A 45299-nucleotide genomic window follows, 5' to 3' on the forward strand; every position below is an offset into this window, starting at 1 on the left:
CCCCCCCCCCCACCCCCCCCAGCCCCGCCCCCGCCCCCTCGCGCGCGCCGGCCGCCACCCGCGCCCCGCACCAGCCCTGCCCTCCGCCCGCCGACCCGACACCTGGTCGGGAGCCACAGGGCCGGGCAACCGCACCGGCCAGATCCCGGTGCCTTGACCCAGGAGCGCCGTGCGCGCCGCGGACACGCGGCGCGCACGGCCCCCGGTCGAAGACCGCTCCACGAGCCGTGCGCGCCTGCGATCCGCAACCCGGCTGCGAGGGGCCCCACCGAGACCACAGGGCCTGGTGGTGCGCCGCCGGGCAGCGGTGGCGTGACCGCCGCACCACGTGCTGAGGGCGCTCTGCGGAAGCAGGGCGCCCTCAGCGTTGCGGTGGCGCTCGGTCCTTGCTCGGTGACCTGGCGTCTCGTCACCTGTCGTCGTTCCTGGTTGTCAGGCCCCGAACCGGACGCCCGCGGCGAGAGCGGGGCCGGGCCTGAGATGATCGGGGGATGGTCGAACGACTCATCGCGGCGTGTGACGGAGCCGCCAAGGGCAACCCCGGGCCGGCAGCCTGGGCGTTCGTGATCGCCGACAGTGCGGGGGTGCCGCAGCGGTGGCAGTCCGGACCGCTGGGGCACAGCACCAACAACGTCGGCGAGCTCACGGCGTTGGAGCAGCTGCTCGCCGCGACGGATCCCGCCGCTTCGCTGGAGATCCGCCTCGACAGCACCTACACCCGTGATGCGGTGACGAAGTGGCTGGCGGGATGGAAGCGCAACGGCTGGAAGACCGCGAGCGGCAAGCCGGTGGCCAACCGCGAGCTGATCCAGCGCATCGACGCCCTTCTGCAGGGGCGGGACGTCACCTTCGTGTACGTCCCGGCGCACCAGGTGAACGGCGATCCGCTGAACGCGATCGCCGACAAGGCCGCCAGCGATGCGGCCCGCACCCAGCAGGCAGCGGGCGGTAGCGCGGCCGACCTCCCGGTGCCAGACCCGGTTCCCGCCTCCTCTCAGCGCGCCGGTCGCTCCTCTGCCTCGTCCGCCGCGAAGGCGAAGAAGAGTTCCCCGGGCGGCGCGCGGACGATCTCCGCGCGCTACTCCGGGACCTGCCCGTGCACCCGCCCGTACGCCAAGGGCGACAAGATCACCAAGGTCGGGACGAGCTGGGGACACCCGCAGTGCGCGGGCGGACAGGCCTGAGGGTCCGGCGCCCGCTCTCCCCGTCAGTCCCGGGCCATATCCCGGGGCCACGGGGGAACGGGCGAGGGTGGTAGCAGGCGGCGGTGTCCTTCCGCGCGGAAGGTCGTCCTACTCTCCGCGCGACGCGTCACCGGGCGGCGGATCGCCGTCCATCCGGCAGTCCGCGCGGGTGTGCCGCGGCCTGCTCGATGTCCGGGTGTTTCGCGTTCAGCTTCACCGTCATCCGCGCACACCTCCGTCCGGGTGCTCAGACCATGTGCGGAAGCACTCTCGCCACCGCGCTCCTGATCAGGCTCGGATGCGGCGGCACGGGGGCACCCTCGACCAGGACGGTCGGTGTGCCGCGGACGCCGCGCTGGTAGGCCCGCGAGGTGACGTACGGGGGCCAGTCACGGTGGGCACCCAGCCGTACGCAGTCCGCGAAGGCGCCGGTGAGGCCCGCCGTCGCGCCGAGTACGACCAGTTCCTCGTCGGTGAGTCCGGGGCCGCCTTCCGGTGGCTGGTTGGCGAAGAGCGCGTAGGCGTACTCCACGAAACTTCCGCTGTCCGCCGCGCAGCCGGAGGCGGCCGAGGCGCGGGCGGAGTAGTGATTGGTCGACATGGCGTCGAGGAACGACATCGGGTGGTAGATGGCGGTGATCCGGCCGTCGGCGAGCAATCCGTCCAGCAGCGGTCCGGAAGTGCCGGTGAACTGTCGACAGTAGGGGCACTGGAAGTCGATGTACGCGTCGAGGCTGACCGGGCCGTCACCGATGACGATGCCGTCGCCCTCCTCGTTGGCGCCGTGCGGAACCCGGGCCGGCCGGGGCGTTGTCGCTTGCGGGTGCATGAGTCCTCCTCCCAGCGGCGGCCATACCAGCGGCCGGGCGGACCCGGCCGTGGCTCGACCCTCCTCCAGCGACTACCCGGGCTCGCCGACATAACCGGCTTGATGGCGTCTACCGGCAATGACTCCGAAACGGATCCGCCGGTCTGCTTCCCGCTAGCCGAAGGTGAACCAGTTGAGGTTGACGAAGTCGGCAGGCTGACCGCTGTCGAAGGTGAGGTAGACGTCGTGGATTCCAGTGGTCCGGCGGATGTCCGCGGGGACGGTGCGCCAGCGTTGCCAGCCGCCGGTGGAGGCGACGGCGAAGCCGCCGATCGGCGCGGCCGTGGGGCTCCCCAGCCGGACCTGCACCAGGCCGCTGACCCCGCCCGCCGCCCCGGACGCGACTCGGGCGGTGAAACGGGTGGCTCCGGTGCCACCGAAGTCGACTGCCGAGTACTTCAGCCAGTCGCCGTTGGCCAGCCATCCCATGTCGGTACCGCCGCCGACATCGGAGCAGCGCTCTCCATGGGCGCCTGACTGGGCGCTGAAGGTCTCGGCGCGGATGGTGGTGAAGGCTCCCATCCCGCCGGTGGCGGCCGCGGCCGAAGCTCCGGTGGCGACCGCGGTCGGAGTGGGCGTGCTGCTCGCGGTGCCGCCGTTGCCCGCCAGGCCGCCGACGGTGATGGTGAATCGGGTGGGGGTCCCCGACTGGACCTTGCCTTCGAAATCCACTCCGGCCGGGTGCACGTCGTCGTACGGGAACGCGTAACCGAGTCGGTCCGCGGTGGTGGAGTGCAGAATGCGCGCGTAGTGGTTGGTGTGCGGCCGGGTGTAGAAAGCGGCCGGGTTCTCCGCGTCCGGCTGGTTCGGATTGTCCAGCAGGGTGGTGCGGTTGAAGGCGGCGGCCAGCCTCGCGCTGAGGTTGCCCATGGCGTCGTTTCCCGTGGTGAAGGGGGCGTCACTGCAGGAGAAGATCGCCTGTGTGGAGGGTTTGGCGAAGCTGCCGATTCCCGGGAAGGCCAGGGTGTCGCCGGATACCCGGCCGGTGGCGGTGCCCCAGGTGAACTGGGTGTCGATGTGCAGGTCGGTGGAGCGGTACTTGTTCCACACCTGGTCGACGTAGTTGTCGAAGTAGCCGGAGAACAGCGACTTGTTCCCGCGCATGGCCAGGTTGGGGCTGAGGACCCGCAGGTCCGCGCCGTCCTTGTTGACGATCAGCCGACCCCAGTCGCTGCCGTCAGCCGCGGACTGGGCACGCAGTGAGCCGGCCACGCGCGCCAGGCCGTCCGACGGCAGTCCGCGCACCGTCTGGGTGCCTTGGGCGGTCTCCAGTTGGAAGGAGATCGGGAGGCTGACCATGTCGACGAAGGTGATGTTGGCGTACAGCTGGTCGTTGTTGAAGGTGAACTCGCAGAAGTCGTGCCGGACCGCCGTGTTGGGGTCGGCGGGGTTGCTCACCGAGGGAAGTGCCAGGCCGCCGCCGCGGTTGATGAGGAAGGTGAGCTTGGCTCCGACGGAGAAGTAGATCCGTCCGCTGTCCAGACGTGGCAGGGTGACCCTGCGGGGGCCGGCCCCCGACCCGCCCAGCGCGATGGCACAGTCAACGCCCAGCGGCGTCTGGTCGTTCGCCGGAGACGGCGGATGGTGGAGGGTGGAGCCATCGGCCTGCAGGAAGGCCCAACTGTCGCCTGCCGCGGGGTCGCGGCCGAGCACGTAGGCGTAAACGGTGTTGCTGCCGGTGGTGTTGACCAGGTCCAGCGGGAGCGTGGTGGCGGTGGACGCGTTGGCGCTGGACTCAACCCACCACGCCGCTGCGGGTACGGCCAGGGCCAGGCCCGCGGACGCGGTGAGGAGCTTTCGGCGTGATATCGGTCGGTGGTGGCGCGGCGTCATGGTGCTGCTTCCTTCAGGGGCGTGGCGCTGAGGGCGGGGCGGGGGCTGGTACATCAGGCGCGGTCGGGATCAGCCGATGGTCCACTTCTGGTTGGCGCCACCGCCGCACGACCAGATCTGCAGCCGGGTGCCGTCCGCCGAGGAGTTGCCCTTGGCGTCCAGGCACTTGTTCGCGCCGGTGTTGGTCAGGTCGTGGGCGTCGGTGTACGTCCACTGCTGGGCCCGGGTGCCGTTGCAGGTGTAGAGCTGGACGGGCGCCCCGTCGGCGGTGGAGCCGCCCGCGACGTCCAGGCACTTCCCGAGCGCGCGTACGGTGCCGTCGCTGCCGATCGTCCAGTGCTGGGCCGGGTTGCCGGTGCAGTTGTGCAGTTGGATCGGGGTCCCGTCGGTGTTCGAGCCACCGGCCACGTCGGCGCACATGCCACCGGTCCCGGTGATCGCGCCGCTCTTGTCCGCCCCGGAGGGGGCGTTGTTCCAGGCCGTGGCGCGGACGTAGTCGACGGTCATGGTCTGCGGGAAGGACGTGGACGCGTCCGGGCCGCCCGGCCAGTCGCCCCCGATCGCCAGGTTGAGGATGACGAAGAAGGGATGGTTGAAGACCCACTTGTTGCTGCCGGCGTCGGCCGGTGTGCGGGTCTCGTAGACCGAGCCGTCCACCGACCAACTGATCGAGTTCGGGCTCCAGTCGACGGCGAAGACGTGGAAGTCGTCCGCGAAGGCCTTGCCACCGGGCAGGGTGTAGGGAGCGCCGAGGCCGCCGGATCCGGAGTAGCCGGGGCCGTGGATGGTGCCGTGGACGGTTCCCGGCTCCTTGCCGATGTTCTCCATGACGTCGATCTCGCCGTTGTTGGGCCAGCCGACGCTGCCGATGTCGTTGCCCAGCATCCAGAAGGCGGGCCACACACCCTGACCGCGCGGGATCTTTATTCGGGCTTCGAAGTGGCCGTAGGCCTGGGTGAAGGACTTGGCCGTGTTCAGCCGCGCCGAGGTGTACTGGCACGGTCCGTACCAGCAGTTGAGGCCGGGGTCGGTGTTCTTGCGGGCGGTGATGACCAGATGCCCCTGGCCGTCGAGCGAGGCGTTGCTGGTGCTGTTCGTGTAGTACTCCAACTCGTGGTTGCCGTTCCCCGAGCCCCCGGTCTCCAAGGTCCACTTCGTGGGATCCGGTGCGGCGCCTGCGGGGCCGTCGAACTCGTCGGACCAGGTCTGGGCGCCGCCCGCGGCATGCGCCCGCGAGGCGACCGGACCTGTCGTCGACACCAGGAGCGCGACGGTGAAAGCGGCGGCGAGCAGGAGCACGAGTCCGCCGAGCGACATTCGGCGTGCGCGATGAGCAGCCATGGTCGTGGGCCTTGTCTGTGAAGTGGGGCGGGGCGTCGGCGGACGCACGAGTGGCACCGAAAGGCGCTCTCACATCGCGGCGGTCTCGCAGACGGGGCCCGATCCTATGCAGCACACACCGACGGGCCAATGGAGAACACAACGCCGGGAACCGCTCTGACCTGCGGTTTTTTCACAATGGTCGTTACATAAAGATCTATTAAGGCGCCTTTAAGGCGGAGCGGGCCGCCGTCCGGAGCCGCATTGGTCACCTTGATGTGAAGTTCGGCGGGTTCGAGGCGAGTTGAGTGATCGCCGGTATCGGTTCGAGCGCTTCCTCCGCCGCCTGTCGGCTGCGCAGTGGGCATGGCCCCCCCGAAGGGCTTTCTCAGAAAGGCATGCTGTACTGCCACGCGATCATGTAATTCCGCCGCACTCGGGAGGAACCCCAGATGACGCACAGTCGGACGGCTGCAGACATGCCGTCGCCGGAGCGGACCGACTCCAACGCCGGGGCCGTGAGCCGGCGTTGGGTGCTGGCCGGCCTGGCGGCAGCCGCCCCCGTGTTACTGGCAGGCTGCGGCAGCAAGGGATCGCACAAGGCCGCTCCCGCTCCCGCCGACGCGTCCAGCGCGGGCACGTCGGCAGACACCGTCATCATGATCATCAGGCATGGCGAGAAGCCGGACGCGAGCCACCCCGGCATCGGTGACAACGGCCACCAGGACAGCAAGTCGCTCACCCAGCGCGGCTGGGACCGGGCCAACGCGCTGCCGAAACTGTTCGACCCGCCCCGGAGTCAGCCCCTGGCGACCGGCATCGAACGCCCGCGGACCATCTACGCCGCCACGGACCAGGGCCCACACGCCGGAGCCCACCGCATGCGGCAGACCGTGACACCGCTGGCCCACCACATGGGTCTCACGCTGAACACCACCTACGCGGAATCCCAGGAAGCGGCGCTGGCCACCGCCGCGCTCGCCGCCCCCGAACCGGTGCTGATCTGCTGGGAGCACAGCCGCATCCCGGCCATCGTCAAGGCCCTCGGCGCGTCCCACACCGGTGTCCCGGCCACCTGGCCGAACCGTTTCGACCTGGTCTGGGTCTTCACCCGTACGCACGGCACCTGGACCTTCCGCCAGGTCGACCAGCATCTGCTGCCCGGCGATGCCTGATCCTCGGCCCAGCGCACGTCGGCGGGCTGCCGCTGACCTCCGGGCCGATCGTGCTGTTCGCGGCACTGGGCCACGGTCCGGCGTTCGCCGGGCACATGGCCGCCGCCGCTCTCGACGGGGCGACCGCGGCCTGTCTGCTGTGCTGGTCCTGCGCGGTGACCGCCCGCCGCCATGGGCCGGTGCGCTCGGTGCTCGTCGCGTGCGCGGTGTTCCTGGTGTGCGCGGGCGTACAACCGGGCGCCGCGGTCGGGCCGTTGGACGCCACCGCGCCGGCGGTGACCGTGCTGCTCGCGGTGCTGCGGAGGTGGCCCGCGCCGCGCACGGCGTCCCGGGGCGGCGAGGGCGCCGAGGCGAACCTCGCGGTGCGGATGGGCGTGGTCGCCCGCTACGTGTTCACCGCCACCGCGGTGGCCGGGCCTGGGCCCGCACGCCGTCGGGATGTACTCGCCCTTTCCGGTCCTCGTCGTCACGCAGGTCGTGCACACGCACCGCCACCGGGGAGCGGGCGCAGCGGTGGAGTTCCTGAGCGGGGTGGTCCGCGCCGAGTTCGGGTTCCTGACCTGGTTCGCGGTGCCGGCCGTGCTGCTGCCGACGGTGGGCGTCGCCGAGGCCTTCGCCGCCGCCGCGTGCTGCGCGGGCCCGGTCCGGTGGACGCCTACGCCATCCGCCGCAACCGCTCGGCGTCACTGGTCCGGGGGCAGGTCAGGCAGGCATCGTCCGGCCGGATCGCGTAGTACATGCAGCAGCCCTGCCGGGTGCGGGTCGGCTGGCGGCGGCCCGCGGGGCCGGGCAGCTCGCGGAACGCGGCGCCGCCGGGGAACGGCGGGGTGCCACCGGGGAGTACGGCGGTGGCCTCCCGCACCCCGCGCCCTTCGTCGCCGAACGTCCGGCCCAGGTACCAGATGCCGGACACCAGGTCGTCGCCCGCCATCCCCCACAGCGCACGCGGACCGCGCCGGGCCTCGGGGCCGAAGGCCCGCAGCACCGGCGCCATGTGCTCCACGACCGCGTCGCGCAACTCGGCCGGGCGCGCCGCCTGCCCCGCGGCCGTGCACCGGCCGGGCGTGACCGCGAGGTTCCCACTCGCCGGGTCGATACGGACCTGGTCCGGCGTGATCCGGGGGACCCGGCGGTCCAGGTACCAGGGGCCGCTGAACAGCAGGCAGGCCGTCCACAGGTAGTGGTGCAGCACCCGCGAGGCGGCGACGTCACGGCGCGGCCGCAGGCCGTGTTCGGCCAGGATGCGGGCGGATTCGCCGTCGATGACGGCGGCGAGCGCCTCCGGGCGGCTGGTGAGGTCCGCCACCGGTATCCACCCCGCGGGGCTCGCGGTGAAGTGGGCGCACCACGCCTCGCAGTGCCGGGCGAGCTGGCGGTACAGGTCGGCGAGCGGCCGTGCGGCCGTCCAGGTGTGATCCGCGAACACTGAACGCGCAGGGGACATTTGACGTTCCGATCAACGTGGTGGGTGCGCCCGGATGGCCTCACGATACTTGACACGCTTAGGTATGCCTAACCTAAGTTGATCGCGTGTTGGTGACCGAACGAAGGGTGTCCCCCATGCGGCTCTACCTGCTCGCGCTCAACCCCACCGACTCGGTCACCGACGGGTTCCTGCCTGCCGCCGAGCGGCTCGGCCTTGACGTCACCGTCCTCACCGACGACCCCGCGTCGCACCACCGCGCCCGGTACCCCTCGGGTGTGGAGGTCATCGGCTGCGACGTCCGCGAGGTCCGCGAGGTCATCGGGGCGATCTCGCAACACCGCGCACCGGACGCGGTGTTCAGCAACAGCGACCATCTGCAGGTCCAGACGGCCCTGGTCGCGGACTACTTCGGGCTGCCCGGCAAGGACTGGCGGGTCGCGTTGCGCACCAAGAACAAGGCGCAGCTGCGCCGCCATCTCGCCGCTCGCGGCGCGGACACCGTGTGGTGTGCCGAACTGCCGCCGGACCAGGACCCGGGCGTACTACCGGAGAAGTCGCAGGTGCGGTATCCGTGTGTCATCAAACCGCGCGAGGGGGTGGCCAGCGAGGACGTGGTACTCGCCGAGGACGACCGTGAACTGGTCGCGCGCTGCGCCCGGATCCAGGCCAGGCGGCCCGGTGCCGCGCTGATAGTGGAAGAATTCCTGGCCGGTGGGCTGCGCACCCTGGAGACCCTGGGCGACGGCACCGGCGCCCGGCATGTGCTCGGCGGTTTCCGAACGGAGCTGTCCCCGCTGCCGTACTTCATCGAGGAACGCCTGGTCTACGACCCCGAGCCGTCGCCCGGTGCCGTCGTCCAGGTGCTTGCCCAACTCGACGCGCTCGGCGTGGCGTTCGGGGCCTGCCACACCGAGTACGTGGTGCGGGACGGCCGGGCGCGGCTGATCGAGGTCAACTACCGCGCCATCGGCGACCACGGTGACCTGCTGCTCGGCGGCCTGCTGGGCATCCCGCTCTTCGAGCGGATCCTGCGGGTGCATCTGGGCGAGCCGCTCCCCGCCGACCTCGGGGTGCGCACCGACGGCCGGGCCCGGGTCGACTACCCGTACGCCGACCGCGCCGGAACACTGACCGCGGCGCCCGAGGCGACCGAACGGACCCTGGACGGCGTGCGGTTGACGTACCGCCCGCTGCGCCCGGTCGGCGAGCGGCATGCGCTGTACCACACCAACCGGGACTACCTCGGCGTGCTGCGGACCACCGGCACCGACCAGGCGGCCGTGGACCGGGCCGCCGCCGAGTTCCTCGCCGCCCAGCGCTGGGAGATCGCCCCGTGACCGCCGAGGACGAGTTGACGATCCGGGTGCTGAGCGCACTACTGCGGGAGGACGTCGTCGGGCTGCGCAGCCGCAGCACACCGGTCGTACGGCAGGACGGGCGCTGGCTGCGGCTGCCCGCCGCGGAGGGCGAGGCGCTGCTGCTGCCGGTCGCCGAGGACGGCTACCAGAGCGAGTACGCGGCCCGGCTGCCGCTGCTGCGGCGCGAGACCGCCGACCGCCGCACCGCCGACCTGGCCAGCTGCGACGACATCCTGGGCGCGCTGCGCGCACTCGCCGACCCGGTCGACCGCCCCGGTTTCGACGAGTTCGCCGAGGAGTACCGGCAGACCCTGGCGACCATGCGGCTGCACGACGAGGTACGCGCCGGGACGCACCAGCGGCTGGCCACCCGCTACGGCCCCGACCCCGCCCGCTGGCGCGGCCACCGCGGCGCCCTGGCCCATGACACCCTCGCCGCCTACCTGGACCATCCCGTCTACCCCACCGCGCGCGGCCGCCGTGGACTCGGCACCGCCGAACTGCGCGCCTACGCACCGGAGTTCCACCCCCGCTACCGGCCGCGCTGGGTCGTGCTGCCCCGCGAGGCGGTCACCGCCGCCGGGGCGCCCTTCGAGGAGGTGCTGCCCGGCCGGTGGCCCAGCCCCGCACTGCTCGGCCTGCCGGAACTCGACCGCGATCACCTCGCGCTGCCCGTCCACCCGCTGACCAAGGCCCAGCCGCTCCAGGACGCGCTGCGCTCGGTCGGCCTCGACCGGTATGCCACCCTGGCCCGTAGACCGCATCTCGACCTGATCCCCACCCTGTCGATGCGCACCGGGGCGGTCGCCGACCATCCCCGTATCCATCTCAAACTGCCGCTGGACACAGCGACGTTGGGCATCGGCAACCGGCGCACCATCAAACCCGGCACACTGGCCGACGGCGCCGCGTGCCAGCGACTGCTGCAAGCGGTGATCGCCCACGAGCCGCGGTTCAAGGACAGTGTGCTGCTCGCCGACGAGACCTGCTGGGCGCACGCCGGTCATCAACTCCTCGCCGCCCTGGTACGCGTCCACCCGGCAGGGCTCGACCGGTCGGCGATCGTGCCGATGGCCGCACTGCTGGCTCCGGCGCCGAGCGGTCGGCTGGTGATCGAGCATCTCGCCGACCGCTTCCACGACGGCGATCCGCTCGCGCTGCTGGACGCCGTGCTGCGGCTGCTCTTCGACTGGCAGACCACCCTGTTCGGCTACGGGATCGCCCTGGAATCGCACCAGCAGAACATCTCGCTGGTCTTCGACGCCACCGAGGACGGCCCGCGAGTGCGGCTACTGCTCAAGGACAACGACGGCCCGCGGGTCAACGCCGTCCGGCTGGGCGACCTGCTCGAACCGGTCGCGTTCGAAGATCCACGGATCGTCAGCGAGGACGACGGGCCGCTGGCGGACCTGTTCACCACCATCACCGTGCATCTGTGCGCGGGGGCTTACGCCTACGGACTGGCCCGCACCGGCCGGGCGCCGCTGACCGCCGTGCTGCGACTGGTCCGGGACCGGCTGGCCGAGGCGGTGGACCGGCTGCCGCCACCGCCGCGGGAGGTCCTGCGCGAGCGGGTGCTGGAGGCGGCACGGCTGCCGGTGAAGGCCATGGTCAGCGCGGGCACCCTGTTCAGCAAGGAGCGCTGCCGCGCGGCCGACATCAACAAGCACTACACGACGGGGCCCAACTACCTGCTGCGGGCGTCGCCACCAGGCCCCGGAAGGCCACCGGCGCTGACGCCCCGCGCGTGATCGCCGGTCCGCGCCGACGTGGTCGCCCGCCGGCGCGGCCGAAGCCTCCCGCCGCCGGTCGCCCGGAGCCCTGGCTTCCATCCGTTGCTGCTTCCTTCCGTACCCGCTGGAGTCGTTGATGCTGATCTCCCCGGTGACCGACCGCACGCCCGCGGCGCTGCCCGCCGCGGACCTGGCCGCCGCCCACACCCTGCTCAACTGCCTGCTGCGGGAGGTGTCAGGGCCCGAGCACCAGACCGCCGTCGTCGATGGGCATCTGCTGCTGCGGCTGCCCAGAAGGGGGGTGCTGCTGCGGGTGGCGCTGCGCCGTACCTCGCTGCTGGGAGCGCACCGGTTCACCGGGCCGGTGACCGAGCAGGCCGATGGCGGCTGGCGGGAGGTGACACTTGAGCAGCTGGGCGAGTACGTGCACACCGAACTGTCGTTGCGCTCCGGCGTCGGCAACGACGAGTTCCTCGCCCAGCTCGCCGCCAGCCGCGACGGCATCGCCGCCGCCCTCGCGCTCCGCACCCACCCGCGCCACGGCGACGACCGCTATCTGGAGTCCGAGCAGTCGCTGGTCTACGGCCACCGCTTCCACCCCACCCCCAAGGCCCGCGCCGCGCCGCGGGACTCCTGGGCCGCCTACGCGCCGGAGGCCTTCGCCGCCTTCCCGCTGCGCTACCTGGCCGTACGCCATGAGTTGATGGCGGCGCAGTGCGCCACCCCAGGTGCCGACGCGGTGCTCGACGGGCTGTGCCCGGTCCCCGACGGCTACCGGCTGCTGCCCGTCCACCCCTGGCAGTACGAGCTGCTGGGCGGCGCACCCCGGCTGCGCCAGGCGATCGGCGCCGGGGACGTGCTCGACCTCGGCGAGCGCGGTGCGCCGTTCGCCGCGACCGCGTCCGTGCGCACGCTGCACGGCCAGGGTGCCTTTCTCAAGTTCAGCCTCAATGTGCGCATCACCAACTGCCTGCGCAAGAACGCCCGTTACGAGCTGGCCGGTGCGGTCGCCCTGACCCGGCTGCTCGATCCGGTGCTCCGCGAGCTGACCGCCCGCTTCCCCGGCGCCGCCATGCTGCGCGAGCCCGCCTACCGAGCGCTGGCCCTCCCCGGGGACGACGCACTGCTCGAAGGGTTCGGCGTGATCGTCCGCGACGATCTGGACGGCCACCTGGCGCCCGATGTGACCCCGCTACTGGCCGCCGCGGTGGCCGACGAGTACCCGACCAGCGGCGCCCATGTCTCCCGGCTGCTGGCCGGACAGGGGCGGCGGGCCGCGTTGGAGTGGTGGACGGCGTATCTGCGGCTGCTGCTGCCACCGGTCCTCGCCGCCTACTTCGACTACGGCGTCGTCCTCGAACCGCATCTGCAGAACGTGCTGATCGGCGTCGACGGCGCGGGGCTGCCGCGACAGGTCGTCTTCCGCGACCTGGAGGGCACCAAGCTGCTGGCCAAGCAGCACGCCGAGGCGCTTGCCGGGCTGCCCGCCGACGTGGCAGGGCCGATGGTCTACGACGCCCGGCGCGGCTGGGACCGCGTCGTCTACTGCCTGCTGGTCAACCACACCGCCGAACTGCTGGCCGCGCTCGCCGATCTGCACCCGGAGCTGGAGCCCGCACTGTGGGGGCAAGTCCGCACCGTGCTGCGCGAGTTCGCCGACGAGCAGGGCTGCCCGCCGAGGCTGCGCGCCCTGCTCGCGGGGGTGCCGCTGCCCGCCAAGGCCAACCTGCTCACCCGCTGGGCCCGCCGCGCGGACCGCGAGGCGGGCTATGTCCGGGTGCCGTCCCCGCTCGCCGGCCCGGCCCGTTCCGCCTTTTCCGGGGGCAGGCCACCAGACCACCGACCTGTGACGGGAGCGGGACCCCGGACCCCGGGTGTGGTGGCAGGGGTGATCCACCGCCCCGGCGCCCCGGGGGCGGTGCCCCGGGGCGCCGGGGCGGGGGCCCTCACCTTCGGAGCTGGAGTGTCCGGTGATCACTGAGGCGGTGCGGGAGCGGGTGCGGACGCTGGCGGACGGGGAGTTGCCCGCGTACGTCTATGACCTCGGGGCGCTGCGGGCGCACGCCCGCCACGTCCGGGACGAGTTGCCCGCGGGCGTCGAGCTGTACTACGCGGCCAAGGCCAATCCGGAGCCGCAGATCCTGAGCGCCCTGCGGGATGCCGTGACGGGGTACGAGGTCGCCTCCGGGGGTGAACTCGCCCATGTGCGCCGGGCGGTGCCGGATGCGCCGGTGGCCTTCGGCGGGCCGGGGAAGACGCCCGCGGAAATCGCGGCGGCGCTGGAGGTCGGGGTGTCGCGCTTCCATGTGGAGAGCGAGCACGAGCTGCGGCTGCTGGCATCCGCGGTGGGACCGGGCCGTCGGGCCGACATCCTGCTGCGGGTCAACCTGCCGGTGGAACTGCACGGCGTCGCCCTGGCGATGGGCGGCCGCCCGAGCCCCTTCGGCCTGGACCCGGCAGGTGTCGACCGCTGCCTGGCGCTGCTGGCCGAGCCGGACTTCGCCCGCCTGCGACTGCGCGGCATTCACGCGCACCTGGCCAGCGGCCTGGACGCGGCCGCCCAACTCGCCGTCGCCGAGCGGATCGTGGAGTGGGCCGTACGGCTCCGCGTCCCGGTCGAGGAGGTCGACACCGGTGGCGGAATGGCCGTTGACTACGCCGATCCGGGCGCCCGCTTCGACTGGGCCGCGTTCGGCAGCGGGCTTGGGCGGTTGCTGCGCCGACACCCGGGTCTGCGGCTGCGGATCGAGCCCGGGCGGGCGCTGACCGCGTACTGCGGCTGGTACGCCACCGACGTGCTGGACGTGAAGCGCAGCCACGGCGAGGAGTTCGCCGTACTGCGCGGCGGCACCCACCATCTGCGGACACCCGCGACCAAGGGGCACGACCAGCCGTTCACCGTGCTTCCGGTGGACGACTGGCCGTACCCCTGGCCCAGGCCCGCGGTGAGCGGGCAACGGGCCACGGTCACCGGGCAGTTGTGCACCCCGAAGGACGTGCTCGCCCGTGGTGTCCCGCAGGCCGCCGGGCTACGGCCCGGTGACCGGGTGGTGTTCGCGCTGGCCGGGGCCTACGCGTGGAACATCTCCCACCATGACTTCCTGATGCACCCGCACCCGGGCTTCCACTACCTGGATCAGGACGTCAACTCGTCCTCGGGGATCGTGATCACCCAGTGCGTCGCCCGGCGCGGCCGCAGGTAGAACACCCAGTACAGGGCGGCGACCGCGGTGATGGCGCCGGTGATGAGCAGGTCGTGCGAGGTCTGCTGGGCGAGCACCCAGACCAGCACGGCCAGCAGCGCCACCGGGACCACCGGCCACAGCGGCATCCGCCACACGCCCTGGCGCTCCTTGTGGACGCCGCGCCGGGACGCCAGGGCGGCCAGCGCCACGAAGGCGTAGAGCGCGGCGACGGCCACGCCGGTCACACCGTTGAGGGTGGCCACCGGCACGAAGCACAGCACCGCACCGGGTACGCCGACCGCGAGCGTGGCGATCCACGGCGAGCCGAACCGCTTGCTCAGGGCGGCGAAGGCCCGGTTGACCGGTGCGGGCCAGGCGTTGTCGCGCGCCGAGGCGTACAGCACCCGCGAGTTCTGAATCACCATCACGATCGCCGCGTTGATGATCGCCAGCGCGATGCACAGGCTGATGAAGGTGCCGACGCCGGAGTCGCTCCACTTCTGCACCATGCCCGCGATGTCGCCGCCCGCAAGGGTGTTGAGGTCCGGGGCGCCCAGGGTGATCGCGACCACCGGGACCAGTACGACGGCCGCGCCGATGGCGAGCGTCCACAGGACCGTACGGGAGACGGTGCGCCGCGGGTTCTCCATCTCCTCGGACAGGTACACGGCGGTGGAGAACCCCTGCAGGATGAACAGCGCCGCCGCCAGACCCGCGACGATCAGGCCACCGGTGACCGGCACGCTCGCGCCGTGGTCCCCGGCCATCACCGGGTGCAGCAGCACCGAGGCGGAGCGCCGGGTGTGCGAGAAGCCGAGGAAGGCGACCACGGCGGACGCGACCACCTCAAGTACCAGGAAGATCCCGGTGATCCAGGCGTTGGCCCGCAGATCGAGCAGGCCCATCACGGTGGCCAGCAGCATCACGCCCGCGCCCATCATCTTGGCGTCGACGTGGATGAGGGGCGCGAGGTAGTCGGCGGTGCCCAGGGCGATGATCGGCGGGACGATCATGACCACGATCAGCGCCTGGATGAACACCAGCCACCCGGAGAAGCGGCCGGTCAGCGTGCCCACCATGGCGTACTCGCCGCCCGCGCTGGGGATCAGCGTGCCCAACTCCGAGTAGCAGAAGGCCACCGCGACACAGAGCACCACGGCGATCACCAGGGTCAGCGCGGTGCCGGTGCCCAGGGTGGCGAACGAGCCCGGGACGATGACGAACAGGGACGAGGCCGGTGTGAGGCAGGAGAGGGTGAGCAGCGTGCCGCCGACCACGCCGATCGAGCGGGTCAGTTTCCGTGGCTCGACCGACGCCGCCGGCGGGGCGGCGGCATCGGAGGGATCGGCGGGCGGGCGCAGGATTTCGGTCATACGGCGTCCCATCGGGCTCGGTGGGGCTCTACGGGGGAGCGGTATCGCCTCCGTTATGGCTGGCTCTGCAGGTACTCGGTCGCTCCCGGGACGTCATGAGACATCTGGTGTTAAGAGAGCGTCAACCCCCCTCAGGCAACGAAATCCGTCGTCTACTAGATCGAATTCAACTGATCTGATAGCGGATTAGCGGTCAGGGGAGTGGAAAGTGCGTGACGTGACGGCTGTCACGGCGCCGCCGGGGGGTGCTGCGGATTGCGCTGCGCGACCGGCCCGACGAGCGAAATTTGTTCCCGACCACGGCGGGTCGCCCCAGCGGGAATCCAGTGGTGATGCGTTGGCCTTGGCTTGCGATCGGACACGGTACGTTGTCAAGCTGTTGCAGCCGGTCAACCTCTGTGGAGGGTCACGTGCCATTTGGTGAGCAGCCCGCGTACCTCCGGGTCGCCGACGACCTGCGGAGCAAGATCCTCGGCGGCATCCTCCCCCCGCACACGCGGCTGCCCTCGCAGGCCCGTATCCGCCGGGACTACGGCGTCTCCGACACCGTCGCCCTGGAGGCCCGCAAGGTCCTGATGGCCGAGGGCTTCGTGGAGGGTCGCTCGGGCTCCGGTACGTACGTGCGCGAACGGCCGGAGCCGCGCTCGATCTCCCGTTCCGGTTACCGGCCGTCTTACGGCCCCACGCCGTTCCGTCAGGAGCAGGCGGACGAGGGCTGCAAGGGCACCTGGGAATCGGTCAGCACCCAGGAGAGCGCCAGCCCGGCGATCGCCAACCGGCTGCGGATCCAGCCCGACGACCGGGTGATGTGCACCCGCTATCTGTTCCGCACCGAGGGCGAGCCGATGATGCTCTCCATCTCATGGGAGCCGTTGGCGATCACCGGGCGCACTCCGGTGATGCTGCCCGAGGAGGGCCCGCTGGGCGGGCGCGGGGTGGTGGACCGGATGGCGGCCATCGACATCGTGGTGGACAACGTCGTCGAGGAGGTCTCCTCCCGGCCCGGACTGGCCGCCGAGACCGCCGAGCTGGGCGGTGTCCCGGGGCATGCGGTGCTTGTCGTCTCCCGGACGTTCTACGCCTCGGACCGCCCGGTGGAGACCGCTGACCTGGTCATTCCGGCGGACCGGTTCAAGGTGGTCTACCACCTGCCCGTCCGCTAGGCGCTTCCCGTGCGGGAGAGGGGGCGAGAGTGCGGGGGCTTCGCCCCCGCGACCCCCGGTAAGAGGGTGAGGTGCGGGGCCTGCGCCCTCGTAGGCCCCGGTTCCGGTCCGTTCTGCGGTGGCGTTCCCGGGTCCCCGGTGCGCTTTTGCCGGGGCTTCGCCTCGGGGCCGCGGTGCGGCTGGCGCCTTCCGTGCGGGAGGTGAGGGCGGTTTGCAACGGATTTGCGGCCAGGCATCCGTTGCGCCGTTTGTGGGGGCTTCGCCCCCGAACGCGCGGTTGCCGTTCGGGAGTTCGCCCGGGTGATACCGCTCTCTGACGTACTGTGGCGGCCGCCCGGCTGATCGGTCGGTGCGACCCCTCTGAGCTGCTACGTCGATGGTGGCGCAGTCCGTTCGTAGATCCATCCCCAGGGGATACGTGCCTGTTGCAAAGATCACACAGCGCCCCGAAGGGGAACTGGATCTGCCGTCCCGCCCTTAAGCTGCCGGAGTTTGTGCTTAGTGCAAGGCCACGGGGAAAAGAAAGGGGAACCATCGTTTTGTCGGGTTCCAACTACCGCCGTTCCCTCGGCACGGTGTCGCTGACGGCTGTCGGTCTCGGATCGATCATCGGCTCGGGCTGGCTGTTCGGCGCGGCCAAGGCAAGCCACCTGGCGGGGCCAGCGGCGATCTTCGCCTGGATCATCGGTGCCGTGGTCGCGCTGACCATCGCTTTGACCTACACCGAGCTCGGCTCGATGTTCCCCAAGGCCGGCGGCATGGTCCGCTACGGGCAGTACTCGCACGGCTCACTCGCCGGGTACCTCGCCGCCTGGGCGAACTGGATCGCCATCGTCTCGGTCATCCCGGGTGAGGCGACCGCCTCGGTCACCTATATGAGCTCGTGGAAGTGGGCCTGGGCCAAGGGCCTGTACGACGGCAAGGAGCTGACCGGCTCCGGTGTCGCGCTCGCCAGCGTGCTGCTGCTCGTGTACTTCGCGCTCAACTGGTTCGCGATCTCGCTGTTCGCCAAGACCAACACGGCGATCACCGTCTTCAAGATCGTCGTGCCCTCGCTGACCGCGGTCACCCTGATGCTGTCGCACTTCGACACGCACAACCTGACCCGGGCCGGAGGGTTCGCCCCGCACGGCTGGAACGCGGTCTTCAACGCCGTCGCCGTCTCCGGCATCGTCTGGGCGTACAACGGCTTCCAGTCGCCGCTCAACATGGCGGCCGAGGCCCGCAACCCCAAGAAGTCGCTGCCGCGTGCGGTGATCAGCTCGATTCTCATCGCGCTGGTGATCTACGTGGCGCTGCAGATCGCCTTCCTGATGGCCGTGCCCTCGCACGACCTCACCGGTGGCGGCTGGTCCGCGCTGAACTTCAAGTCCCCGCTGGCCGACCTGGCGATCGCCTGGGGCATCAACTGGCTGGCGATGCTGCTCTACGCCGACGCCTTCATCTCCCCGTCCGGCACCGGCATGATCTACGCGGCGACCACCTCCCGCATGATCCACGGTGTCCAGGAGAACGGGCATCTGCCCGGCGTCTTCGGCAAGGTCGACCCCAAGACCGGCGTCCCGCGCCCGGCGCTGCTGCTGAACCTGGCCGTCGCGTTCGCCTTCCTCGCGGTCTTCCGCGGCTGGGGCTCGCTCGCCGAGATCGTCTCGGTCGCGACCGTCATCTCGTACATCACCGGCCCGGTCGCCGTGATGTCGCTGCGCCGCCTCGCGCCCGACATGCCGCGACCGGTGCGTCTGAAGTCGATGCCGGTGGTCGCGCCGATCGCGATGGTCTTCGGTTCGCTGGTGCTGTACTGGGCCAAGTGGCCGCTGACCGGCAAGGTCATCCTGCTGATGGCGGTCGGCCTGCCGATCTGGGCCTTCTACGAGCTGCGCAAGCCGCTCGCCGAGCTGAAGCCGCACCTCAAGGCGGGCGTCTGGATGGTCGCCTACCTGTTCGTGATGGCCTTCATCTCGTACATCGGCAACAAGGACTACGGCGGCCAGGGCTACCTGCCGCAGGGCTGGGACCTGCTGATCGTCGCCGCGATCGGCCTGGCCTTCTACTTCTGGGGCGTGCACAGCGCCTGGCACAACCCGTCGCTGGAAGCCGTGCGCCAGGAGCTCGACGAGACGGCGCGGGGTGGCGACGAGGAGCGCGTCACCGCGTCCGTCTGACCTCGTCAGCCCTCCGGGAAGACCGGTTGAAGACCCCCCGCGCGCGGCGCGGGGGGTCTTTTCAACTAGTGGCAAGTTCATGCCCGTTCGCGTACGAACGGGTTCGCACGGTCACCGTCGGGCGTACGCTGTGGCATATGCGGATCGCCGTTTCCTCGGACATGGATGAGCCGGTCGCCAGGGTCCTCGTCTACGAGCTGCGCCGGCGCGGGCACGAGGTGTCCGCCTACGGCGCGCTCCGCGGCGACGATCGGGACGGCGCGGGGCGCCCCGACTGGGCGTGGTCCGCGCAGGCCGCAGCCCGCGAGGTCGCGGCGGGCGAGGCGGACCAGGCGGTGGTCTGCTGCTGGACCGGCACCGGCGCCTCGATGGCCGCGAACAAGGTGCCGGGGGCGCGCGCCGCGCTGTGCACCGACGCGTACACCGCGGACGGCGCGCGGCAGTGGAACGACGCCAACGTCCTCGCCATCAGCCTGCGGCTGACCTCCGAGCCGTTGCTCAAGGAGATCCTCGACGCGTGGTTCGCCGGGAAGACGAGCGAGGACACCTCCGATCTCGCCAATATCGACCGCGTTCGAGAAATCGACGGGGTCGCCTGATGGGCGAGCTGCTGTGGGCCGTCATACGCCAGGACGACAACGGCAACCGCTACCGCGTGGCCAGTTGTGAGACGCGCGAGGAGGCCGAGACGGTCGCCGGACGGTTCGAGGCGCGCGGACTGGGCCGGCTCTACACCGTCGAGAAGATCGACCGGCACCGGGTCCCCTAGCCGCCCGAGGCGCGCCGCACGCCGCGCCGTAGAGTGCCGCGCATGAGCTCTTCGGTACGGGTGGTGGTGGGCGCGGCGCTGCTGCACCAGGGCCGGTTGCTGGCCGCGCGGCGTAGCGCCCCGCCAGAGCTCGCCGGGCGGTGGGAACTGCCCGGCGGCAAGGTCGAGCCGGGCGAGACGGCGGAGCAGGCGCTGGTGCGCGAGCTGCGCGAGGAACTGGGCGTCGATGCGGAGCCGGTGGAGCGGATCCCCGGCGAGTGGCCGCTGCGGTCCGATCTGGTGCTGCGGGTGTGGACCGCCCGGCTGGCCGCGGGCTCCGCGCAACCGCATCCGCTGCAGGACCATGACGCACTCTGCTGGCTGTCGCCCGCCGAAGTCGCTACCGTCGACTGGCTGGATCAGGACCGTCCCGCGGTCGCCGAGGCGGCGCGCAGGCTGTCAGGTGGCAGCGCGTAGGTTGTGGGTGGTGCGCGGCGCCTCGTTCGAGGGTTCCCTCGGCCTGAACGGAGTAACGCGCCGGGTCCGTCGTCGTGTACTCCATTGATCATGGGGTACGGGCTGTTTAGGCAATATGTCCGAGTGTGCGGGAGGTGTGCCGGATGAGCACCCCACCCGACGCGCCGCCACCCGACTCCGCGGCAGGATCCGGCTTCACCGCACACGACGCCAAGGAAGGCGCCAAGGACGACGCCCGGGACGACGCCCCGGACGACGCCGAGGAAAGGGCCGAGGACCGCGCTCAGGACGATGCCAAGGACCGCGCCGACGACCGCGGTCAGGACAGCGCCGAGGAAAACGGCACGCACAACGGCACGCACAACGGCTCCCGATCCCGGCCAAGCGGCCTGCAGCCCGCCACCACGCCGCCCGCCGCGGCGGGCGGGTTGCTGGACACCCTGCGGGTCGGTGTCGTCATGCTCGACACCCGCGGCCGGGTGGTCCTGTGGTCCCCGCTCGCCGAGGACATCCTCGGTTGGGCGGGCGAGCACATCGTCGGCCGCCGGATCGACCACATCATCAGCGACTGGAGCACCGGACAGGCCGTACGCGCGGAGCGCCTCGACAAGATCCCCAGCCCCGGCCCGGCGGAGCAGGTGCTCGCCGAACTGCTGCGCGCCGGGCGCTGGGGCGGGGTGCTGCCGCTGCGGCACCGCGACGGCCACACCGTGCAGGCCGAGGTGCGTGCCTCGCTGCTGGTGGACGGGGACGGCAAGCCGTACATCCTGGTCTCGCTCGCCGAGACCCAGCTGCTGCGCGGTCTGGAGCACGATCTTGCCATCGTCGACGCGGTGTTCGACACCTCCGCGCTGGGCATCGCGATCTTCGACACCGATCTGCGCTTCGTACGGGTCAACGAGGCACTGGCCCGGATGAACGGCTGGCCCGCCGACGACCACATAGGCCGCACCGTCGAGGAGATCCTGCCCGGCAAGACCGGCGAGGACCTGACCCTGGTGCAGCGCGAGGTGCTGGCCACCGGACGGACCGTGGTCGACCTGCTCAACAAGGGCCCGGGCGGCGAGGGCCTGCGCTCGGCCTCGTACGCCCGGATCGTCGACCGGGCCGGGCAGGTGCTGGGCATCTCGTGCATCGTCATGGACGTGACCGAACGGCACACCGCGGTCGCCAAGGCCGAGCGGGCCCGCACCCGGCTCACTCTGCTCAACGAGGTGGGCGCGGTCCTCTCCGACCTGCTCGACGTGGACCGCATCGCCCGGCTGCTGCCGGACATCGTGGTGCCCGAGTTCGCCGACTACGCGGGAGTGCTGCTGGTCCGCGACGTGCCGTGCGGAGGCGATCTGCCCCGGCGCCCGCACCCGCCCAACACCCCGTTGCTGCTGGCCGGAGTGACCACCGGCCCGGGCGCGGAAGCGGTTGCCGCCAAGGTGCGCGTCGGAGCCACCCTCAGCTTCCCGGAGGGCTCGCCGCTCACCGAAGTGCTGGCCGGCGGTCCCGCCTGGTACGCCGAGACCAGCGCGGACCTGCACGCCGCCACGGACACCGTGCACGGTCTCGACCCGCGCATCAAGGCCGCCCTGGAACTGGGCGTCGGCTCGATGCTCGTCGTCTCGCTGCGGGCGCGCGGCATCGTCCTCGGGCTGCTGGTCATCGGCCGTTCGGCGGAGCGCGAGTCGTTCGACCCCGACGACCTCGCGCTCGCCACCGAACTCGCCGACCGCGCGGGCGCCGCACTCGACAACGCCCGGCTGTACGCGCGGGAGCGGGAGGGCGCCCTGATGCTGCAGCGCAGTCTGCTGCCCCAGCACGTACCGGAGCTGCCGGGCGTCGAGGTCGCGTACCGCTATGTGCCCGGCAGCACGGGCGCGGAGGCGGGCGGTGACTGGTTCGACGTGGTGCCGCTGGCGGGCGGCCGGGTCGCCTTCGTGGTCGGTGATGTGATGGGGCATGGGCTGCGGGCCGCCGCCACGATGGGGCGGCTGCGTACGGCCATGCGGACCCTGGCCGGTCTCGACATGCCGCCGGACGAATTGCTGCGGCGGATCAACGACCTGTCCGACGACTTCGCGCAGTTCCCCGACGAACCGATGATGGCGACCTGCATCTACGCGGTCTACGATCCGTCGACGCGGATCTGCTCCTTCGCCAAGGCGGGCCATCTGCCCCCGCTGCTGATCGATCCCGGCCAGCGCGGAGCCGAGGGCGTGCACCGCCTCGACATGCCCGCGGGCATCCCGATCGGCGTCGGTGAGGCGGACTTCGAGACCACCGAACTGCGGGTGCCGGACGGCTCCGTACTGGTGCTGTACACCGACGGCCTGGTGGAGCGGCGCGGCGAGGACATCACCCAAGGCATCGACCGGCTCGGCGCCGCACTGAGCCGTGCGCACCGCTCGTTGGACGACGCGTGCGACGCGATGGTCGCCGATCTGGTCTCGGAGCCGGAACCGGATGACGTGGCCGTGCTGATGGCCAGGCTCGGCGGGCTTCCGGAGGGCAGTGCGGCGTCCTGGACCTTCCCCGCCGAACCCAGCGCGGTACGGCAGGCGCGTACACATGTCCGGGAGACGCTGGCCGCCTGGGGTTTGAACGGGTTGACCGACGTAACCGTACTTCTGGTCAGTGAACTGGTCACCAACTCCCTGCGGTACGCGCATGGACCGATCGGCGTCCGCATGGTTCGCGGCCCATCGCTGCTGGTCGAGGTCTCCGACCCGCTGCCCGATCCGCCGCGCGCCCGTAGCGCCGACCACGAGGACGAGGGCGGCCGCGGTCTGCAACTCGTCGCCCGGGCCTCGCGCCGCTGGGGGACCCGGCAGGGGCCGCTCGGTAAGACGGTGTGGTTCGAACTGGCCCTGCCGGGTAGCTGACCTCGGTGAAGTTGCCTCGTTGAAGCCGAAATGATGCTGTGATCGACAAGACCGTGTGTCCGGTGCCGCCGGTGCTCGATACTTCAAGGGTGCCCAATACCCTGAACACTGGGCAGCGGCCGGTCCGGGAGTACTGAATAACTGGAGGGGTCTTGCGTTGCATACGTTCCGGCGGATCCTGCGCCGCCGCGTCGCACGGAGAAGGCCACCACCCCTCGGGGGCCGACCATGGCTGAACTGCCGAGTCCCCGGGGCCCGGAACGCGACCGGGAGCGGGACGCGTCCCTGGCCGCGTTCGAGGCGATTTTCGGCCAATCTCCGATGGGGCTTTTCCTCGCCGACACCGAGCTCAGACTGATCCGCGTCAACGAGCGCTTCGCACACGTCTACGGCAAACCCGCCGAGGACTACCAGAGCCGCACCCCGCACGACTTCCTGCCCCGGGTCGAGGCCGACCGGCTCACCGCCGCGCTGCGCCAGGTCCTCGACAGCGGCGACCCGGTGGTCGACATGCAGGTCGTCGGCACCACCCCCGGCTCGCCCGGGCGCCGCCGCTGGTCGATATCCCTGTACCGGCTCACCGGCACCGACGGACACCCGGCCGGAGTCGCGGGCGTGGCGACCGATGTGACGACACGCCAGCGCGCCGAACGGGAGGCCGCGCACACCCGCCGCGACCTCGCCCTGCTCAACGAGGCGGGCGCGCGCATCGGCAACTCCCTGGATCTGGAGACCACCGCCCGGCAACTGCTCGACGTCGCCGTGCCGCACTTCTGCGACCTGGCCGCCGTCGACCTCTACCAGGCCCTGCTCACCGGTGACGAGGACCCGGTCGGCAGCTCCGACGGCAGCGCCGAGGTGCGCAGGGTCGCGGGCGCCAGCGCGGTCTCCGGCGGCCCCGACTCGCTCGGCGTCGGCGACGGCTCGGTGTCCGTCGGCGCCGTGCACCGCTTCCCGTTCACCTCACCGGCGGCGAAGGCGCTGCGCACCGCGCAGATCCAGATCCTCGGCGCGAGCGGCACCAACGGCGTGTCCGAGGACACCGGCGAACTCGACCAGGACCGCGTCGAGTTGACGGCGGTCGTCCAGTCCACCCTGGTGGTCCCCATGGTCGCCCGGGACACCGTCCTCGGGCTGGTGCACTTCTCCCGCGCCAAGGGCAGCGAGCCGTTCGGCGAACGGGACCGCGCGCTGGCCGGGGAACTCGTCGCCCGGGCCGCCGTGTGCATCGACAACGCCAGGCTGTACCGCCGCGAGCACGAACGGGCGCTGCTGCTCCAACGCAGTCTGCTGCCGCCCGGCAATCCGGAGGCGGCCGGCCTCGACATCGCCTGCCGCTATCTGCCGGGCAACGCCGCCGCCGAGGTCGGCGGCGACTGGTTCGACGTCATCGAACTCCCCGGGCACCGCACCGCGTTGGTGGTCGGCGACGTCATGGGCCGGGGCCTGCGGGCCGCCGTCGCCATGGGCGAACTGCGCACCGCGGTACGGACGCTGGCGCTGCTCGACCTCGAACCCGCTGAAGTGCTCACCCAGTTGGACGAGATCGCCCGCGGCCTGTCCGACCCCTCCGGCGGTCGCAGCCGCCGGGCCAAGGACCGGGACACCGAGGACCTGGCCGAGGTGTACCTGGCGACCTGCGTCTACGCGGTCTACGACGCGGTCACCCGGCGCTGCACCATCGCCAACGCGGGCCATCTGCCGCCGGTCGTCGTCCAGCCCGGCGACCCGGCGATGATGCTCGACGTGCCGCCCGGCATGCCGCTGGGCGTCGGCGGCGAGCCGTTCGAGGAGGTCGACGTCGAACTACCGGACGGCGGACTGCTCGCCCTCTACACCGACGGACTGGTGGAGTCCCGCCACCATGCCCTGGACGAGGGCCTGGAGGCCTTCCGGAACGCGCTCAGCAGCGCCGCACTGCCGCTGGAGGACGCCTGCGACCACGTTCTGACCAGCCTGGACACCCACCACGGCGAGGACGATGTGGCCCTGCTGATGGCCCAGGTGCAGGGCCTGCCGGATGACGCGGTCGGCGACTGGACGCTGCCCCCGCAGGGCCAGTCGGTGGCCCAGGCCCGCGAGCTGACCCGGGACCGCCTGGAGGCCTGGGGCCTGGGGGAGCTGGTCGACACCACGGAACTGCTGGTCAGCGAGCTCGTCACCAACGCGCTGCGGCACGGCAAGGGAGACATACGGCTGCGTCTGCTGCTGGACCGGACGCTGGTGTGCGAGGTGTGGGACTCCGACCTGGTCCAACCCAGGCGGCGGCGGGCCCGCGACACCGACGAGGGCGGGCGCGGGCTGCAACTCGTCAGCCTGCTCAGCGAAAGCTGGGGCAGCCGTCGTACGCCGCGCGGCAAGACCGTGTGGTTCGAACTCGGGCTGCCCGACGGGGAGTCGAGGGGACCGGACCTGGCGGAAGCGCTGCTCAGCATGTACTGACCGGGGGCTGGGCTCCGGCCCCCCTCAGCGGCGCCCCGGACCTCTTCAGGGGCGCCCCGGACCTCCGTCAGCGGCGGCGGATCCGGTTCCCCAACCAGACCAGTGGATCGTACTTGCGGTCCACTGCCCGTTCCTTCAGCGGAATCAGCGCATTGTCCGTGATCTTGATGTTCTCCGGGCACACTTCCGTGCAGCACTTGGTGATGTTGCAGTAGCCGAGCCCGTGCTCGTCCTGCGCCGCGGACTTGCGGTCCAGGCCCGCCTCTTCGGCCGCGTCCAGCGGATGCATGTCCAGTTCGGCGATCCGCATCAGAAATCGCGGCCCGGCGAACGCGGCCTTGTTCTCCTCATGATCCCGCACCACATGGCAGGTGTTCTGGCACAGGAAGCACTCGATGCACTTGCGGAACTCCTGGGAGCGCCCCACGTCCTCCTGCCGCATCCGGTACTCGCCGAGGCCGACACCGGGCGGCGGAACGAACGACGGGATTTCCCTGGCCTTGGTGTAGTTGAACGACACATCGGTCACCAGGTCCCGTACCACCGGGAAGGCCCGCATCGGGGTCACGGTCACCGTCTCGTCGGGTGCGAACACCGACATCCTCGTCATACACATCAGACGCGGCTGTCCGTTGATCTCCGCGCTACACGAACCGCATTTGCCCGCCTTGCAGTTCCAGCGCACCGCCAGATCGTGAGCCTGGGTGGCCTGCAGCCGGTGGATGATGTCGAGGACCACCTCGCCCTCGTTCACCTCCACCTCGAAGTCCTTCAACTCCCCGCCGTCCGCATCGCCGCGCCACACCTTGAAACGACCGATGTACGCGGCGGATCCGTCGGCCGCCTTCGGGGCAGGCGCAGCGCTCATGTGCCGAGCTCCTCGTCCGTCAGGTACTTGAGCAACTCGTCCTTCTCGAAAAGGGCGAGCAGGTCGCCGCGGATCGGCGGCATGTCGCGTCGGGACAGTCTGATCTGGCCGGCCGAGGGATCGACCGCCGCCAGTTCGCCGCTGCGGTCGGCGAGTTCGCAGACCAGATTGGTCTTCCGCCACCGCCGGTCCATCTCCGGATAGTCGTCGCGGGTGTGGCCGCCGCGGCTTTCGGTGCGCTCCAGCGCGGCTCGCGCCACGCACTCGCTGACCAGCAGCATGTTGCGCAGGTCGATCGCCAGATGCCAGCCGGGATTGAACTGGCGGTGGCCTTCGACCCCGGCGCTCCGGGAGCGTTCCCGCAAGGATCCGAGGCGGTGCAGGGCCTCCGACATCTCACCGGCCCGCCGGATGATGCCGACCAGGTCGTTCATGGTCTGCTGCAGTTCCTGGTGGAGCGCGTACGGGTTCTCCGCGGGCACCCCGGGCGCCCCCGGCTCGCCGCCCTCGACGCTGAACGGGCGCAGCGCCTCGGCGGCCGCGGTGTCCACCTGCTCGGCGGAGACCCGGGGGCGGTCGTCGTCCAGCTCGGCCGCGTACTCGGCGGCGTGCAGTCCGGCCCGCCGTCCGAACACCAGCAGGTCGGACAGCGAGTTGCCGCCGAGCCGGTTCGAGCCGTGCATACCTCCCGCCACCTCGCCCGCCGCGAACAGCCCGGGGACCCCGGTGGCGGCCGCGCTGTCCGGGTCCACGTCGACGCCGCCCATCACGTAGTGGCAGGTCGGGCCGACCTCCATGGGCTCCGCGGTGATGTCGACATCCGCCAGCTCCTTGAACTGGTGGTGCATGGACGGCAGCCGCCGCTTGATCTCCTCGGCGGGCAGCCGGGTCGACACATCGAGGAACACCCCGCCGTGCGGGGAGCCGCGACCGGCCTTGACCTCGGAGTTGATGGCGCGGGCGACCTCGTCGCGGGGCAGCAGCTCGGGTGGCCTGCGGTGGTTCTCCGGGTCGGCGTACCAGCCGTCCGCCTCCTCCTCGCTCTGCGCGTACTTCTCCTTGAAGACATCGGGGATGTAGTCGAACATGAAGCGCTTGCCGTCGCTGTTGCGCAGCACACCGCCGTCACCGCGCACCGATTCGGTGACCAGGATCCCCTTGACGGACGGCGGCCAGACCATGCCCGTCGGATGGAACTGCACGAACTCCATGTTGATCAGCGGCGCCCCGGCCAGCAGCGCCAGCGCATGCCCGTCCCCGGTGTACTCCCAGGAGTTGGAGGTCACCTTGAAGGACTTACCGATGCCACCGGTGGCCAGTACGACGGCGGGCGCCTCGATGACGAAGAAGCGCCCGGACTCCCGTACGTAGCCGAAGACCCCGGCTACCCGCCCTCCTCGCCCGCCTTCGGCGCGGAAGGTCTCCTCGTCCTTCAACACCCGGGTGACGGTGCACTCCTGGAAGACCCGCAGCCGGTCCTCGTAGTCGCCGCACCGTGCGTGGTCCTCCTGCTGGAGGGAGACGATCTTCTGCTGCAGGGTGCGAATCAGCTCCAAGCCGGTACGGTCGCCGACATGGGCCAGCCGGGCGTACTCATGGCCGCCGAAGTTGCGCTGGGAGATCCGGCCGTCCTTCGTACGGTCGAACAGCGCGCCCCAGGTCTCCAACTCCCATACCCGGTCCGGCGCTTCCTTCGCGTGCAGCTCGGCCATCCGCCAGTGGTTGAGGAACTTCCCGCCCCGCATGGTGTCCCGGAAGTGGACCTGCCAGTTGTCATGCGGATTGGCGTTGCCCATGCTGGCGGCGATTCCGCCCTCGGCCATCACCGTGTGCGCCTTGCCGAACAGTGACTTGCAGATCACGGCGGTGCGCAGCCCCTGCTCCCGGGCCTCGATCGCGGCCCGCAGCCCCGCTCCGCCCGCGCCGACCACCACAACGTCATAGGTGTGCCGCTCGACTCGCGTCATGTGCTGCCGCATCCCCTTCGCTGGTTTTCGGCTACTAGAAGAACGTCGGATCGGCGAAGGCGCCGCTGGCGACCAGGTACACGTACAGATCGGCGACCGCGACCATCACCAACGAGCCCCAGGCCAAGGCCATGTGGTGCGCGGTCAGCCGACCCACCCACCCCCACATCCGGTAGCGCACCGGGTGCTTGGAGAAGTTCTTCAGCCGCCCGCCGATGATGTGCCGACAGGAGTGGCAGGACAGGGTGTAGACCCAGATCAGCGCGACGTTGACCAGCAACACGACGGTGCCCAGGCCCATATGGCCCCAGTGCCCGGCCGCGTCCCGGAAGCCGAGCGCGGCGTCGTAGGTCAGGATCACCGCGAAGACCAGCGCGAAGTAGAAGAAGTAGCGGTGGACGTTCTGCAGGATCAGCGGGAAGCGCGTCTCCCCGGTGTACTTCCCGTGCGGCTCGGCCACGGCGCACGCGGGCGGTGCGGCCCAGAACCCCCGGTAGTACGCCTTGCGGTAGTAGTAGCAGGTCAGCCGGAACCCCAGCGGAAAGATCAGCACCAGAAGCGCGGGCGACAGCCCCCACCACGGACCGAAGATCTGCAGGTCCGCGCCACCCCTCATGTTCACGCAGTCGGTCGCGATGCAGGGGGAGTAGTACGGGGAGATGTACGGCGCGGCGTAGTAGTCGGCGTTGGCGAACGCCCGCCACGTCGAGTAGACGACGAACACCGTCAACACGGTGGCGGTGACGGCGGGCGCCAGCCACCAGCGGTCGGTACGCAGATGCCGCGCGGCGATCGCGGCGCGCCCGGGGGCGTGGACGCCGCCGGAGGGTTCTGCTGGTCGTGCGGGCCCTGGGGTCTCGGTCGTGGCCAACGGGTCGCCTCCGGCGAGGTTGGTGGCTTACCGGGTTCGCCTGCGCGTCCGCCTGCGGCGCGCCGCGTGAGTGCGGTGCGCCCGCGGCTTGCCGTGCGCGGCGCTACGGTGCGTGGTGGTCGCGGACACCCAGGCCTTCGTCCTCGGCGTCCTTCCAGAGATTGGGGTCGTACGGGGCGTCCGGGACGGTGATCATCCGCTGGGCCTCCTTCGACTGCCCGGTCGACTCGGCCCCGCCGCGGGGAGCGCTCTCCCGCAGCAGCGCCAGGTCCTCCCGCAGATGGTTGGCGTCGGCCCGGACGCGGCGCATGTCGACGCTGGACCCGACGTGCTGCTCCAGCGTGGTGAGGCAGCGGTCGAGGTCGTCGAGACGCCGCTGGGTGGCAGTGAGCTCGTCCTGCAGGGACATGGCCAGCACCTCCGTTGCGCGTTCGCGCGCGTTACCCCAGAAAGTGTTGCGCGTCACAGGCGCACTTGTGAAGACGGTATCCGCTCTGTGGGGGTCTTGCGTTTTCCCGCCGCGGGTGGCAGGCGATCGGCTAGGCCGGACGGGTGACCTTGGCGGTGCGCGGCGCCGTGTCGGACCGGCTCTCCCGCCGCCATCGCCTTGAGTAGGTGCGATAAGCGACAAACGAGATAAGTGCTCGGGAGTCCCCCGGAGGTACCCACGATGCCCCGCACCGCCATCGGAACCATCGCCCTGGTCGCCGTGGCGAGCGCCGCGGCGGCGGGATGCTCGGCGTCCTCCGGCGGGGACACCGCGCCCGCCGTCGACGTGGCATCTGCCGCCCGTTCCGCCGTGCGGGACGGCGGCACGCTGCGGTGGGCGGTCGATGACATCCCGCGCACGCTCAACACGTTCCAGTCCGCCGCCGACCCGCAGACCGCGCGGATCGCGGGCGCCGTACTGCCCGCGCTGTTCACCGTCGACGGCCGGGGCCGTCCGCAGCGCGATCCGGACTTCCTGGAGTCGGCCACGGTCGTGAGCAAGTCGCCGCAGGTCGTGGAGTACAAGCTCAACCCCAAGGCGGTCTGGAGCGACGGCCGGCCGATCTCCGCCGATGACTTCGCCGCCCAGTGGAAGGCGCTGAGCGGTACCACCCCTGCCTACTGGAGCGCGCACAACGACGGCTACGACCGGATCTCCGACGTGCAGCGCGGGCCGGACGCCCATCAGATCAAGGTCACCTTCAGCCGTCCGCTGGCCACCTGGCAGTCCCTGTTCACCCCGCTGTATCCGCAGGCGGTCACCAGCAGCCCGGACGCGTTCAACGACGGCAGCCGCTCCGCGCTCCCGGCCACCGCGGGCCCCTTCTCGCTCCAGGAGGTGGACGCCAGGGCCGGGACGGCGACGCTGGTGCGCAACCCCACGTGGTGGGGTGACCCGGCCAAACTGGACCGGCTGGTGTTCACCGCGATGCCCAGCTCCCGACGGGCCGCCGCCCTGGCGAGCGGCAGCGTCGACGTGGCCGAGGTCAGCCCGTCCGAGAAGTCCGCGGTGTCCCGGGACCGGCGGCTCGCGGTGCACCGCGCCCCGGACGCGGTGTACACCCAGCTCGCGCTGAACGGCGGCAGCGGTCCGCTGGCCGATGAGCGGGTGCGGCACGCGGTGGCCCGCGCGATCGACCGGAAGGCCATCGCCCAGCTCGTACTGCGTCCGGCCGGGCTGCCCGCCGTACCGCTGGGCAACCACCTGGTGATGGCCTCGCAGGACGGCTACCAGGACAACAGCTCGGCGATCGGCGGCACCGACGTGAAGTCCGCCCAGGCCCTGCTGGCGGACGCCGGATGGCAGCCGGGCAAGTCGGCCAGCCCGCAGAACGCCGCGGCCCCGGGCCCCGCTCATGCCCATCCCGGCCACACCCACACCAACGCCCACCGGGGCCACCCCCATCCGGCCACCCATGCTCCGGACGCCGGCGCCAGTGGCCCGGACGCCGGCGCGAGTGCACCGGACCCCAGTGCGAGCGAGCCGCTCGCCGCGGCCGGGGCGGGCGAGACCGTGGAGCCCGCCGCCCTCCGTACCGACAGGTCAGGCCATCCGCTGACCCTGCAGTTCGTGCTCCCCGAGCACGACGCCACGCTCGGCACGGTCGGCGACCACATCGCGCACATGCTGGCCCGAATCGGCGTACGCACCCAGATGACCCGGGTCGCCGACAACAGCTTCTTCCAGGACCACATCGCGTCCGGCGACTTCGACCTCGCCCTGTACTCCTGGCCGGGCAGCGCCTACCCGGCGACCGATGCCCGACCTGTCTACGCCAAGCCGGTCCCGGGCGCCGACGGCTCGCTCCTCGTCCAGCAGAACTACGCACGGGTGGGCACCGACCTGATCGACAAGCTGCTGGACCAGGCGGGATCCGAGCTCAACCCCGGCAAGGCGGGCGATCTGACCAAACGGGCCGACGCCAGGATCTGGGCCGCGGCCGGATCCATCCCGCTCTACCAGCGTCCGCAGGTTGTGGCGCAGAACACCCAGGTCGTCAATGTCGGCGCGTTCGGCTTCCAGACCCCCCGCTACCAGGACATCGGCTTCCGCCGCTGAACGCCCGCGCCACCGCCCGGGCCGCCGCTTTCGCCCGAGCCCCGTACCATAGAGGTAAGGCCGTGGCGTGATGTTGCCCGGCGGGTGCGCGTACCGGAGGGTACGCGCCGCCATCCACGAATCCGGGAGAAGCGCCGCAGTATGCCCACGCGCCACGACATCCGTAACGTCGCCATCGTCGCCCACGTCGACCACGGCAAGACGACCCTCGTCGACGCCATGCTCAAGCAGGCCGGTGCCTTCGCCGCCCACCAGCACGTGGATGACCGCGTGATGGACTCCAACGACCTGGAGCGTGAGAAGGGCATCACGATCCTGGCGAAGAACACCGCGGTGAAGTACCACCCCAAGGGTGGCGGCGACCCCATCACCATCAACATCATCGACACCCCCGGCCACGCCGACTTCGGTGGTGAGGTCGAGCGCGGTCTGTCGATGGTCGACGCCGTCGTGCTGCTCGTCGACGCCTCCGAGGGCCCGCTGCCGCAGACCCGCTTCGTGCTGCGCAAGGCGCTGCAGGCGCGGCTGCCCGTCATCTTGTGCATCAACAAGACGGACCGCCCGGACTCCCGGATCGACGAGGTCGTCAACGAGACCTACGACCTGTTCCTGGACCTGGACGCGGACGAGGACCAGATCGAGTTCCCGATCGTCTACGCGTGCGCCCGGGACGGCATCGCCTCGCTGACCAAGCCGGAGAACGGGACCGTTCCCGCCGACAGCGACAGCCTGGAGCCGTTCTTCTCCACGCTGCTGGAGCACGTTCCGGCCCCGTCGTACGACGACGAGGCCCCGCTGCAGGCGCATGTCACCAACCTGGACGCGGACAACTTCCTCGGCCGTATAGCGCTGCTCCGGGTCGAGCAGGGCTACCTGAAGAAGGGCCAGACGGTCGCGTGGATCAAGCGCGACGGTTCGATGCAGAACGTCCGCATCACCGAGCTGCTGATGACCGAGGCGCTCGCCCGCAAGCCCGCCGAGCTGGCCGGTCCCGGTGACATCTGCGCGGTGGCCGGTATCCCGGACATCATGATCGGCGAGACGCTGGCCGACCCGGAGAACCCGATCGCGCTGCCGCTGATCACGGTGGACGAGCCGGCGATCTCCATGACCATCGGCACCAACACCTCGCCGCTGGTCGGCAAGGGCGGCAAGGGCCACAAGGTCACCGCCCGTCTGGTCAAGGACCGGCTGGACCGCGAGCTGATCGGTAACGTCTCGCTGCGCGTGCTGCCGACCGAGCGCCCGGACGCCTGGGAGGTCCAGGGCCGTGGCGAGCTGGCGCTGGCGATCCTGGTGGAGACGATGCGCCGGGAGGGCTTCGAACTCACCGTCGGCAAGCCGCAGGTGGTCACCAAGGAGATCGACGGCAAGGTGCACGAGCCGGTCGAGCGGATGACCATCGACTGCCCCGAGGAGTACCTCGGCGCGATCACCCAGCTGATGGCGACACGCAAGGGCCGTATGGAGACGATGACCAACCACGGGTCCGGCTGGGTCCGTATGGAGTTCGTCGTTCCGTCGCGCGGTCTCATCGGCTTCCGTACCGAGTTCCTGACCGACACCCGTGGCACCGGTATCGCGCACAGCATCTTCGAGGGCCACGAGCCGTGGTTCGGCGAGCTGCGCACCCGTAACAACGGCTCGCTGGTCGCGGACCGCTCGGGCCCGGTCACCGCGTTCGCGATGACCAACCTGCAGGAGCGCGGCGTGCTCTTCATCGAGCCGGGCACCGAGGTGTACGAGGGCATGATCGTCGGCGAGAACTCGCGCTCCGACGACATGGACGTGAACATCACCAAGGAGAAGAAGCTCACCAACATGCGGTCCTCGACCGCCGATGTGACGGAGTCGCTGGTTCCGCCGCGCAAGCTGTCGCTTGAGCAGTCGCTGGAGTTCTGCCGCGAGGACGAGTGCATCGAGGTGACGCCGGAGACGGTGCGCATCCGCAAGGTCGTCCTGGACCAGAAGGAGCGCGGCCGCGCCGCCTCCCGCGCCAAGCGCTGACGCTGCCGCTGGGCTGAGGGGATTCGGGGGGCGCCCCCGAGTCCCCTGCGGCTTGGCCGCGTCTGGGGTGGGGGAGATTTACGGGGGGTGCCCCCCGAGCCCCCGCCGCTGGGTTGGGGGCGTTCGGGGCGCCGAGCCCCCTGCGGCCGGGCCGCGTCTGGGGTGGGGGAGATTTTCCGGGGGTGTCCCCCCCGAGCCCCCTGCCGCTGGGTTGGGGATTCCGGGGCGCCGGGTGCCCCGCCGCTGGGTTGGGGGAGTTCGGGTGGCCCGAGTGCCTTGTCGTTGGGCTGGGGGATTTGCGTTTGTCTCTCTGGAGTCCCCCTGGCTGGGGGATTTCCGGGGGTGTCCCCCGGGTTCTCCCTGAGTGGCGGTGTGGGGAGTTCGTATAGCGGACGGTCCGTTGGAGTCAATTGACTCCGGCGGGCCGTTTTTGCTTGGGCAATTCGATCAACGAACTGTCCGTATACCGAACGGGCGTGCCCGGAAGCTGTGTGAACAGTCCGTTTCGCGGGTGTCTGTCTATGTTCCAAATGTCCGTGATTGTGGCCCTGTTAATGCCAGGTGTGATCAAAGCGAAACCATTTACATGTTGGTGCTAGGCCCAACATGTCCGATAGTTGGACGCATTGAGCTCGGGTCAATGGGTCACGCGCTGATGGGGAGCGCCGACTCACGAGCATGGAGAGCCGCCTTCTGCTGTCAGGGGTGTCAGCGGAGGACCGGCCCTCCTTTCACGTAGGACTGTGAACTCCTGAGGAGGCATACCCATGCGCGGAGCCAAGAGCGCCACCATGGTCATCGGGGCGATAGCGATCGCCCTGACCGCCACCGCCTGTGGCGGCGGCAGCAGCAGCAACGGCGCAGAGGATGGCGTGGTCCGCGCCTGGTGGGGTGACCCGCAGAACCCGTTGGAGCCCGCCAACACCAATGAGGTGAACGGCGGCAAGGTGCTGGACATGATCTTCAGCGACCTGAAGGAGTACGACCCCAAGAACTCCCAGGCCTACCTGGCTTCGGCCGATTCGATCACCTCGACCGACCAGCAGACCTTCACCATCAAGGTGAAGCCGGGCCTGAAGTTCTCCGACGGCACCCCGGTGACCGCCAGTTCCTTCGTGGACGCCTGGAACTACGGCGCGCTGCTGACCAACACGCAGAAGAACGCGTCCTTCTTCTCCAACATCGACGGCTTCAGCCAGGTCCACCCGGACAAGGGCCAGCCGACCGCGAAGACCATGTCCGGCCTGAAGGTCGTCGACAACCTCACCTTCACGGTCAAGCTCACCCAGAAGTTCTCCGCCTGGCCGGACAGCCTCGGCTACAAGGCGTTCGCGCCGCTGCCGAAGTCGTTCTTCACCGACCACGCCAAGTGGATCGCCCAGCCGGTCGGCGACGGCCCGTACAAGGTCGTGTCGTACACCAAGGGCCAGAGCATGAAGCTCGTCCCGAACCCGTACTACGTCGGTCAGCAGAAGCCGAAGAACAAGGGCGTCCTGCTGAAGGTCTACACCGACGAGAACACCGCGTACGCGGACCTGCAGGCCGGTCAGCTGGACGTGCTCGACTCCATCCCGGCCTCCGACATCCCGCACGTCAAGGGCGACATGGGCGGGCGCTACCTGAACCTGCCGGCCGGTATCAACCAGGCCCTCTCCTTCCCGCTGAACCAGAAGACCTGGGGCGCGTCGGGCATGGAGAAGGTCCGCCAGGGCATCTCGATGGCGATCGACCGCGACTCGATCACCAAGAAGATCTTCCAGGGCACCCGTAGCCCCGCGACCGACTTCACCGCGCCGGTGCTCGGCACCGCGGGCGGCTACAGCACCGACATCTGCGGTGACGTCTGCAAGTACAACCCGACGAAGGCCAAGGAGCTCATCAAGGAGGGCGGCGGCATCCCGGGTGGCAAGTTCACCATCTCGTACAACGCCGACACCGGCTCCCACAAGACCTGGGTCGACGCGGTCTGCAACAGCGTCAACAACGCGCTGGGCACCCAGGCGTGCGTCGGCAACCCGGTGGGCACCTTCGCGGACTTCCGCAACCAGATCACCACGAAGCAGATGATCAACCCGTTCCGTGCCGGTTGGCAGATGGACTACCCGCTGATCGACGACTTCCTGGCGCCGCTGTGGGGCACCAACGCCAGCTCGAACGACTCGCAGTACACCAACCCGGACTTCGACAAGCTGATCAGCCAGGCCGAGGCCGAGCCGGACAAGGCCAAGTCGGTGGCGCTGTACCAGCAGGCGGAGAAGCTGCTCGTCAAGGACATGCCGTCCATTCCGCTGTGGTCCCAGAACGGTGGCGTGGCCTGGTCCGACCGGGTCTCGGACGTGACCGAGAACCCGTTCAGCTACCCGGTCTTCTACAACATCACCGTCAAGTGATCTAGCAGCGCCGCCTCAACCCGGGCGGCGCACGGGGGAATCGACAGCAACCGCACGCGGTGCACGCGGCAGCCGGGCCCACAAGGCCCCGGCTGCCGCGTGCCCGATCCCTGGAGGGCAGATGGGGCGCTACGTCATCCGGCGACTGCTCCAGATGGTTCCGGTCTTCATCGGGACCACACTTTTGATCTTCGTCATGGTCTATGCGCTCGGCGACCCGGTGGCCGCCATGTTCGGCGACAGAGCGCCGGATCCGGCGACAGCGGCCCAGATCCGCCACAACCTCTACCTCGACCACCCGTTGTGGCAGCAGTACCTGCACTACATGCAGGGCATCTTCAGCGGCGACTTCGGCACCGCGTTCGACGGCCAGCCGGTCACCCAACTCATGAGCAGCGCCTTCCCGGTGACGCTTCGGCTCACCCTGGTGGCGTTCGCCATCGAGGGCATCATCGGCATCGCGCTCGGTCTGCTGGCCGGTATGCGCCGCGGACGGTTCGCCGACACCGGCGTGCTGGGCTTCACGCTGCTGATGATCTCCATCCCGGTCTTCGTCACCGGCTACCTACTGCAGTACTTCGTCGCCGTGAAGTGGCAGTTGGCCAACCCGGCGGTCGCCGACGGCGCTCCGTTCGGCGATCTGATCCTGCCCGGCATCGTGCTGGCGGGCGTCTCGCTGGCGTACGTGGCCCGACTGACCCGTACCTCGGTGGCCGAGAACGCCCGCGCCGACTACATCCGCACCGCGGTCGCCAAGGGCATGCCGCGCCGCCGGGTCATCTCGGCGCACCTGCTGCGCAACTCCCTCATCCCCGTGGTCACCTTCCTCGGTACCGACATCGGCAACCTGATGGCGGGCGCCGTCGTCACCGAGCGGATCTTCAACGTCAAGGGCGTCGGCTTCCAGCTGTACCAGGGGATCCTGCGGCAGAACCCGCCGACCGTGGTCGGCTTCGTCACCATCCTGGTGCTGGTCTTCCTCGCCGCCAACCTGCTCGTCGACCTGCTGTACGCGGTCCTGGACCCGAGGATCCGGTATGCCTGAGACCACCAACTCCCCGGTCGCGGACCAGGTTCCGACTCCCGTCGAGGCGGTCGCCGCCGCGGCGGCGCCGGAGCAGCGCGACGCGCCGCGCAGCCTGTGGAACGACGCCTGGCACGACCTGCGCCGCAAGCCGGTCTTCTACATCTCCTCGCTGCTGATCCTCTTCCTGATCGCGATCTCGCTCTGGCCGAGCCTGATCACCAGCACCAGCCCGTACGCGTGCGACCTGGGCAAGTCCCAGATGGGGCCGGCCAACGGGCACCCGTTCGGCTTCGACACCCAAGGCTGCGACGTCTACGCCCGTACCGTCTACGGGGCTCGCGCCTCGGTCGCGGTCGGTATCTTCACCACCCTCGGCGCCACGATCCTCGGCTCCGTGCTCGGCGGCCTCGCCGGGTTCTACGGCGGCTGGTGGGACGCGATCCTCTCCCGGATCAGCGACATCTTCTTCGGCATCCCGATCCTGCTCGGCGGCGTGGTCTTCCTCTCGGTGATCAAGGGCGGTTCGATCACCACCGTCGTCACCTTCATGGTGCTGCTGGGCTGGCCGCAGATCGCCCGTATCGCCCGTGGTGCGGTGATCACCGCCAAGCAGCAGGACTACGTACAGGCCGCGCGCGCCCTCGGCGCCAGCAGCAGCCGGATGCTGCTGCGCCACATCGCGCCCAACGCGCTCGCGCCGGTGATCGTGGTGGCGACCATCGCGCTCGGTACGTACATCTCGCTGGAGGCGACGCTCTCGTTCCTCGGCGTCGGCCTGAAGCCGCCGACGGTCTCCTGGGGCATCGACATCTCCCAGGCGTCCACGATGATCCGGAACGCTCCCCACATGCTGCTGTGGCCCGCGGGGGCGCTGAGCGTCACGGTGCTCGCGTTCATCATGCTCGGCGACGCGGTGCGCGACGCCCTCGACCCGAAGCTGCGCTGAGGAGGCGTCGTCTCATGACCATTCTGGAGAAAACCGGTCCCGAGGCGGCCGACGCCGCTACGGCGCCGCTGCTCGAAGTCCGCGACCTGCATGTGGAGTTCCACACCAGGGACGGCGTCGCCAAGGCCGTCAACGGTGTCAACTACTCGGTGAACGCGGGCGAGACGCTCGCCGTGCTCGGCGAGTCGGGCTCCGGCAAGTCGGTGACCGCGCAGGCGATCATGGGCATCCTCGACATGCCGCCCGGCCGGATCCCGCAGGGCGAGATCTTCTTCCGCGGCCAGGACATGCTCAAGATGTCCGCCGAGGAGCGCCGGAAGATCCGTGGCCAGAAGATCGCGATGATCTTCCAGGACGCGCTGTCCGCGCTCAACCCCGTGCTGAGCGTGGGCTACCAGCTCGGTGAGATGTTCCGTGTGCACCAGGGCATGTCCAAGAAGGACGCCAAGGTCAAGGCCATCGAACTGATGGACCGGGTCCGCATTCCGGCGGCGAAGGAACGGGTCGGGGACTATCCGCACCAGTTCTCCGGCGGTATGCGGCAGCGCATCATGATCGCGATGGCGATGGCCCTGGAGCCGGACCTGATCATCGCGGACGAGCCCACCACCGCGCTGGACGTCACGGTGCAGGCCCAGGTGATGGACCTGCTCGCCGAGTTGCAGCGCGAGATGAACATGGGCCTGATCCTGATCACCCATGACCTCGGTGTGGTCGCGGACGTGGCCGACAAGATCGCGGTGATGTACGCGGGCCGGATCGTGGAGACCGCTCCGGTGCACGAGATCTACAAGGCCCCGGCCCACCCGTACACCAAAGGGCTGCTGGAGTCGATCCCGCGCCTGGACCTCAAGGGCCAGGAGCTGTACGCGATCAAGGGCCTGCCGCCCAACCTGCTGCGCATTCCCTCCGGTTGCGCGTTCAACCCGCGCTGCCCGGCGGCCAAGGACGTCTGCCGTACGGACGTTCCGCCGCTGGCGGCCGTGAGCGACACGCGGGCCAGCGCCTGCCACTTCTGGAAGGAGACCCTCGATGGCTGAGGCCATTCTGGAGGTGCGGGACCTGGTCAAGCACTTCCCGCTGACGCAGGGGATCGTCGTCAAGAAGCAGATCGGGGCGGTCAAGGCCGTCGACGGCATCAGCTTCGACCTGTACCGCGGTGAGACGCTCGGCATCGTGGGCGAGTCCGGCTGCGGCAAGTCGACGGTCGCCAAGCTGCTGATGAACCTGGAGCGGGCCACTTCCGGCCAGGTGCTCTACAAGGGTGAGGACATCACCCGGCTGTCGGGGCGGGCGCTGAAGGCGGTGCGGCGGAACATCCAGATGGTGTTCCAGGATCCGTACACGTCGTTGAACCCGCGGATGACGGTGGGCGACATCATCGGTGAGCCGTTCGAGATCCATCCTGAGGTGGCTCCGAAGGGGGACCGCCGCAAGAAGGTCCAGGAGCTGCTGGATGTCGTCGGGTTGAACCCGGAGTACATCAACCGGTATCCGCACCAGTTCTCCGGCGGTCAGCGGCAACGCATCGGTATCGCCCGGGGGTTGGCGCTCAACCCGGAGATCATCATCTGCGACGAGCCGGTCTCGGCGCTGGACGTGTCGGTGCAGGCGCAGGTCATCAACCTGATGGGCAGGCTCCAGAAGGAGTTCGACCTGTCGTACATGTTCATCGCGCACGACCTGTCCATCGTCCGGCACATCTCCGACCGCGTCGGTGTGATGTACCTGGGCAAGATGGTGGAGATCGGCGACGACGAGCAGATCTACGAGCACCCCACCCACCCGTACACCCAGGCGCTGCTGTCCGCCGTGCCGGTCCCGGACCCGGAGTCCCGCGAGCACCGCGAGCGGATCATCCTGACCGGCGATGTGCCGTCCCCGGCCAACCCGCCGTCCGGCTGCCGGTTCCGTACCCGCTGCTGGAAGGCGCAGGACAAGTGCGCGACCGAGGCGCCGCTGCTGGCGGTGCCGGAGCGGTTCAAGGGCGTCGATTCGCCCGCCGCGCACGAGAGCGCCTGCCACTTCGCGGAGGAGAAGGACGTGGTCGGCGCGGCGTGAGCCACGCCTTAAGCGAATGAGGGCGCTCCCCGGACGGGGGGCGCCCTCATCGCCGTTCCGGGCCGCGGCGCCGTACGGACGGTGTGGCGGTGGCCGGACACCGCGACGACTCCCGCATACGAGGGGTTTCTGTCGCGATCTCCGCGTGTACGACTGCCAGAAAGGCGCGGAAGATCACCCATTGGGTGTTATTTGGGGCTACGTGTGACATGAGCCCCGAGGAGGCCACCCGATGTCCGGATCCGCACGCCTGAAGTGGGCCGTCTGTGCGTCAGCCATCGCGCTGACGGCCACCGCTTGCGGTGGTGGCGGTGGCGGTGGCGGCGGGGCGAACGGCATCGTGCGTGCCTCCTGGGGTGATCCGCAGCATCCGCTGGAACCCGCCAACACCAATGAGGTGCAGGGCGGCAAGGTCCTGGACATGGTCTTCCGCGGGTTGAAGAAGTACGACCCGAAGACCGGCGCCGCGCAGAACTGGATCGCCGACTCCATCAGCACGTCGGACCAGCAGAACTTCACGGTGAAGCTCAAGCCGGGATGGAAGTTCTCCAACGGTGAGCCGGTTACAGCGCATTCGTTCGTGGACGCCTGGAACTACGGGGCGCTGGTCACCAACAAGCAGCTGAACTCCAGCTTCTTCAGCTACATCGACGGATACGGCCAGGTCCACCCCGGTTCCGGCAATCCGACCGCGCAGGCCATGTCGGGACTGGTGGTCAAGGACGACCAGACCTTCACCGTCAAACTCAGCCAGAAGTTCTCCACCTGGCCGGACACCCTCGGCTACTCGGCGTTCTATCCACTGCCCAGGACCTTCTTCACCGACCACGCGGGCTGGCTGCAAAAACCGGTCGGCGACGGCCCGTACGCAATCGACTCGTACACCAAGGGCTCCATCATGCGGCTGCGCAAATGGGATGGGTACACCGGTGACGACAAGGCCAAGAACGGCGGTGTCGACCTCCGCGTCTACACCGACAGCAACACCGCGTACACCGATCTGCAGGCCGGGAACATCGACCTGGTCGACGACATTCCGGCCACCCAACTGCGCAATGTCAAAAGGGATCTGGGGCCGCGCTACATCAACCAGCCGGCCGGCATCATCCAGACCATCGCCTTCCCGATGTACGACCCGCGCTGGAACGGCACGAGCATGCAGAAGGTGCGGCAGGGCATCTCCATGGCCATCGACCGTGCCTCGATCACCAGCAAGATCTTCCTGAACACCCGCACCCCGGCCACCGACTGGACCTCGCCGGTCCTCGGCGACAAGGGCGGCTACAAGGCGGGACTGTGCGGGGGCGTGTGCACCTACAGCCCCAGCCAGGCCAAGAAGCTGATCCAGGAAGGCGGCGGCCTGCCCGGCGGCCAGATGAAGATCGGCTACAACGCCGACACCGGCTCGCACAAGGAATGGGTCGACGCGGTCTGCAACAGCATCAACAACTCCCTCGGCAACGACAGGGCGTGCGTGGGCGCTCCGGTGGGTACGTTCGCGGACTTCCGCAACCAGATCACCAGCAAGTCGGAGACCAACCCGTTCCGCGCGGGATGGCAGATGGACTACCCGCTGATCCAGGACTTCCTGCAGCCGCTGTACTACACAGGCGGCTCCTCGAACGACTCGCACTGGTCCAACGCCGACTTCGACAAGCTGGTCGACCAGGCCAACGCCGAATCCGACAGCGCGAAGGCGGTCGGCGACTTCCAGGACGCGGAGAAGATCCTCGCCCAGCAGGTGCCCGCCATTCCGCTGTGGTACCAGAACGGCAACGCGGGCTACTCCTCCAACATCTCGAACGTGGCCCTCAACCAGTTCAGCGTCCCGGTCTACAACGACATCACCGTCGGCTGAATCACTTTGGGAAAGGCTCCATGGGACGCTATGTGATCCGGCGGCTGCTGCAGATGATCCCGGTCTTCGTCGGCAGCACCTTCCTGATCTTCGTCATGGTGTACGCACTGGGCGATCCGGTCGCCGCGCTGTTCGGCGACCGCGCCCCCGACCCGGCGACCGCGGCGCAGATCCGCCGGGACCTCTATCTCGATCACCCGCTGTGGCAGCAGTACACGCACTACATGGCGCAGATCTTCCAGGGGAACTTCGGCACGGCCTTCACCGGCCAACCGGTGCTCCAACTCATGGGCTCCGCCTGGCCGCTCACCATTCGGCTCACCATCGTGGCGGTCATCGTCGAGGGGGTCATCGGCATCATCCTCGGCATCATCAGCGGAATGCGCCGGGGTCGGTCGGTGGACACCGGGGTGCTGGTGCTGACGCTGATCGTGGTGTCGATCCCGACCTTCGTCAGCGGATATGTGCTGCAGTTCCTGTTCGGCGTCAAGTGGGGGGTGGTCAATCCATCGGTCTCCGCCGCTGCGCCGTTCAACGAGCTGATCCTGCCGGGTGTCGTCCTGGCGCTGGTCTCACTGGCGTACGTCACCCGGCTGACCCGGACCTCCATCGCGGAGAACACCCGCGCCGACTATGTACGCACCGCCGTCGCCAAGGGGCTGCCGCGCCGTCGGGTGATCCTTCGGCATCTGCTGCGCAACTCGCTGATCCCCGTGGTCACCTTCATCGGCACCGATGTCGGCGCCCTGATGGGCGGTGCCATCGTCACCGAGCGGATCTTCAACATCCATGGTGTCGGCTACCAGCTCTACCAGGGGATCCTGCGGCAGAACTCCCCTACGGTGGTCGGCTTCGTCACCATCTTGGTGATCGTCTTCCTGGTGGCGAACCTGCTCGTCGACCTGCTCTACGCGGTCCTGGACCCGAGGATCCGGTATGCCTGAGCCGCTCACTCCACCGAACGGACGGACCGCGTCCGAGGCCATCGGCAACGCCGGTGCGGGCGGCACCATGGACTTCGCGGCGAGCGAGGCGGTGTCCATCGGCCTGGCCACCGCGCCCACCGCGCGGGCGCGCAGTCTGTGGTCCGACGCCTGGCACGATCTGCGCCGCAACCCGGTCTTCATCGTCTCCGCGCTGCTCATCGTCTTCCTGGTGGTCATCGCCATCTGGCCGCAACTGATCGCCACCGGCAATCCGCTCGCCTGCGACATCAACAAGTCGCTACTGGGCCCGGCGCCCGGCCACCCCTTCGGCTTCGACACCCAGGGCTGCGACGTCTACACGCGGACCGTCTACGGAGCCCGCGCATCGGTGACCGTCGGCGTCTGCGCCACCGCCGGGGCCGCACTGCTGGGCGGTGTCCTCGGCGGGTTCGCCGGATTCTTCGGCGGCTGGTGGGATGCGCTGCTCTCCCGGGTCAGCGACATCTTCTTCGGCATTCCGATCATCCTCGGCGGCCTGGTCTTCCTCTCCGTGGTCACCAACGCCACGGTCTGGCCGGTGGTCGGCTTCATCGTGCTGCTGGGCTGGCCGCAGATCGCCCGTATCGCGCGCGGTGCGGTGATCACCGCGAAGCAGAATGACTACGTACAGGCGGCGAGAGCGCTCGGCGCGGGCCCCATCCGCATGCTGCTGCGCCACATCGCGCCCAACGCGGTCGCACCGGTGATCGTGGTGGCGACCATCGCGCTCGGTACGTACATCTCGCTGGAGGCCACGCTCTCGTTCCTGGGGGTGGGGCTCAAGCCGCCCACCGTCTCGTGGGGGATCGACATCTCCTCGGCCTCCACCCAGATCCGCAACGCGCCGCACATGCTGCTGTGGCCGGCCGCCGCGCTGAGCGTCACGGTGCTCGCGTTCATCATGCTCGGCGACGCGGTGCGCGACGCCCTCGACCCCAAGCTGCGCTGAGGAGCCGTCCGTTGGACACGTTGCTGGACGTGCGCGACCTGCACGTCGAATTCCGCACCCGGGACGGAGTGGCCAAGGCCGTCAACGGTGTCAACTACTCGGTGAACGCGGGCGAGACGCTCGCGGTGCTGGGTGAGTCGGGTTCGGGGAAGTCGGTGACCGCGCAGGCGATCATGGGCATCCTCGATTCGCCGCCCGGTCACATCACCCAGGGCAAGATCTTCTTCCAGGGTGCCGATCTGCTCTCGCTGCATCGCGAGGCGCGCCGCCAGGTGCGCGGCGCCAAGATGGCGATGATCTTCCAGGACGCGTTGTCCGCGCTCAACCCCGTGCTGAGCGTGGGGGACCAACTCGGTGAGATGTACGTGGTGCACCGCGGTATGTCCCGCAAGGACGCCAGAGCGCGGGCGGTCGAGCTGATGGACCGGGTCCGCATTCCGGCGGCGAAGGAACGGGTCGGGGACTATCCGCACCAGTTCTCCGGCGGTATGCGGCAGCGCATCATGATCGCGATGGCGATGGCCCTGGAGCCGGATCTGATCATCGCGGACGAGCCCACCACCGCGCTGGACGTCACGGTGCAGGCCCAGGTGATGGAGCTGCTGGCGGAGTTGCAGCGGGAGATGCGGATGGGCCTGATCCTGATCACCCATGACCTCGGTGTGGTCGCGGACGTGGCCGACCGGATCGCGGTGATGTACGCGGGCCGGATCGTGGAGACCGCTCCGGTGCACGAGATCTACAAGGCCCCGGCCCACCCGTACACCAAAGGGCTGTTGGAGTCGATTCCACGTCTGGACCTCAAGGGCAAGGAGCTGTACGCGATCAAGGGCCTGCCGCCCAGTTTGATCAACATTCCCCCGGGTTGCGCGTTCAACCCGCGCTGCCCGATGGCCCAGGAGGTCTGCCGCACCGATGTGCCACCGCTGTACAAGGTGAGCCAGACCCGCGCCAGCGCCTGCCACTTCTGGAAGGAGTGCCTGGGTGACTAGCCAGCGACGCGAGGCCATTCTCGAAGTGCGCGGCCTCGTCAAGTACTTCCCGCTCACACGGGGCATTCTCGTCAAGAAGCAGATCGGTGCGATCAAGGCCGTCGACGGCGTGGACTTCGACCTCTACCAGGGCGAGACCCTCGGCATCGTGGGCGAGTCCGGTTGCGGTAAGTCGACGGTCGCCAAGCTGCTGATGCGCCTGGAGCAGCCGACCGCGGGCCGGATCCTGTACAAGGGTGAGGACATCACCCGGCTGTCGGGGCGGGCGCTGAAGGCGGTGCGGCGGAACATCCAGATGGTGTTCCAGGATCCGTACACGTCGTTGAACCCGCGGATGACGGTGGGCGACATCATCGGTGAGCCGTTCGAGATCCATCCTGAGGTGGCTCCGAAGGGGGACCGTCGCAAGAAGGTCCAGGAGCTGCTGGATGTCGTCGGGTTGAACCCGGAGTACATCAACCGGTATCCGCACCAGTTCTCCGGCGGTCAGCGGCAACGCATCGGTATCGCCCGGGGGTTGGCGCTCAACC

General features: G+C 69.9%; 35 protein-coding genes. 26 read left to right on the forward strand and 9 right to left on the reverse strand.

Annotated features, from left to right (window positions below):
• Nucleotides 1–491 precede the first annotated feature (491 nt).
• Nucleotides 492–1184 (forward strand): ribonuclease H family protein, encoded by a 693-nt coding sequence (locus P2L57_RS36610; protein ID WP_275822263.1) that lies wholly within the window; start codon nt 492–494, stop codon nt 1182–1184.
• Between the two features lie 247 nt (nt 1185–1431).
• On the opposite strand, the gene P2L57_RS36615 is transcribed toward P2L57_RS36610, so the two are convergent.
• The 3 genes from P2L57_RS36615 to P2L57_RS36625 form a co-directional block, all read right to left on the reverse strand.
• Complete coding sequence (locus tag P2L57_RS36615) at nt 1432–2013, reverse strand: DsbA family protein (protein ID WP_275822265.1); 582 nt, start codon at nt 2011–2013, stop codon at nt 1432–1434.
• Between the two features lie 153 nt (nt 2014–2166).
• The gene (locus P2L57_RS36620) at nt 2167–3885 is read right to left on the reverse strand and encodes a beta-1,3-glucanase family protein (RefSeq protein WP_275822267.1); all 1719 of its coding nucleotides are present in this window, start codon (nt 3883–3885) and stop codon (nt 2167–2169) included.
• Nucleotides 3886–3954: 69 nt separating this feature from the next.
• Nucleotides 3955–5226 carry a family 16 glycosylhydrolase gene (locus P2L57_RS36625; RefSeq protein ID WP_275822269.1) on the reverse strand — a complete coding sequence of 424 codons (1272 nt, stop codon included), beginning with the start codon at nt 5224–5226 and terminating at the stop codon, nt 3955–3957.
• Between the two features lie 431 nt (nt 5227–5657).
• On the opposite strand from P2L57_RS36625, the gene P2L57_RS36630 reads away from it, so the two are divergent.
• Both P2L57_RS36630 and P2L57_RS36635 read left to right on the forward strand, forming a co-directional pair.
• Nucleotides 5658–6380, forward strand: coding sequence for a hypothetical protein (locus P2L57_RS36630; RefSeq protein ID WP_275822271.1), 723 nt, complete (start codon nt 5658–5660; stop codon nt 6378–6380).
• 50 nt (nt 6381–6430) lie between these two features.
• The gene (locus tag P2L57_RS36635) at nt 6431–7114 is read left to right on the forward strand and encodes a hypothetical protein (protein WP_275822273.1); all 684 of its coding nucleotides are present in this window, start codon (nt 6431–6433) and stop codon (nt 7112–7114) included.
• Here the strand turns inward: P2L57_RS36635 and P2L57_RS36640 are convergent.
• Nucleotides 7036–7824 (reverse strand): (2Fe-2S)-binding protein, encoded by a 789-nt coding sequence (locus P2L57_RS36640; RefSeq protein ID WP_275822275.1) that lies wholly within the window; start codon nt 7822–7824, stop codon nt 7036–7038. The two genes, P2L57_RS36635 and P2L57_RS36640, sit on opposite strands and share 79 nt — an antisense overlap.
• Before the next feature lie 116 nt (nt 7825–7940).
• Here P2L57_RS36640 and P2L57_RS36645 point away from each other — a divergent pair, with 116 nt between their 5' ends.
• The 4 genes from P2L57_RS36645 (at nt 7941) to P2L57_RS36660 (ending at nt 14100) form a co-directional block, all read left to right on the forward strand.
• A complete protein-coding gene (locus P2L57_RS36645; protein ID WP_275822277.1) occupies nt 7941–9143 on the forward strand; it encodes an ATP-grasp domain-containing protein in 1203 nt (400 codons plus the stop codon).
• A complete protein-coding gene (locus P2L57_RS36650) occupies nt 9140–10915 on the forward strand; it encodes an IucA/IucC family protein (RefSeq protein ID WP_275822279.1) in 1776 nt (591 codons plus the stop codon). Before P2L57_RS36645 ends, P2L57_RS36650 begins: the two co-directional genes overlap by 4 nt.
• A gap of 118 nt (nt 10916–11033) precedes the next feature.
• Nucleotides 11034–12878: an IucA/IucC family protein gene (locus P2L57_RS36655; protein WP_275822281.1), complete on the forward strand. Its 1845-nt coding sequence runs from the start codon at nt 11034–11036 to the stop codon at nt 12876–12878.
• Complete coding sequence (locus tag P2L57_RS36660; RefSeq protein WP_275822327.1) at nt 12871–14100, forward strand: type III PLP-dependent enzyme; 1230 nt, start codon at nt 12871–12873, stop codon at nt 14098–14100. The genes P2L57_RS36655 and P2L57_RS36660 overlap by 8 nt, the downstream gene beginning before the upstream one ends.
• Here the strand turns inward: P2L57_RS36660 and P2L57_RS36665 are convergent.
• On the reverse strand, nt 14034–15455 hold the full coding sequence (locus P2L57_RS36665; RefSeq protein ID WP_275822283.1) for an APC family permease: 1422 nt from the start codon (nt 15453–15455) through the stop codon (nt 14034–14036). The genes P2L57_RS36660 and P2L57_RS36665 overlap by 67 nt on opposite strands.
• A 410-nt stretch (nt 15456–15865) precedes the next feature.
• Here P2L57_RS36665 and P2L57_RS36670 point away from each other — a divergent pair, with 410 nt between their 5' ends.
• From P2L57_RS36670 to P2L57_RS36700, 7 genes are all read left to right on the forward strand, one after another.
• Nucleotides 15866–16618 carry a GntR family transcriptional regulator gene (locus tag P2L57_RS36670; RefSeq protein WP_275822285.1) on the forward strand — a complete coding sequence of 251 codons (753 nt, stop codon included), beginning with the start codon at nt 15866–15868 and terminating at the stop codon, nt 16616–16618.
• 539 nt (nt 16619–17157) lie between these two features.
• Nucleotides 17158–18780, forward strand: a complete 1623-nt coding sequence (locus P2L57_RS36675) for an APC family permease (protein WP_275822287.1) — start codon at nt 17158–17160, stop codon at nt 18778–18780.
• Between the two features lie 137 nt (nt 18781–18917).
• Nucleotides 18918–19379 carry an RpiB/LacA/LacB family sugar-phosphate isomerase gene (locus P2L57_RS36680; protein ID WP_275822289.1) on the forward strand — a complete coding sequence of 154 codons (462 nt, stop codon included), beginning with the start codon at nt 18918–18920 and terminating at the stop codon, nt 19377–19379.
• On the forward strand, nt 19379–19549 hold the full coding sequence (locus tag P2L57_RS36685; protein ID WP_275822291.1) for an SPOR domain-containing protein: 171 nt from the start codon (nt 19379–19381) through the stop codon (nt 19547–19549). The genes P2L57_RS36680 and P2L57_RS36685 overlap by 1 nt, the downstream gene beginning before the upstream one ends.
• A 42-nt stretch (nt 19550–19591) precedes the next feature.
• Nucleotides 19592–20005 carry a (deoxy)nucleoside triphosphate pyrophosphohydrolase gene (locus P2L57_RS36690; RefSeq protein WP_275822293.1) on the forward strand — a complete coding sequence of 138 codons (414 nt, stop codon included), beginning with the start codon at nt 19592–19594 and terminating at the stop codon, nt 20003–20005.
• 143 nt (nt 20006–20148) lie between these two features.
• On the forward strand, nt 20149–22878 hold the full coding sequence (locus P2L57_RS36695) for a SpoIIE family protein phosphatase (protein WP_275822295.1): 2730 nt from the start codon (nt 20149–20151) through the stop codon (nt 22876–22878).
• A 228-nt stretch (nt 22879–23106) separates the two neighbouring features.
• Nucleotides 23107–25320, forward strand: coding sequence for a SpoIIE family protein phosphatase (locus P2L57_RS36700; RefSeq protein ID WP_275822297.1), 2214 nt, complete (start codon nt 23107–23109; stop codon nt 25318–25320).
• A gap of 67 nt (nt 25321–25387) precedes the next feature.
• Here the strand turns inward: P2L57_RS36700 and P2L57_RS36705 are convergent, their stop codons facing one another.
• From P2L57_RS36705 to P2L57_RS36720, 4 genes are all read right to left on the reverse strand, one after another.
• Nucleotides 25388–26188, reverse strand: a complete 801-nt coding sequence (locus tag P2L57_RS36705) for a succinate dehydrogenase/fumarate reductase iron-sulfur subunit (protein ID WP_275822299.1) — start codon at nt 26186–26188, stop codon at nt 25388–25390.
• Complete coding sequence (locus P2L57_RS36710) at nt 26185–28155, reverse strand: fumarate reductase/succinate dehydrogenase flavoprotein subunit (protein ID WP_275822301.1); 1971 nt, start codon at nt 28153–28155, stop codon at nt 26185–26187. The genes P2L57_RS36705 and P2L57_RS36710 overlap by 4 nt, the downstream gene beginning before the upstream one ends.
• A 34-nt stretch (nt 28156–28189) precedes the next feature.
• On the reverse strand, nt 28190–29026 hold the full coding sequence (gene sdhC, locus P2L57_RS36715) for a succinate dehydrogenase subunit SdhC (protein ID WP_275822303.1): 837 nt from the start codon (nt 29024–29026) through the stop codon (nt 28190–28192).
• 103 nt (nt 29027–29129) lie between these two features.
• Nucleotides 29130–29435, reverse strand: coding sequence for an Rv0250c family protein (locus P2L57_RS36720; protein WP_275822304.1), 306 nt, complete (start codon nt 29433–29435; stop codon nt 29130–29132).
• A gap of 261 nt (nt 29436–29696) precedes the next feature.
• Here P2L57_RS36720 and P2L57_RS36725 point away from each other — a divergent pair, with 261 nt between their 5' ends.
• The 12 genes from P2L57_RS36725 to P2L57_RS36780 form a co-directional block, all read left to right on the forward strand.
• On the forward strand, nt 29697–31574 hold the full coding sequence (locus P2L57_RS36725; RefSeq protein WP_275822306.1) for an ABC transporter family substrate-binding protein: 1878 nt from the start codon (nt 29697–29699) through the stop codon (nt 31572–31574).
• 141 nt (nt 31575–31715) lie between these two features.
• Nucleotides 31716–33581, forward strand: a complete 1866-nt coding sequence (gene typA / locus P2L57_RS36730) for a translational GTPase TypA (RefSeq protein WP_275822308.1) — start codon at nt 31716–31718, stop codon at nt 33579–33581.
• A gap of 767 nt (nt 33582–34348) precedes the next feature.
• A complete protein-coding gene (locus tag P2L57_RS36735; RefSeq protein WP_275822310.1) occupies nt 34349–35971 on the forward strand; it encodes a peptide ABC transporter substrate-binding protein in 1623 nt (540 codons plus the stop codon).
• A 121-nt stretch (nt 35972–36092) separates the two neighbouring features.
• Nucleotides 36093–37016: an ABC transporter permease gene (locus P2L57_RS36740; RefSeq protein WP_275822312.1), complete on the forward strand. Its 924-nt coding sequence runs from the start codon at nt 36093–36095 to the stop codon at nt 37014–37016.
• A complete protein-coding gene (locus P2L57_RS36745; protein ID WP_275822314.1) occupies nt 37009–37944 on the forward strand; it encodes an ABC transporter permease in 936 nt (311 codons plus the stop codon). The genes P2L57_RS36740 and P2L57_RS36745 overlap by 8 nt, the downstream gene beginning before the upstream one ends.
• 14 nt (nt 37945–37958) lie before the next feature.
• Entirely contained in the window at nt 37959–38984 is a 1026-nt protein-coding gene (locus P2L57_RS36750; RefSeq protein ID WP_275822316.1) for an ABC transporter ATP-binding protein, read from the forward strand.
• Nucleotides 38977–40005, forward strand: a complete 1029-nt coding sequence (locus P2L57_RS36755; RefSeq protein ID WP_275822318.1) for an ABC transporter ATP-binding protein — start codon at nt 38977–38979, stop codon at nt 40003–40005. The genes P2L57_RS36750 and P2L57_RS36755 overlap by 8 nt, the downstream gene beginning before the upstream one ends.
• Before the next feature lie 232 nt (nt 40006–40237).
• A complete protein-coding gene (locus P2L57_RS36760) occupies nt 40238–41863 on the forward strand; it encodes a peptide ABC transporter substrate-binding protein (RefSeq protein ID WP_275822320.1) in 1626 nt (541 codons plus the stop codon).
• A 20-nt stretch (nt 41864–41883) separates the two neighbouring features.
• Nucleotides 41884–42807: an ABC transporter permease gene (locus P2L57_RS36765; RefSeq protein WP_275822322.1), complete on the forward strand. Its 924-nt coding sequence runs from the start codon at nt 41884–41886 to the stop codon at nt 42805–42807.
• Nucleotides 42800–43777: an ABC transporter permease gene (locus P2L57_RS36770; RefSeq protein WP_275822324.1), complete on the forward strand. Its 978-nt coding sequence runs from the start codon at nt 42800–42802 to the stop codon at nt 43775–43777. Before P2L57_RS36765 ends, P2L57_RS36770 begins: the two co-directional genes overlap by 8 nt.
• A gap of 20 nt (nt 43778–43797) precedes the next feature.
• The gene (locus tag P2L57_RS36775) at nt 43798–44769 is read left to right on the forward strand and encodes an ABC transporter ATP-binding protein (RefSeq protein WP_275822329.1); all 972 of its coding nucleotides are present in this window, start codon (nt 43798–43800) and stop codon (nt 44767–44769) included.
• Nucleotides 44762–45299: ATP-binding cassette domain-containing protein (locus tag P2L57_RS36780; RefSeq protein WP_275822325.1), on the forward strand; the 538-nt coding region annotated here is incomplete at its 3' end. The genes P2L57_RS36775 and P2L57_RS36780, both read left to right, overlap by 8 nt.

Origin of the sequence: Streptantibioticus ferralitis (assembly GCF_029223525.1) — a bacterium.
GTDB lineage: Bacteria > Actinomycetota > Actinomycetes > Streptomycetales > Streptomycetaceae > Streptantibioticus_A > Streptantibioticus_A ferralitis.

Bases quoted from the DNA above. Each gene is read 5' to 3' on its own strand.
- P2L57_RS36610 (WP_275822263.1), top strand. From the start codon at position 492: ATGGTCGAACGACTCATCGCGGCGTGTGACGGAGCCGCCAAGGGCAAC.
- P2L57_RS36615 (WP_275822265.1), bottom strand. From the start codon at position 2,013: ATGCACCCGCAAGCGACAACGCCCCGGCCGGCCCGGGTTCCGCACGGC.
- P2L57_RS36620 (WP_275822267.1), bottom strand. From the start codon at position 3,885: ATGACGCCGCGCCACCACCGACCGATATCACGCCGAAAGCTCCTCACC.
- P2L57_RS36625 (WP_275822269.1), bottom strand. From the start codon at position 5,226: ATGGCTGCTCATCGCGCACGCCGAATGTCGCTCGGCGGACTCGTGCTC.
- P2L57_RS36630 (WP_275822271.1), top strand. From the start codon at position 5,658: ATGACGCACAGTCGGACGGCTGCAGACATGCCGTCGCCGGAGCGGACC.
- P2L57_RS36640 (WP_275822275.1), bottom strand. From the start codon at position 7,824: ATGTCCCCTGCGCGTTCAGTGTTCGCGGATCACACCTGGACGGCCGCA.
- P2L57_RS36645 (WP_275822277.1), top strand. From the start codon at position 7,941: ATGCGGCTCTACCTGCTCGCGCTCAACCCCACCGACTCGGTCACCGAC.
- P2L57_RS36655 (WP_275822281.1), top strand. From the start codon at position 11,034: ATGCTGATCTCCCCGGTGACCGACCGCACGCCCGCGGCGCTGCCCGCC.
- P2L57_RS36665 (WP_275822283.1), bottom strand. From the start codon at position 15,455: ATGACCGAAATCCTGCGCCCGCCCGCCGATCCCTCCGATGCCGCCGCC.
- P2L57_RS36680 (WP_275822289.1), top strand. From the start codon at position 18,918: ATGCGGATCGCCGTTTCCTCGGACATGGATGAGCCGGTCGCCAGGGTC.
- P2L57_RS36685 (WP_275822291.1), top strand. From the start codon at position 19,379: ATGGGCGAGCTGCTGTGGGCCGTCATACGCCAGGACGACAACGGCAAC.
- P2L57_RS36690 (WP_275822293.1), top strand. From the start codon at position 19,592: ATGAGCTCTTCGGTACGGGTGGTGGTGGGCGCGGCGCTGCTGCACCAG.
- P2L57_RS36695 (WP_275822295.1), top strand. From the start codon at position 20,149: ATGAGCACCCCACCCGACGCGCCGCCACCCGACTCCGCGGCAGGATCC.
- P2L57_RS36700 (WP_275822297.1), top strand. From the start codon at position 23,107: ATGGCTGAACTGCCGAGTCCCCGGGGCCCGGAACGCGACCGGGAGCGG.
- P2L57_RS36705 (WP_275822299.1), bottom strand. From the start codon at position 26,188: ATGAGCGCTGCGCCTGCCCCGAAGGCGGCCGACGGATCCGCCGCGTAC.
- P2L57_RS36710 (WP_275822301.1), bottom strand. From the start codon at position 28,155: ATGACGCGAGTCGAGCGGCACACCTATGACGTTGTGGTGGTCGGCGCG.
- P2L57_RS36720 (WP_275822304.1), bottom strand. From the start codon at position 29,435: ATGTCCCTGCAGGACGAGCTCACTGCCACCCAGCGGCGTCTCGACGAC.
- P2L57_RS36725 (WP_275822306.1), top strand. From the start codon at position 29,697: ATGCCCCGCACCGCCATCGGAACCATCGCCCTGGTCGCCGTGGCGAGC.
- typA (WP_275822308.1), top strand. From the start codon at position 31,716: ATGCCCACGCGCCACGACATCCGTAACGTCGCCATCGTCGCCCACGTC.
- P2L57_RS36735 (WP_275822310.1), top strand. From the start codon at position 34,349: ATGCGCGGAGCCAAGAGCGCCACCATGGTCATCGGGGCGATAGCGATC.
- P2L57_RS36740 (WP_275822312.1), top strand. From the start codon at position 36,093: ATGGGGCGCTACGTCATCCGGCGACTGCTCCAGATGGTTCCGGTCTTC.
- P2L57_RS36745 (WP_275822314.1), top strand. From the start codon at position 37,009: ATGCCTGAGACCACCAACTCCCCGGTCGCGGACCAGGTTCCGACTCCC.
- P2L57_RS36750 (WP_275822316.1), top strand. From the start codon at position 37,959: ATGACCATTCTGGAGAAAACCGGTCCCGAGGCGGCCGACGCCGCTACG.
- P2L57_RS36755 (WP_275822318.1), top strand. From the start codon at position 38,977: ATGGCTGAGGCCATTCTGGAGGTGCGGGACCTGGTCAAGCACTTCCCG.
- P2L57_RS36760 (WP_275822320.1), top strand. From the start codon at position 40,238: ATGTCCGGATCCGCACGCCTGAAGTGGGCCGTCTGTGCGTCAGCCATC.
- P2L57_RS36765 (WP_275822322.1), top strand. From the start codon at position 41,884: ATGGGACGCTATGTGATCCGGCGGCTGCTGCAGATGATCCCGGTCTTC.
- P2L57_RS36770 (WP_275822324.1), top strand. From the start codon at position 42,800: ATGCCTGAGCCGCTCACTCCACCGAACGGACGGACCGCGTCCGAGGCC.